The organism is Streptosporangium sp. NPDC003464 (assembly GCF_053588315.1).
This window is the reverse complement of the sequence record NZ_JBSFPS010000028.1, coordinates 1-52,154: the sequence shown is the minus strand read 5'-3', so window position 1 is coordinate 52,154 and position 52,154 is coordinate 1. Positions and strand designations below refer to the sequence as shown.

At 71.8% G+C, this 52,154-nt stretch carries 47 protein-coding genes and 1 riboswitch; of the genes, 16 read left to right on the top strand and 31 right to left on the bottom strand.

Going from position 1 to position 52,154, the window contains the following annotated elements:
* Together ACWDS7_RS09375 and ACWDS7_RS09370 are read left to right on the top strand one after the other, a co-directional pair.
* Positions 1-209: hypothetical protein (locus ACWDS7_RS09375; protein ID WP_451928849.1), on the top strand; the 209-nt coding region annotated here is incomplete at its 5' end.
* A gap of 134 nt (positions 210-343) precedes the next feature.
* On the top strand, positions 344-1,330 hold the full coding sequence (locus tag ACWDS7_RS09370; RefSeq protein ID WP_451928848.1) for a pirin family protein: 987 nt from the start codon (positions 344-346) through the stop codon (positions 1,328-1,330).
* On the opposite strand, the gene ACWDS7_RS09365 is transcribed toward ACWDS7_RS09370, so the two are convergent.
* From ACWDS7_RS09365 to ACWDS7_RS09325, 9 genes are all read right to left on the bottom strand, one after another.
* Positions 1,321-3,114, bottom strand: a complete 1,794-nt coding sequence (locus tag ACWDS7_RS09365; RefSeq protein ID WP_451928847.1) for an amylo-alpha-1,6-glucosidase — start codon at positions 3,112-3,114, stop codon at positions 1,321-1,323. The two genes, ACWDS7_RS09370 and ACWDS7_RS09365, sit on opposite strands and share 10 nt — an antisense overlap.
* Before the next feature lie 2 nt (positions 3,115-3,116).
* Positions 3,117-3,977 carry a carbohydrate ABC transporter permease gene (locus tag ACWDS7_RS09360; protein ID WP_451928846.1) on the bottom strand — a complete coding sequence of 287 codons (861 nt, stop codon included), beginning with the start codon at positions 3,975-3,977 and terminating at the stop codon, positions 3,117-3,119.
* Positions 3,978-3,989: 12 nt separating this feature from the next.
* The gene (locus tag ACWDS7_RS09355) at positions 3,990-4,865 is read right to left on the bottom strand and encodes a carbohydrate ABC transporter permease (RefSeq protein WP_451928845.1); all 876 of its coding nucleotides are present in this window, start codon (positions 4,863-4,865) and stop codon (positions 3,990-3,992) included.
* A 68-nt stretch (positions 4,866-4,933) separates the two neighbouring features.
* A complete protein-coding gene (locus tag ACWDS7_RS09350) occupies positions 4,934-6,241 on the bottom strand; it encodes an ABC transporter substrate-binding protein (protein ID WP_451928844.1) in 1,308 nt (435 codons plus the stop codon).
* Positions 6,242-6,278: 37 nt separating this feature from the next.
* Positions 6,279-7,034: an SDR family NAD(P)-dependent oxidoreductase gene (locus tag ACWDS7_RS09345; RefSeq protein ID WP_451928843.1), complete on the bottom strand. Its 756-nt coding sequence runs from the start codon at positions 7,032-7,034 to the stop codon at positions 6,279-6,281.
* Positions 7,031-8,260 (bottom strand): ATP-NAD kinase family protein, encoded by a 1,230-nt coding sequence (locus ACWDS7_RS09340; protein ID WP_451928842.1) that lies wholly within the window; start codon positions 8,258-8,260, stop codon positions 7,031-7,033. Before ACWDS7_RS09340 ends, ACWDS7_RS09345 begins: the two co-directional genes overlap by 4 nt.
* Positions 8,257-9,816, bottom strand: a complete 1,560-nt coding sequence (gcvPB, locus tag ACWDS7_RS09335; protein WP_451928841.1) for an aminomethyl-transferring glycine dehydrogenase subunit GcvPB — start codon at positions 9,814-9,816, stop codon at positions 8,257-8,259. Before gcvPB ends, ACWDS7_RS09340 begins: the two co-directional genes overlap by 4 nt.
* Positions 9,813-11,144: an aminomethyl-transferring glycine dehydrogenase subunit GcvPA gene (gene gcvPA / locus ACWDS7_RS09330; RefSeq protein ID WP_451928840.1), complete on the bottom strand. Its 1,332-nt coding sequence runs from the start codon at positions 11,142-11,144 to the stop codon at positions 9,813-9,815. Before gcvPA ends, gcvPB begins: the two co-directional genes overlap by 4 nt.
* Complete coding sequence (locus ACWDS7_RS09325; protein ID WP_451928839.1) at positions 11,141-13,138, bottom strand: beta-galactosidase; 1,998 nt, start codon at positions 13,136-13,138, stop codon at positions 11,141-11,143. The genes gcvPA and ACWDS7_RS09325 overlap by 4 nt, the downstream gene beginning before the upstream one ends.
* 110 nt (positions 13,139-13,248) lie before the next feature.
* Here ACWDS7_RS09325 and ACWDS7_RS09320 point away from each other — a divergent pair, with 110 nt between their 5' ends.
* Complete coding sequence (locus tag ACWDS7_RS09320; RefSeq protein WP_451928838.1) at positions 13,249-13,887, top strand: GntR family transcriptional regulator; 639 nt, start codon at positions 13,249-13,251, stop codon at positions 13,885-13,887.
* 162 nt (positions 13,888-14,049) lie between these two features.
* Here the strand turns inward: ACWDS7_RS09320 and ACWDS7_RS09315 are convergent, their stop codons facing one another.
* From ACWDS7_RS09315 to ngcE, 7 genes are all read right to left on the bottom strand, one after another.
* Positions 14,050-14,616, bottom strand: coding sequence for a superoxide dismutase family protein (locus ACWDS7_RS09315; protein ID WP_451928837.1), 567 nt, complete (start codon positions 14,614-14,616; stop codon positions 14,050-14,052).
* 306 nt (positions 14,617-14,922) lie between these two features.
* Complete coding sequence (locus ACWDS7_RS09310) at positions 14,923-15,438, bottom strand: MarR family winged helix-turn-helix transcriptional regulator (protein ID WP_451928836.1); 516 nt, start codon at positions 15,436-15,438, stop codon at positions 14,923-14,925.
* A gap of 500 nt (positions 15,439-15,938) precedes the next feature.
* Positions 15,939-16,229 carry a 4a-hydroxytetrahydrobiopterin dehydratase gene (locus ACWDS7_RS09305; protein WP_306865632.1) on the bottom strand — a complete coding sequence of 97 codons (291 nt, stop codon included), beginning with the start codon at positions 16,227-16,229 and terminating at the stop codon, positions 15,939-15,941.
* Positions 16,216-16,821, bottom strand: coding sequence for a hypothetical protein (locus ACWDS7_RS09300; protein WP_451928835.1), 606 nt, complete (start codon positions 16,819-16,821; stop codon positions 16,216-16,218). The genes ACWDS7_RS09305 and ACWDS7_RS09300 overlap by 14 nt, the downstream gene beginning before the upstream one ends.
* 83 nt (positions 16,822-16,904) lie before the next feature.
* Positions 16,905-17,810 carry a carbohydrate ABC transporter permease gene (locus tag ACWDS7_RS09295; RefSeq protein WP_306865628.1) on the bottom strand — a complete coding sequence of 302 codons (906 nt, stop codon included), beginning with the start codon at positions 17,808-17,810 and terminating at the stop codon, positions 16,905-16,907.
* A complete protein-coding gene (locus tag ACWDS7_RS09290; RefSeq protein ID WP_306865626.1) occupies positions 17,810-18,721 on the bottom strand; it encodes a carbohydrate ABC transporter permease in 912 nt (303 codons plus the stop codon). The genes ACWDS7_RS09295 and ACWDS7_RS09290 overlap by 1 nt, the downstream gene beginning before the upstream one ends.
* Positions 18,722-18,727: 6 nt before the next feature.
* Complete coding sequence (gene ngcE, locus ACWDS7_RS09285; RefSeq protein ID WP_451928834.1) at positions 18,728-20,185, bottom strand: N-acetylglucosamine/diacetylchitobiose ABC transporter substrate-binding protein; 1,458 nt, start codon at positions 20,183-20,185, stop codon at positions 18,728-18,730.
* A 332-nt stretch (positions 20,186-20,517) separates the two neighbouring features.
* Here ngcE and ACWDS7_RS09280 point away from each other — a divergent pair, with 332 nt between their 5' ends.
* From ACWDS7_RS09280 to ACWDS7_RS09255, 6 genes are all read left to right on the top strand, one after another.
* On the top strand, positions 20,518-21,165 hold the full coding sequence (locus ACWDS7_RS09280; protein WP_451928833.1) for a class II aldolase/adducin family protein: 648 nt from the start codon (positions 20,518-20,520) through the stop codon (positions 21,163-21,165).
* 4 nt (positions 21,166-21,169) lie between these two features.
* Complete coding sequence (locus tag ACWDS7_RS09275) at positions 21,170-22,381, top strand: DUF4032 domain-containing protein (RefSeq protein ID WP_451928832.1); 1,212 nt, start codon at positions 21,170-21,172, stop codon at positions 22,379-22,381.
* A gap of 155 nt (positions 22,382-22,536) precedes the next feature.
* A complete protein-coding gene (locus ACWDS7_RS09270) occupies positions 22,537-22,917 on the top strand; it encodes a roadblock/LC7 domain-containing protein (RefSeq protein WP_306865619.1) in 381 nt (126 codons plus the stop codon).
* A 13-nt stretch (positions 22,918-22,930) separates the two neighbouring features.
* Complete coding sequence (locus ACWDS7_RS09265) at positions 22,931-23,794, top strand: DUF4388 domain-containing protein (RefSeq protein ID WP_451928831.1); 864 nt, start codon at positions 22,931-22,933, stop codon at positions 23,792-23,794.
* 109 nt (positions 23,795-23,903) lie between these two features.
* Positions 23,904-24,317 (top strand): roadblock/LC7 domain-containing protein, encoded by a 414-nt coding sequence (locus ACWDS7_RS09260; protein WP_451928830.1) that lies wholly within the window; start codon positions 23,904-23,906, stop codon positions 24,315-24,317.
* Between the two features lie 11 nt (positions 24,318-24,328).
* Entirely contained in the window at positions 24,329-24,700 is a 372-nt protein-coding gene (locus ACWDS7_RS09255; RefSeq protein ID WP_306875565.1) for a hypothetical protein, read from the top strand.
* A 47-nt stretch (positions 24,701-24,747) separates the two neighbouring features.
* On the opposite strand, the gene ACWDS7_RS09250 is transcribed toward ACWDS7_RS09255, so the two are convergent.
* Positions 24,748-25,608 carry an alpha/beta fold hydrolase gene (locus tag ACWDS7_RS09250; protein ID WP_451928829.1) on the bottom strand — a complete coding sequence of 287 codons (861 nt, stop codon included), beginning with the start codon at positions 25,606-25,608 and terminating at the stop codon, positions 24,748-24,750.
* 162 nt (positions 25,609-25,770) lie between these two features.
* Complete coding sequence (locus tag ACWDS7_RS09245; RefSeq protein ID WP_451928828.1) at positions 25,771-26,358, bottom strand: hypothetical protein; 588 nt, start codon at positions 26,356-26,358, stop codon at positions 25,771-25,773.
* 238 nt (positions 26,359-26,596) lie between these two features.
* Positions 26,597-26,746: riboswitch (cyclic di-AMP (ydaO/yuaA leader) on the bottom strand.
* 676 nt (positions 26,747-27,422) lie between these two features.
* Here ACWDS7_RS09245 and ACWDS7_RS09240 point away from each other — a divergent pair.
* The 3 genes from ACWDS7_RS09240 (at position 27,423) to ACWDS7_RS09230 (ending at position 32,213) form a co-directional block, all read left to right on the top strand.
* Positions 27,423-29,774 carry a histidine kinase gene (locus ACWDS7_RS09240; RefSeq protein ID WP_451928827.1) on the top strand — a complete coding sequence of 784 codons (2,352 nt, stop codon included), beginning with the start codon at positions 27,423-27,425 and terminating at the stop codon, positions 29,772-29,774.
* A complete protein-coding gene (locus ACWDS7_RS09235) occupies positions 29,771-30,424 on the top strand; it encodes a response regulator (RefSeq protein WP_451928826.1) in 654 nt (217 codons plus the stop codon). The genes ACWDS7_RS09240 and ACWDS7_RS09235 overlap by 4 nt, the downstream gene beginning before the upstream one ends.
* A 394-nt stretch (positions 30,425-30,818) precedes the next feature.
* Positions 30,819-32,213 carry an alpha/beta fold hydrolase gene (locus tag ACWDS7_RS09230; RefSeq protein ID WP_451928825.1) on the top strand — a complete coding sequence of 465 codons (1,395 nt, stop codon included), beginning with the start codon at positions 30,819-30,821 and terminating at the stop codon, positions 32,211-32,213.
* On the opposite strand, the gene ACWDS7_RS09225 is transcribed toward ACWDS7_RS09230, so the two are convergent.
* The 5 genes from ACWDS7_RS09225 to ACWDS7_RS09205 form a co-directional block, all read right to left on the bottom strand.
* Entirely contained in the window at positions 32,214-33,008 is a 795-nt protein-coding gene (locus ACWDS7_RS09225; RefSeq protein WP_306865602.1) for a DUF4253 domain-containing protein, read from the bottom strand.
* Between the two features lie 168 nt (positions 33,009-33,176).
* On the bottom strand, positions 33,177-34,865 hold the full coding sequence (locus tag ACWDS7_RS09220; protein ID WP_451928850.1) for a beta-N-acetylhexosaminidase: 1,689 nt from the start codon (positions 34,863-34,865) through the stop codon (positions 33,177-33,179).
* Positions 34,866-35,074: 209 nt separating this feature from the next.
* Positions 35,075-35,914 (bottom strand): carbohydrate ABC transporter permease, encoded by an 840-nt coding sequence (locus ACWDS7_RS09215; protein ID WP_451928824.1) that lies wholly within the window; start codon positions 35,912-35,914, stop codon positions 35,075-35,077.
* On the bottom strand, positions 35,911-36,849 hold the full coding sequence (locus ACWDS7_RS09210; protein WP_306865596.1) for a carbohydrate ABC transporter permease: 939 nt from the start codon (positions 36,847-36,849) through the stop codon (positions 35,911-35,913). Before ACWDS7_RS09210 ends, ACWDS7_RS09215 begins: the two co-directional genes overlap by 4 nt.
* Positions 36,846-38,108, bottom strand: a complete 1,263-nt coding sequence (locus ACWDS7_RS09205) for an extracellular solute-binding protein (protein WP_306865593.1) — start codon at positions 38,106-38,108, stop codon at positions 36,846-36,848. The genes ACWDS7_RS09210 and ACWDS7_RS09205 overlap by 4 nt, the downstream gene beginning before the upstream one ends.
* Positions 38,109-38,280: 172 nt before the next feature.
* On the opposite strand from ACWDS7_RS09205, the gene ACWDS7_RS09200 reads away from it, so the two are divergent.
* The 4 genes from ACWDS7_RS09200 (at position 38,281) to ACWDS7_RS09185 (ending at position 42,578) form a co-directional block, all read left to right on the top strand.
* On the top strand, positions 38,281-39,066 hold the full coding sequence (locus tag ACWDS7_RS09200; RefSeq protein WP_451928823.1) for an IclR family transcriptional regulator: 786 nt from the start codon (positions 38,281-38,283) through the stop codon (positions 39,064-39,066).
* 57 nt (positions 39,067-39,123) lie between these two features.
* Positions 39,124-40,068, top strand: a complete 945-nt coding sequence (locus ACWDS7_RS09195) for a sugar kinase (RefSeq protein ID WP_451928822.1) — start codon at positions 39,124-39,126, stop codon at positions 40,066-40,068.
* Positions 40,069-40,552: 484 nt separating this feature from the next.
* On the top strand, positions 40,553-41,407 hold the full coding sequence (locus tag ACWDS7_RS09190) for a hypothetical protein (protein WP_306865588.1): 855 nt from the start codon (positions 40,553-40,555) through the stop codon (positions 41,405-41,407).
* A 241-nt stretch (positions 41,408-41,648) separates the two neighbouring features.
* Positions 41,649-42,578, top strand: coding sequence for a zinc-binding dehydrogenase (locus ACWDS7_RS09185; RefSeq protein ID WP_451928821.1), 930 nt, complete (start codon positions 41,649-41,651; stop codon positions 42,576-42,578).
* Positions 42,579-42,660: 82 nt separating this feature from the next.
* On the opposite strand, the gene ACWDS7_RS09180 is transcribed toward ACWDS7_RS09185, so the two are convergent.
* From ACWDS7_RS09180 to ACWDS7_RS09145, 8 genes are all read right to left on the bottom strand, one after another.
* Entirely contained in the window at positions 42,661-43,734 is a 1,074-nt protein-coding gene (locus ACWDS7_RS09180; RefSeq protein ID WP_451928820.1) for a DUF6183 family protein, read from the bottom strand.
* 173 nt (positions 43,735-43,907) lie between these two features.
* Complete coding sequence (locus tag ACWDS7_RS09175; protein WP_451928819.1) at positions 43,908-44,543, bottom strand: DUF4142 domain-containing protein; 636 nt, start codon at positions 44,541-44,543, stop codon at positions 43,908-43,910.
* A 176-nt stretch (positions 44,544-44,719) separates the two neighbouring features.
* Positions 44,720-46,528: a glycoside hydrolase family 15 protein gene (locus tag ACWDS7_RS09170; RefSeq protein ID WP_451928818.1), complete on the bottom strand. Its 1,809-nt coding sequence runs from the start codon at positions 46,526-46,528 to the stop codon at positions 44,720-44,722.
* A gap of 199 nt (positions 46,529-46,727) precedes the next feature.
* The gene (locus ACWDS7_RS09165; RefSeq protein WP_451928817.1) at positions 46,728-48,581 is read right to left on the bottom strand and encodes an ABC transporter ATP-binding protein; all 1,854 of its coding nucleotides are present in this window, start codon (positions 48,579-48,581) and stop codon (positions 46,728-46,730) included.
* Positions 48,582-48,583: 2 nt separating this feature from the next.
* Positions 48,584-49,093, bottom strand: a complete 510-nt coding sequence (locus ACWDS7_RS09160; RefSeq protein ID WP_451928816.1) for a hypothetical protein — start codon at positions 49,091-49,093, stop codon at positions 48,584-48,586.
* Positions 49,094-49,135: 42 nt separating this feature from the next.
* Complete coding sequence (locus ACWDS7_RS09155) at positions 49,136-49,660, bottom strand: MauE/DoxX family redox-associated membrane protein (RefSeq protein WP_451928815.1); 525 nt, start codon at positions 49,658-49,660, stop codon at positions 49,136-49,138.
* 140 nt (positions 49,661-49,800) lie between these two features.
* A complete protein-coding gene (locus ACWDS7_RS09150; protein WP_306865565.1) occupies positions 49,801-49,992 on the bottom strand; it encodes a hypothetical protein in 192 nt (63 codons plus the stop codon).
* A 79-nt stretch (positions 49,993-50,071) separates the two neighbouring features.
* Positions 50,072-52,154, bottom strand: a 2,083-nt coding sequence (locus ACWDS7_RS09145; protein WP_451928814.1) for a tetratricopeptide repeat protein, incomplete at its 5' end; no start/stop codon positions are given.

Genomic DNA, 52,154 nt, shown 5'->3' with positions numbered 1-52,154 from the left:
CGGCGACCTGGTTCAAGGGCGGCTCCGAGCTCGGCGTGCTGGACCTGGGCTATCTCGCCCGTCCCGCCGGGAAGGTCGGCAAGTCCGGGAAGTCCTACGTCGTCACCACGCTGACCAGCGACCCCCGGACGGTGATCGACGAGAGCACCGCCGCACCGGAGCTCATCTCGCTGAGCCGGGGCGCGTTCGCCCTGTTCAGGACCCGATGATCCGGTGACCGCCGGGGCCTGACCCGGCCGGCTCCGAGGCCGTGGCGCGCTCCGCGCCACGGCCTCACCCTCTGCGGAATAGTTGAAGAATCAACTGAGTTGATACCAGCGAATCTCGCAGGAAGGAGCCCGACATGCCCGCCGTTACCGTAGAGAACCCGTTGACCCTGCCCCGGCTGGCCCAGCCGCTCGACGCCGTGCGCGAGCGCGAGGTGCTGGCCGTGACCACCGCGCCCAGCGGATTCGAGGGCGAGGGCTTCCCGGTGCGCAAGGCGCTGGCGACGATCAAGCCCCAGTATCTCGACCCGTTCATCATGATGGACCAGATGGGCGAGGTGGAGTACGCGCCGGGCGAGCCCAAGGGCACTCCCTGGCACCCGCACCGGGGTTTCGAGACCGTCACCTACATGATCGACGGCGTGATGGACCACGCCGACTCCCATGGCGGCGGCGGCACGATCTCCGACGGCGACACGCAGTGGATGACCGCCGGCGGGGGCATCCTGCACAAGGAGGCTCCCCCGGAGTGGCTGGTCGCCAAGGGCGGCCTGTTCCACGGCATCCAGCTCTGGGTCAACCTGCCGGGCAGCCAGAAGATGGTCGCGCCCAACTACCAGGACATCGGCAGGTCCAACGTCGTCCTGCTCAGCAGCCACGACGGCGGCGCGCTGGTCCGCCTGATCGCCGGCGAGGTCGGCGGCTTCACCGGCCCCGGCAGCACCAGGACGCCGATCACCCTGCTGCACGCCTCCCTCAGCCCCGGCTCCCGCCTCACGCTGCCCTGGCGCAAGGACTTCAACGCCCTCGCCTACGTCCTGTCCGGACGGGGCTCGGTCGGCGCCGACCGGCAGCCCATCGAGTCGGGCCAGCTGGCGGTCTTCGACGGCTTCGGCACCCTGCCGGGCCTCGGCACCGACGGTGAGACCATCACCGTCTCGGCGTCGGCGACCCAGGAGAGCCGCAGCCCCAACCTGGAGGTCATCGTGCTGGGCGGCCGCCCGATCGGCGAGCCGGTCGCGCACTACGGCCCGTTCGTGATGAACACCCAGGAGGAGCTGGTCAAGGCCTTCGAGGACTACCAGGCCGGCCGCCTGGGCACCATCCCCGCCGCTCACGCCTGAGCGGCGGCCAGGTCGAGGAAGAGGGCGGAGGACCAGCCGAAGCCGCTGGTCGCGCGGGCCGCGCGGGCGCCGGTGAGCGGGTTCCAGTATTCGTACAGGCCGCCACCGGCGTTCACCATCTCCAGGGTCCGCCTGGTCAGCTCGTCGGCGACCTCGGCGTGGCCCGAGCGGCGCAGACCCTCGATCAACAGGTAGTTGACGTTGAGCCAGACCGGGCCGCGCCACATGGCGTCGGGGTCGAAGGCCGGGTCGTCGAAGGCGACCGTGGGCACCGGGCGCTCGGCCCAGAAAGCCGGGGAGAGCAGGTCGGCCACCAGCCGCCCGGCGATCTCCTCGGGGAGGCGGCCGGTGAACAGCGGCATCAGCTCCAGCGGGGTCCGGGTGGCCACCTCCAGCTCGCCCGCCCGCGCCCCCGCCGCCCCGGCGTCACCGGCGGCGTTCCCCGGCGCGCGGACCTGTCCGCCGGTCCTCTCCGGGGTCCCCGCCTCCGCGGCGACCTTCGCCGACGGCGCCGCCGTACGGCGGGCCGCCTTCGACAGGGTCACGAAGCGGCTGCCGTTCCAGCGCCTGGCCACCAGCAGCTCGACGTGCTCGGCCGCCCGCTCCCGCCAGAGCCGCGCCTCCCCGGTACGGCCCAGCGCCTCGGCGATGTCGCCCAGCCGGTCGGCCTGCAGGGCCAGGTAGGAGTTGAGGTCCGGGGGTTCGGCCCGGGGACCGTGGTCCCAGATCGGGCTGTCGTCCAGACCGGACGAGTAGGGATGGAGATATTCGGCCAGCCCGTCGCCGTCGGGGTCGGAGACGGTCAGCCACCACTCGTGCGAGCGGGCGATCGGCCCGTAGACCTCGGCGAGGAAGTCCAGGTCCGGGGCCACCTCGTGGATCTTCCAGACGGCCCAGGCCGTCAGCGGGGGCTTGGTGACCGGGACGACGCCGCCGATCGGCTCGGCGGCCCCTTCCGGACGCCCCGGGTCCTCCCCCCGTGCCCCGTCGGCCGGCTCGGCTCCGTCGGCCGGCCGGGCGGGATCTCCGGCCCCCTCGGAGCCCTCCCCGCCCGCCTGGCCGACGTGCTGGGCCAGGCGGATGTGGTCGGAGCGGGGCAGGTCGGTGGTCTCGGCGAGCACGCCCAGGTCGTGGACCACGTCGGGGATGAGGCCGTCGGGACGCTGGTGGTCGAGCAGGATGCGGATCTGGTCACGGGCCAGCTCGGGATCGGCGTGGCGCAGGGCGACGGCGTGGAAGTAGGAGTCCCAGTTCCAGATGCCGACATATCCGTACTTGGATGGGACAACGCCCTCCCGGCCGCCCGCGGAGCCGATGGGCAGCAGGTTCACGCCGAGCGTCCACCACGCCTGCTCGGCCCGCTCCCGCAGCCCCTCCGGCACGGCCGGCATCCGGCCGGACCACTCCCGCCAGCGGCGCGCGGCGCTCTCCAGCAGGGCGGCGCCGTCGTACGGGCGCGCCTCCCCCACCAGCACGCGGGCTCCGTCGATCTCCACCGCGCCGCCGTCCCAGACCGCGCGGGCCCCCGAACCGGTCAGCACCAGCGTCTCGGCGTCGGCGAAGACCAGGTCCACGCCTCCCTCGAAGGAGACGCGGTCGGCGCGCGCCTGCCGTACGGGCAGCTCCGCACCGCCGGAGAACACCCGCAGACCGGTGAGCACGGTCGTCTCCGACAGCCGGGTCTCGTACTCGGCGCGGGCGATCCAGAGCGAGCCGTCATCGGCGGCCATCACCAGCAGCCGGGAGCCGCGCTCGGTGAAGGGCCGCTCGCGAAGGTCGAGCATTGTCAGCGTCCTCCCAGGCCGGACATGGCCATGCTGTTGAGGATGCGCCGCTGGCCGATCAGGAAGGCGATCATCATCGGGATGACCGAGATGGCCGAGGCGGCGAGGATGAGGTTGTAGTCGGTGGCGCCGTGCTGCCCGGCGAACTGGCTGACCAGCAGCGGCACGGTGGCCAGCTCCGGCGAGTTCAGGAAGATCAGCGGGAACAAGAAACTGTTCCAGCTCGCCAGGAAGACGATGATGCCGAGCGCGCCCATGCCGGGCCTGACGTTGGGCAGCACGACCCGCCAGAAGATCGTCCAGCGACCGGCGCCGTCGAGGCGCGCGGCCTCCTCCAGCTCGATCGGGACCGCCCGGATGAACTGCCGCAGCAGGAAGACCGCGAAGGGGTTGACGAAACCGGGCACGATCAGCGCCAGGTGGGAGTCGATCCAGCCGAGCCTCGACAGCATCAGGTAGAGCGGGATGATGATCACCTGCTGCGGCACCATCTGGGTCGCCAGGAACAGACCGAACAGCAGGCCGGAGCCGCGGAAGCGGATCCGGGCGAAGGCGTAGGCGGCCATCGCGGAGGTGACCAGGGTGAGGACCACGTTGACGGCCGCGATGTAGAAGCTGTTCCAGTAGGCCTGGGCGAAGGGCAGCGCGCCGAACACGTCGGGATAGTTCTGCGCCCGCCAGGGGGCGGGCAGCCAGTCGAGCGGCGAGTTGATCATCTGGTGCGCGCCCTTGAACGACGTCAGCAGCATCCAGACGAACGGGAACAGCATCACCAGCCCGCCGGCGACGAGCGCGGCGTGCAGGGCGACCTGGCCCAGCCGGCGAGGGACGGGGACGCCGGAGGGTCCGGGGATCACAGCCATCGACGCCTCCCCTTAGGAGTCGTAGTGGACGAAGCGCTTCTGCACTCCGAACTGGACGAGGGTGACGAGCAGCGTCAGCGCCAGCAGGATCAGCGCGGCGGCGCTGCTCATGCCGAACTCGAAGTCCTGGAAGCCCAGGTCGTAGACCTGGTAGACGATCGTGCGGGCGCCGTCGTTGTGGTCGGGGTTGACCAGCACGTAGATCTGGTCGAACGCCTGGAAGGAGCTGATCACCGCGACCACGGTGGAGAAGAAGATGGTCGGGGAGATCATCGGCAGCGTCACCGACCGGAAGATCCGGACCGGGCCGGCGCCGTCTATGCGGGCGGCCTCCGTCAGCGACGGCGGGATGGTCTGCAGCCCGGCCAGGAAGATCACGACGTTGAGGCCGAGCGAGGACCAGACGGTCACGACCGCGATGGCCACGATGACCCAGCCCGGGTCGTCCAGCCAGTTGGGCAACGTGATCCCGAACCAGTCGTGGACGGTGCTGTTGAGCACGCCGTAGTCGCCGCTGGCCAGGATGACCTGCCACATCACGGCCACCGCGACCGAACTGGTGACCACCGGCAGGAAGTAGACGACCCGGTAGAAGGTCTTGCCCCTGACGTTGTTCAGCGCGATCGCGACGAGCAGCGCGAGCGCCAGGCCCACCGGGACGGTCAGGACGGCGAGCTTGACGGTGTTCCAGACGGCCGTGCCGAACTGGGGGTCGGAGAGCTGGGCGGCGAAGTTGTCGAAGCCGACCCAGGACATCTCGCCGAGCCCGTCCCACTTCATGAACGCGAGCGCGACCGCGAACCCGAGCGGGAGGACCAGGAAGGCGAGCAGGCCGAGGACCTGCGGGGCGAGGAAGAGCGCGGCCCACCAGCCGTCCCGGCTCCGCACGCGCGTCGCCACGCGCGCGGGCCGGGGTTTCGCGGCGGGGCGCGCCGAGGTGACGGCGCCCACAGCCGTTATCCGATCTTGCCGTCGACGAGGGACTGGAGCTCGGTCATCCCCTGCTCGAAGGCGACCTTGCCGGTCCAGACCTTCAGCAGGTGGTCGTTGATGTCCTTGGTGAGGCCGGGCACCGCGACCTCGTCGGAGTAGTTGGCGAAGCCGGTGTCACGGACGTCCAGGAAGGTCTGGGCGTGCGCGGGGTAGCCGCCCTCCAGCACGACCTGCTCGGCTCCCTTGATCGAGGGGACCGCGCCGCCGTTCTTGAGGCGCAGGAGCTGGCCCTCCTTGCTGACGAACTCGGTCAGGAAGGTGAAGGCCTCCTTGGCGTTCTTGGAGTCCTTGTTGAGCGCCAGGTAGGAGGCCGCGACCGCGCCGGACATCGGCTGGCCGGTCTCCGACGGGAACGGCACGATGTCGTAGTTGGGCAGGTCGCCGCCCTTCTTGACCACGTCGATCATCCACCGGCCGCCGGCGAAGAACCCGGCCTTGCTCCGGATGAACTGGGTGTTGGCGCCGTTGCTGGCGGGCAGCACGTCGGCCGCCAGGAAGGTCTTGTCGGCGTAGCCCTTGGCCAGGGTCTGCAGGGCCTCGCGCGACTTGGGGTCGGTGGTGGCGACGAACTTGCCGCCGTCCCATACCTTGCCGCCGAAACCGCTGATGACGCTGTAGGTCGAGCCGTACCAGTTCCAGAAGATCGAGCCGGCCTTGCCCGCCGCCTTGAGCTTGGCGTTCATCTCGAGGTATTTGGCCATGGTCCACTTGCCGGCCGCGTTCAGCTCGGCCGGGTCCTCGGTGATCCCGGCGTCCTTGAGCGCCTTCTTGCCGTACCAGAGCACCTCGGGGTTGGTGTCGTTCGGGACGCCGTAGATCTGGCCGTCCTTCTTGGCCCCGCCGTAGATGCCGTCGAAGAAGTCCTCGGGCTTGCTCTTGCTGTCCGCGCCGGCGAGCTTGTCGTTGAGCGGGGCGAGCACCCCGGCGGCGACGAACTTTCCGACGTTGTCGTCGCCGACGAAGAAGACGTCGGGCGCGGTCTTGGAGGTGAGCTGGGTCAGGAGCTTGGGGTGGTAGTCCTCGTACTTGGGGACCGTCTCCATCTTCAGCACGATGTTCGGGTGGCGCTTCATGAAGTCGTCGTTGAAGCCCTTGTAGAGCGCGACGTCCTCGGCCGAGCCCCAGGTCGACCACCGGATGGTGACCTTCCCGCCGGCGGCCGGGCCGCCGGTGGCCGTGCCGCCGCCGCTCCCGCTGCAGGCGGCGGTGACAGTGGCGGTCAGTGCCAAGGCCGCTGCGGCCAGGGCTTTCTTGGAGATGGGGAAAGACACGGTGTGCCTCCTGGGGATGGGATTTTCGGGGGGTGGGTTAGGCGAGTCCGCCACCGTCGACGACCAGGGCCGCGCCGGTGACGTAGCTGGCGGCGTCACTCGCCAGGAAGAGGACGGCCTGGGCGATCTCGTCGGGACTGCCCGCGCGGCCCATCGGGCGGTCGGCGGCGTCGGCGGCGAAGGCGGCCCAGTCCTCCGAGAGCTGGCGGGCCTCCTCGCGGAGCATCGGGGTGTCGGTGTCGCCGGGGTTGACCGAGTTGACGCGGATGCCGGCCTTGGCGTGGTCGATGGCCAGGGCGCGGGTCATGTTGACCACGGCGGCCTTGGAGGCGCAGTAGGAGATGGCGTTGCCGCCGCCCTTGAGGCCCCAGCCGGAGCCGGTGTTCACGATCGAGCCGCCGTCCTTCATGGCGGGGATCGCGTGCTTGCACATGAGGAAGACCGAGCGGACGTTGACCGCCATGACCCGGTCCCACTCGTCGGCCGTGATGTCCAGGGCGGTGGTCCGGCGGATGATCCCGGCGTTGTTGAACAGCACGTGCAGGCCGCCGAAGGTCTCCACCGCGGTCCGCACGGCGCGCGCGCAGTCCTCCTCAGCGGCCACGTCCACCGTGACCGGCACGGCCCTGCCGCCCTCGGCCTCGATCTCCCCGGCCACCTCCGCGGCACCGGGGCCGTCGAGGTCGGCGACCACGACGGCCGCGCCCTGGCGGGCGAACAGCAGCGCGGTGGCCCGGCCGATGCCGGAGGCACCGCCGGTGACGATGGCGACCTTGTCAGTCAGGGTGGTCATGCCGGGAACTCCTCAGTCGCGGAACGGATCCGGTACATCGCGCTCTCGCGATATCCGGTGATGACGGAGACGTGGCCGCCGACCAGGGCGTCCGCCTCCGGGTCTCCGGTGTCGGCCAGCAGCGGGCGCCCGCCGAGGCCGGCGAGCTTCTGCTGGGTGGCCAGGACGGTCAGCCCTCCGGAGGCCATGATCTTTTTCAGTACGGCGGGGCTGATCTGCTGGTTGCCCCGGCCGAGCACGAACCCCTGGCCCCCGATCACCGAGACGACGGCGTGGGTCTCGCCCCCGCCGGCGAGGTCGAGAAGCTCCCGCTCGGTCACGTCGGCGGCGACCAGCTCGCCGTCCTGGACCACGTCCACGCCGAGCAGCGTGGTGGCCAGGCCGAGCCGGCGGCCGACGGCCATGGTGGTGGCGCCGGGGCCGAGGACGTAGCGGACGCCGGGCCGCATCCGGGCCACGACCTCCCGGGCGATGCTCTCGGCCGACCCGGGGGCGGCCGAGGACGACCCGACCTTGCGGCCCGACAGCCGCGCCCTGGCGGCGGGCACACGCACCGTGCCGTAGAGCCGGGGACCGACCCGGCCCCGCCGGTAGGTCTCCTCGTCGAGGTCCACCACCTCGGCCTCGGCCGTCCGCCCGTCGAACTCGGCGGCCGTCGCCCCCGCCGTGGCGGGGCTGAGCGCGAAGCAGCCGGAGTAGACCTTCACCCCCGCCGGGACGCCGAGCACCGGGCAGGACGGCGAGCCGTCGAGCACGTCCCTGGCGGTGCCGTCGCCTCCGGCGAACAGCAGCAGGTCGACGTCCTTCATGGCCTCGACGGCCGCCACCGTGTCCCGCGAGGACGACGGGTCGCCGGGGACGAGCCGCAGCAGCTCCGGGACCGCCCCGGCCGCCCGCGCGCTGTCCTCGCCCATCGACCCCGCGACGGTGCGGATCCGCGTGCCGGGACGCCGGGCCAGCAGGGTCCGCACGGCCTGCGCCGCGCGGTCGCCGGCCCCGGGGCGGGACCCCCGGGCCAGGGCCTCCCGCTGGACGTCGGCACCGTCGCTGCCCTTGAGACCGGCCGGTCCGCCGATCCCCGCGACCGGGTTGACGATCAGCCCGACCGTGAGGACCTCTCCGCCCGCGGGCACGGGCGCCGCCGGGGCGGCGGGAGACGGGGCGGAGGCCGCCGGTCCCGGGAGGGCCCGGGACGCGTCGGGGGACGTCGGCCGGTCAGCGGTCATGCCAGGTGCTTACGGGTGTAGGCGCGCCAGGTGGGCGACCACTGCTTGGGGTCGTCCAGTGACGTCTGATCGATCTTGTGGACCGTCTGGTTGTAGGGGGCGCCCTTGACGTGCTCGGGGTCGCGGCGGGCCTCGTCGGCGACGTGGGCGAGGATCGCGGCGTACTCGTCGAGGTCCTCCTTGGAGTACGACTCCGTCGGCTCCAGGGTGAAGGGCTCGGGGACCAGGTAGGGGTGGTGGCTGGTCCAGTAGTGCACGCCGAAGTCCGCGGCGCGGACGCCGATCTCCTCCGAGTGCACGCCCGTCTCCTCGAACAGCCCCTGCCAGGAGTAGCGGACCTGCTCCAGGCGCTTCTCGCCCCAGGGCGCCGAGGCGCCGGGGATGCTCAGGATCTTGTGCATCAGGTAGTTGTTGTTGAGCACCGCGGTCTCGGCGACCTCGCGCAGGCCCTCGGCTCCCAGCGCCATGACCCAGGCGTAGGCGCGGACCACGTTCGGGGTGACGCCGAGGAAGGGGCGCATCTTGCCGACCGACTGCGGGCGGTCGGCGTCGAGGTGATACCTCGACCCGTCGAACTCCACGGTCGGGCCGGGCAGGAACGGCGCGAGCCGCTCGGAGACGCCGCTCGCCCCGCCCGCCGGACCGCCGCACGCGTGCGGGGTGGAGAAGGTCTTGTGCAGGTTGAAGTGGCACAGGTCGAACCCGGCGTCGGCGGCGCGGGTGATGCCCAGGATGCCGTTGGCGTTGGCCTGGTCGTAGCAGGCCAGGCCGCCGGCCTCGTGCACCAGGGAGACGAACTCCTCGATGCGCGGGTTGAAGATGCCCGTGTCCTCGGGATTGGTGATCATCAGGGCCGCGGTGCGCGGGCCGACGGCGGCGCGCAGGGCCTCGATGTCGGGGTAGCCGTTCTCGTCGGGCATCAACGTGATGACCTCGTACCCGGCGGTCTTGGCGCAGGCCGCGTTGGACGGGTGGGAGAACATCGTGGTGATGACCTGGTCCCGCTGCTGCCCCTCGCCGCGCGAGGCGTGGTAGGCGCGGATCATCGCGATGTTGGCGTAGATCGCCGCCGACCCGGAGGCGGGCTGGAGCGAGACCCGGTGCATCCCGGAGATCTCGGCCAGGATCTTCTCCAGCCGCCAGTAGACCTCCAGGACGCCCTGCACGGTGTCGTCGGGCTGGAGCGGGTGGAGCTCGGCCACCTTGGGGTCGTTGACGAAGCGGTCGTTGACCTTGGGGCTGTACTTCATGGTGCAGGTGCCCTGGCCGACCGCGATGGCCTGGTCGACGCCCAGGTTCTCCTGCGACAGCCGGACGTAGTGCCGCAGCACGTGCAGCTGCGACATCTCGGGCAGCTTGGGCGGCTCGGCCCGCCGTACCGAGGCGGGCAGCTCCACCGCGGGCACCCCCGCGGCCGGTACGGCGATGCCCCGGCGGCCGGGACGCGACTGCTCGAAGATGATCGGCTCGTCCCAGCGAGCCTGGTGGAAGCGGCGCAGCGGCGGCTTGGGCGCCACCGGCAGCTCCGCGAACGACTCTCCCGCGTGCCCGCTCACGCCAGTTCCTCCTGTACGGCTGCCGCCAGCCGGTCGATGTCGTCCTTGGAGTGCCGCTCGGTCACGCAGACCAGCAGCGTGCGGTCGTCCAGCCGGACACCGCCGAAGATGCCGCGCTCGCGCAGCGCGGCCAGGAGCCCGTCGGAGGAGGGCACCTCGATCGCGAACTCGCGGAAGTGGACGGCGTCGGGGTGGAGCACCCGGGCTCCGGCGTCCGCGACGCGGTCCATCGCGTAGCGGGTGCGGGCCAGGACCGTCTCGCCGAGCTCGCGCATGCCCTCGGGCCCCATCAGCGCGAGGTAGACCCCGGCGGTGATGCCCCACAGGGCGGCCGCGGTGCCCACCCATTCCTTGCCCTCCTCGCGGTGGGCGAAGGAGGTCCGGTCGTAGAAGACGTCGCCGAAGCCGTACTCGCCGGGCACCGCGGTGGGCGCGATGCCGAACAGCCGCGAGGGGATCTCGGCGACCAGGCGCTCCTCGTCGCGGGTGGCGATGTATCCGGCGTGGCCGCCGCCGTAGCTCTGGTGCATGCCGAGCGACTGGATGTCCCCGCAGGCGATGTCCGCGCCGTAGGCGGCGGGCGGGGCGAGCACGCCCAGCGAGATCGGGTCGGCCGAGACGACCAGGAGCGCGCCGACGCCGTGCGCGAGGTCGGCGAGCTCGCGGCCCCGCGTCTCCACGACGCCGTAGACGTTCGGGGTCTCCAGGTAGATCGCGGCGAAGGTCTCGTCGATCTCCACGTCACCGATCTCGCCGCCCGCCCCGACCGGGGCGATGACGAGCTCGACGTCGTGGTCGAGGAAGTCGCGCAGCTTGCTCATCTTGTCGGCGCTGACGGCCCCGCTGAGCAGCACCTTGGAGCGGCCGGTGTAGCGGACCGCCATCCTGATGGCGGTCCCGGCCGCCTGGTAGCCGTCGTAGGTCGGGACGTTGACGACGTCCATCTCCAGCAGCTCGGCCATCATGCTGACGTACTCGAACAGGGCCTGGAAGCGGCCGTGGTCCTCGTACGGCTCGCCCGCGTAGGCGGTGAGGAACTCGCCGCGCCCGTTGACCTCGTCGCAGACGGCCGGGACGTGGTGCGGGTAGCAGCCGTGGCCGAGGAAGCTGAGCACCTCGGTGGTGTCGGTGTTGCGCGCCAGCAGCCCGCGCATGTGCGCGACCAGCTCGTGCTCGGAGGCCATCGGCTCGGGCAGGTCCAGCGGCCGGTCGAGGCGGAGGCCGGCCGGGATGACCGCGTAGAGGTCCTCGATGCTCGCGGCGCCGATGGCGGCGAGCATCTCGGCCCGCACGCCTGGTTCGGCGTTCGGGATGTAGGGGTGTGTCACCGTTCTCCTTCGGTTGGCTCGGCACCGGTGCGCAGCACCACGGCGTCGTGGGGCGGGATGTCGATCCGGCCGCTCAGGTGGCGGCCGGTGAGCAGGTCGGTCCCCGGCTCCCGCAGGTCGACCGGGGCGGGGGCCGTCGAGTGGTTGAGCAGGAAGAGGTAGCGGCCCCGGCGGGTGGCCTCCACGCCGTGCGGCACCTCGGCCACCGGCTGGACGCCCGCGGCCGCCAGGACCTCCGACAGGACCGGGGTGACGTCGTCGAGCAGGCAGCTCAGGTAGGTCGCCCGCCCCCGCCTGGTGATCGCCGCCTGGCCGTCCAGGTCGCCGCCCTCGTAGCGGGCGAGCACCTCGGCGTCCTCGACGCGCAGCCACTCGGCCCAGGTCCGTGCCGGTACGGCCGGCGCCCCGCCGTCCCCGGTCCCGAACCGCACCCGCTGGAGCTGTCCGTCGGGGAGCGGCCAGAACTCGTCCACCGTCAGGCCGAGCAGCTCCCGCAGCGGGCCGGGGGCGCCGCCGTCGTGGATCTGGTCGGCCGGGTCGACGACGCCGCTGAACGGGCCGACGACGAGGTGGCCGCCGAACGCGGCCAGCCACTCGGCCTGCTCAGGGGTGCACATGTAGAGGTTGGGGGCGATCACCACGCGGTAGCCGGACAGGTCGCGGCCCATCGGGACGAGGTCGACCGCGATGCCGCGGGCGTGCATCGGCCCGTACCAGGACTGCAGGAGCTCCTTGAGCCTGAGCCGGTTGGAGGGCATCGACTCGGGGGCCTCCAGGCCCCACCAGCTGTCCCAGTCGAGGACCAGCGCCACGTCGGCGCGCGTCTGGGACCCGGCGATCTCGGCCAGGCGTCCGAGGTCGGCGCCCAGCCGCAGCGTGTCCTGCCAGCCGCGCGAGGCGGTGCCGCCGTGCGGCAGCAGCGCGGAGTGGAACTTCTCCGGACCGTACTTGGCCTGCCGCCACTGGAAGAACATCGCGCCGTCGGCCCCGTGGGCCAGGGCCTGGAGGCTGTGCAGGCGCATCATGCCCGGCGGCTTGGGCGCGTTGACCTCGCGCCAGCTCACCGCGCTCGACGCCTGCTCCAGCAGGATCCACGGCTGTCGTCTCAGCGAGCGCATCAGGTCGTAGCTGAGCGCGACCGCCACGTGCGAGGCGGGGTCGGCGGGGTCTGGGTAGGCGTCGTCGCTGACGATGTCCTCGGCCTCGGCCCATTTCCAGTAGTCCAGGCCGTGCAGGATGCTCATGAAGTTGGTGGTCACCGGGATGTCCGGGGTGACCTCGCGGAGCACGGCCTTCTCCAGCTCGAAGCACTCCAGCAGCGCGTCGGAGCAGAAGCGCCGCCAGTCGAGGACCTGGGCCGGATTGACCGGTCCCGGAGCCTTACGGGGCGGGTTGACCTGGTCGAACGCGGTGTAGTGCTGGCCCCAGCAGGAGGTGCCCCAGGCGGCGTTCAGGCCCTGGACCGATCCATACCGCGCCTGGAGCCAGCGCCGGAAGTGCCGGGCGGACTCCTCGCAGAAGCATTCGAGGGTGTGGTCGGCGTACTCGTTGCCGATGTGCCACATGGCCAGCGCCGGGTGGTCGGCGTAGCGCTCGGCCATCGCCCGTGCCAGCCGTACCGTGGCCTCGCGAAAGACCGGCGAGCTGGGGCAGTAGCTCTGGCGGGAGCCGAAGTCCAGGCGCGTGCCCCCCGCGTCCACCGGGAGCACCTCGGGGTGCTCGCGCACCAGCCAGGGCGGCGGGGTCGCGGTGGCGGTGGCCAGGTCGGCGGCCACGCCGTGCTCGTGGAGCAGGTCGAGGATCCGGTCCAGCCAGCCGAAGTCGTACTCCCCGGGGCTCGGTTCGAGGCGGGACCAGGAGAAGACCGCGACGGTCGCCATGTTCACCCCGGCCTCGGCCATCAGCCTGGCGTCCTCGTCCCAGACGTGCTCCGGCCACTGCTCGGGGTTGTAGTCACCGCCGAACAGCAGACCGGAAACCCTGGTCAGACCCACCCGTAACTCCGATCTATGACATGTAATATTTTGAATGCAGAATTCATAGTGCAGTATTTTGCATCACGTCAAGTGGGTACGCTTGACTCAAGATCAACCCAAGGAGTGTCATGCCGATCGAGCGGCGCCCCCTCCGCGAGCAGATCCGCGAGGAGCTCATGCTCCGGCTCGACCGGGGCGACTTCGCCGCGGGGACCGACATCAACGAGGCGGCCCTTGCCGGCGAGCTGGGGGTCAGCCGCACCCCGCTGCGCGAGGCACTGATCACGCTCGCCGGCGAGGGCGTGCTGGAGAGCAACCAGGGCCGGGGGTTCCGGTTCGCACCGGTCAGCCGCAAGGAGTTCCGTGAGCTGTGCGCCATCGTGGCGGCCCTGGAGGCGCTCGCCCTGGAGAGCTCGGACCCGGCCTACCTGAGGAGGATCGCCCCGGAGCTGCTCGCGCTCGCCCAGGACTTCTCGGCCGACGTCGCCGAGCGGCAGGACATCGAGCGCCACGACGACGAATGGCACGACCTGCTGCTCAGCGGCTGCGCCAACGAGCGGCTACTCGACCTGATCACCAGCGTCAAGGCGGGCATGCGCCGCTACGCCCACCTGATGACCGGGGAGAGCACCCCGATGGAACGCGCCGCCGAGGAGCACTGCCGGGTGGCCGAGCGCCTGATCGACAGCGACCTGGAGGGCGCGGCGGCGGCCCTCAGGGACAACTGGATCAACGGCATGGAGCGGATGATGTCCCGCATCCCCTGACACCACAGCACCTCCGGGACGGCTCCCGCACGTCCCGGAGAGGACACGGCACCTCCGGAGCGGCTCCGCGACGTCCCATGGCACCACAGCACCTCCGGGACGGTCCCCGCGCGTCCCCGGGAAGGCATGGCGCGGGTCCCGCGCCGCGCCGGTCAACTACAGCTAGCGCTTGGTGAGGGTGACGCAGGCGACGCGGGGGCCGGCGGTGCCCGCCTCGGCCCCCTTCCTCCTGGTCCGCTGCGCGTGGATCACCAGGGAACCGGGCAGCCGGTCGGAGGCGAACGCCCAGTCCTGCTTGGCGGTGGCGGTGGCGCCGCCCTCGGCGTCGGTGGTGAAGTCGAGCCACACCTCGTTGTCGGCGCTGGCGTGGCTGTGGGCGTGCTGGTAGTGCGGGCCGGCGTCCTCGGGACTGGCGCCGCACGGGTTGACGTGCAGGTGCGCGCCGTAGGTCCGGTTGGGCAGCAGGCCGCCGACCGTGAGCGTGGAGGTGGCGAGCACCGCCCCCGACTCGGACATGACCCGCGCCGAGGCGCCGGGGGGCGCCAGCTTGATGTCGTAGGCGATCGCCGAGGCCTTCGGCACCGGCACGGTGAGCGTGCCGCCCCCGGAGAGCCGGATCCCGGTGGCGCTGGGCACGTGTCCGGCCGGGTGGGGCTGGGTCACGGCCTCCTGCCCGGCACAGGCCACGCTCAGCAGACCGACGGCGGCGAGAGCCACGAGGATGCGCATCGAACATCTCCTTGACCAGGCAGGGCAGGACAGGCACCCACTCTAACGAGTAATCGACTGATCACATACGGTATTCGCCACTCTCGTCCCGCGCGTCCACACCTCTCGCCGCCGGACACGGGCCCCTCCGGCCCGCCGACCGGGCCGGCCCTCCGGCCCGCACCGCCGCGACCTGGACGGTCAACGCCCACGGGACCGCCTTCGGCGGCCCGCCTCCGCGATGCGACGGACAGCGCACACTCCCTGTCACGACCACGTCTGGCCGCTCTCGTCGACCAGCCCTCCGCAGGGCGATCCGGACGGGACCTACTTGCCGGCTGCCGGTGGAGCCGGGGTGTCGCCGTAGGACTCCAGCAGGGTGGCCAGTGTCGCCGCCAGGTGCCGGCAGTCGTCGGGGCCGAGGGCCCGCAGCAGGCGGGCGTCGTAGGCCACACGCACGGGCAGGATGAGGTCGACGAGCTCCAGGCCGCGTTCGGTGAGGCGGATCTTGACCGAGCGGCGGTCGCTCTCGTCGCGGGTGCGGGTGACCAGGCCCTTTTCGTGCATCCGGTCCACCCGCAGGGTGATCGCACCGGTGGTGACCAGAGAGGTCTTGAGGAACGCGCCCGCGCTCATCGCATACGGCGCGCCCGACCGCCGCAGCGTGGACAGCACGTCGAACTCGCCGGGCTCGAGGTCGTATCCGGCCAGGAACTCCTTGATCTCCCTGTCCCACATGCGGGAGATGCGCATGATCCGGCCGACGACGCTGATCGGCCAGCTGTCGATGTCGGGCCGCTCGCGGCTCCACTGCTCCAGCATCGCGGCCACCGCGTCGGCCATGGGCCCTCCCGAGAATTAGGTGATCGCTCATTAAATTGTCACTCACACAAGCGCTGATTATCTTAGCGCTCACATTATGAGAGCTGACTCAATGAGTGATGGTCTGTCATGCCTTTCACCACAGCCCGCGGCACCCGCGTCCACCACGAGGTCGACGGCCATGGCCCGGGCCTCGTCCTAGTACACGGCACCGGAGGCGACGCCGAGGGGGTATTCGGCAACGTCGTCGACCACTTCGCCCGGACCAGAAACCGTCGTGCGTCCCAACTTCAGCGGCAGCGGCCAGACCACCGACGACGGCGCCGAGCTGACCCGCGACTTCATCGACGGCGCCGCCGTACCGCGCGCGTAGACCTTCACCCACTCCGGCCCAGGCCGGCACCTCATGCCCCGCCGAGCATCAAGTTCCTTGGTCATGATTGACAGGGCGGGGTCGGGAACCCGAGGACCGTACGGCCCGCCGCCCTCGGGGGGCGGGGCCGTACGGTCCCCGGGGCCGCTCAGGTGTGCGCGGCGGCGATCTCGTCGATGCGGGCGGCGAGGGTGAAGTCCAGCTCGGTCAGGCCGCCGGCGTCGTGGGTGGAGAGGGCCAGGTGGAGGTTGCGCCAGCGGATGTCGATGTCGGGATGGTGGTTGAGCTTCTCGGCCTCGACGGCGATCTCGTCGACGATGCGGATCGCGGCCGGGAAGTCGGGGGCGTTGATCGTCCGGCGGATCTCGTCGCCCTCGCGTCGCCATTCGGGCACGTCGGCCAGTCTCCGGTCCACCGCGGAGTCGTCAAGCAGGTCCATCGGTCCAGGACACCACGTCGGCGGCGAACACGCCAATCCGGGGCAGCCTGCTGGCCCGGCGGGCCATGGCCATGATGCCCCGGGCCATGGACGGGGCGTGGCCGCCGTGGTCGAGGACCCGCTCCAGCTCCGGCAGGAGGTCGGGCAGCCGGGCCAGGCTCCAGTCGTGCCAGGGCGACAGGAGGGTGCCGCCGCTGTCGGGATCCTCGGCGCGGTAGGCGGCCAGGATCGGGCACTGGCCGTGAACGCGGCGGAGCCATGTCTCGATGTCGGCGTTGAGGGCCGCGATCCGGGAGGGGGCGGCGTAGAGCCAGCCGTCCTCGCCGACCCGGTCGGCCTCACCCCCGGCGGCGGGGTAGGCGCGGACCACCGCGCCGTGCAGGGACAGGCCGCTGGCCACCATGAGCTGGCGCCCTTCGCACCAGTCGACCGCTCCCCGCAGCGGGGCCGGGACGCCGCCGACGATGGCCGCGCGCTGGGAGCTCGTGGGTTCGCGGGCGAAGCGGACGTGCACTTCGGCCCACATGTAGTAGTTGGCCTCCCCCGCCCCGAAGAACGGGAAGGGGAAGGCCGGTGGTTCCAGGTCGACCATGGAGGGGGCTCCGGGGGGTTGGGGGCGGGTTCCGACTAAGGACGACTCCCCAGTGCCCCTCCGGGATTACCGGCCGAGTGCGATTATTTGACGGCGCCGGAGGTGAGACCCGACTGGATCTGGCGCTGGAAGATGATGTAGATGATCATCACCGGGATGATGGTCATGCTCAGCGCGGCGAACAGGCCCGGCCAGTCGGCCTCGTAGCCGGCGCTGGTGGAGATGTTCGCGATGCCCTGGGTGATCAGCCACTTGTTCTCGACGTTGCCCGACAGCAGCACGATCGGCAGGAGATACTGGTTCCACTGACCCAGGACGTTGAAGATCGTGATGCTGACCAGGCCGGGCCTGGCCATCGGCACCATGATCTGGAAGAACGTCCGGGTGTGGGAGCAGCCGTCCATCATCGCCGCCTCGGCCACCGAGGTGGGCAGCGTCTTGAAGAACGCCGACAGGAAGAAGACGGTGAACGGCAGCGAGTAGGCGGTGTAGACCAGGATCACGCCGAGGTGGGTGTCGATCAGGCCGAGGTTCTTCACCACGAAGAACAGCGGGACCAGGGCGAGGAAGACCGGGAAGGTCATGCCGGAGACGAACAGGAAGTAGATCGCCCGGTTGCCGGGGAAGGCGTAGCGCGCCAGCACGTAGGCGGCCATCGAGCCCAGCAGCATGGTCGCGGCCGTGCTGCACACCACCACGAAGACGGTGTTGATCATGTACTGGCCGATGTGGGCCTTCTCCCAGGCCCGCCCCCAGGCGTCCCAGCCGAGGGAGGCCGGCAGCGTGATGGGGTCGCCGAAGATCTCGGCGTTGGTCTTGAAGGAGGCCAGGAACGTCCACAGGATCGGGCCGATGATCAGGATCGCCCAGATCAGCAGCGCGACATGGGACAGGGCGCCGAAAGCGCCCAGCGGGTTCTTGCGCCGCTTCGGCCTGCCGTGCATGGCGCCCGACCGGGTGGCCGGCTTGTACGCCGTTTCCGCAGCCATCAGAACTCGATCCTCTCGCGCCGGGTCACGCGCAGGGTGAGCGCCGCGAACGTGATGGTCATGAAGAACAGCGCCACGCCCATCGCCGACGCGTAGCCGAACTTGGAGAAGTTGAACGCCGTCCGCCAGATCTCCAGCGGGAGCACCGTCGTGGAGTTGTCGGGTCCGCCGCGGTCGACCGAGAGCACCTGGACCAGGGCGAAGCAGTCGAAGGCGGCGATGCCCAGGTAGACCCAGGCGACCTGCATGGTGTCCCACAGCAGCGGGAGGGTGATTTTGAAGAAGAGGGTGAAGCGGCCCGCACCGTCCAGCGCGGCGGCCTCGAACACGTCCTTCGGGATGGAGGACATGCCCGCCGAGAACAGGACCACGTAGAAGCCGACGGCCTGCCAGACCACCACGCCCATGATCGCCCACAGGGCGAGGTCCGGCTCGATGAGCCAGCCGACCGGGTCGATGCCGACCTTGCCGAGCAGGCCGTTGATCACGCCGGTCTCGTCCGGGCGGTAGATCGTCTGAAAGAGGACGCCGACGATGGCGACGGCGAGGACCTGGGGCATGAAGAAGATCACCCGATAGACCTTCGAACCCCAGATCCCGGTCATCTGACCGCCCCGCTGCCCGCCGCTCAGGTTGAGCAGGAAGGAGAAGAACAGGGCGATCACGATGGTGACCAGCGGCATGACAAGCAGAAGGAGCCCGTGGTGACGCACCGCGGCCCAGAAGACCTCGTCGTCCAGCAGCCGGGAGAAGTTCTCCAGGCCGACGAACTGAGGATTCGCCGAGATGCCCTTCCAGTTGGTCAGCGCGATGTAGAAAGCCTGGACGTACGGGCTGATCACGAAGACCACGTAGAGGATCACCGGCGCGGCGAGAAAGCCGACGATGAACGGATACCTGCCATGCCGCATCGGTGCCTACACCGTCCGGTTCTGCTTGGTGATGGAGGAGTCGGCCTTGGTCTTGTCGGCGGCCTTCTGCATCTTGTCGCAGAACTCGTCAGCGGAGATGCGGCCGAACATGAGCGCGTTGGTCTGCTTGCGCAGCTCGGTCTCGAACTCCTTGTACCAGTTCTCGAAGCTGCTGAAGGTGACGATGTTGGAGCCGGCCGCGGTCTGCGCGGCGCTGAGGCTCGCGTTGCCCGGGGTCAGGTCCAGGCCGTCGGCGGCACCGGTCACGACGGTGATGTTGCCGGACTTCTCGGTGAAGCCGCGCGCGCCCTCCTTGGAGAGCATGATGCGCAGGTACTCCAGGCCGCCCTTGGGGTTCTTGGCCTTGGCGGGGACGATGTACGCCTCGCCGGCGGCGGCGCGGATGGCCTCGAAGGGCATCTTGTCGGCCGCGGTGACGCTGGGGGTGGGCGTCAGCGCGTACTTGAACTCCTTGGGAGTCTGGCTCTTCTGCTCGTTCTCCAGCCAGGAGCCCGACGGGTAGAGGGCGATCTTGCCCTGGTTCTGCCGGGTCTGCACGTCGGTGTGGATCAGGCCCTCGAAGGACTTGTCCATGTATTTGCCGATCTCGGCCCAGGCGGCGGCGGCCTGCTTGACCGAGTCGCGCTTCCAGACGCCGTCGGTGAGGTTGTCGATGTCGATCAGGAGCTGGTTGCCCTCGATCTTGGCGGCGGAGATGAGGATCATCCAGTAGGCGTAGTAGGAGGCGTTCTTGCCCGCGTACGCGAACGGGACGACCCCGGCGGCCTTGGCCTTCTCGCAGAACGCCTTGAACTCCTCGAAGGTCTTCGGCGGGGTCCAGCCGTTCTTCTCGAACAGGGCGGAGTCGTACCAGAGGCCGTAGGCCGAGAAGACGTAGTTCATGAGGTACGGCTTGCCGGCGATGAGGCCCGACTCGACGGTGCCCGGCGCGACCATGTCGCGCACCTTCTTGTTCGGGTCGTCGATGGAGGGGGCGTCCCACAGCTCGGTGAGCTCCAGCAGCTGGCCCTCCTGCTGCAGGGCGCCGTTGTCCATGAGGTCGGTGCCGGAGTTGGCGATCATGTCCGGGACGTCGCCGCCGGCGAAGCGCGGCTGCAGGGTCTGCGCGATCTGCTGGGTGGCCACGTGCTTGACCGTGGCCTTGGGGAACGCCTTCTTGTACAGCGGCTCGTGGACCTCGGTCGCGTAGCTGTCGCCGAGACCGCCCTTGAAGATGACGACCTCGAGGGGGGCGTCGGCGGCGACGCCGAACGGGTTGGCCGCCGAGACCGCGCCCCCCGAGGACGGGGCGGCGGAGGTGGTGGCCGCGGGGGCGGAGCCGCCACCGGTGGCGCAGGCGGTGAGGAGCCCGGCGCCGGGGCCGGCGACCAGAGCGGTCAGACCGATCCGGCGGAGCATCTGCCGCCGGGTGATATCTCCGGGCGTACCGGCCGAGTTGGACATCGCAACCCTCCTGAGCGGGGGATCAGTTAGGAAAGTTTCCTAAACGTTTGCCCGAAGGTATGTACCACCGAAGTCCACCGTCAAGAGGTCCCAGCCGGTCTAGACCGAGCCGTAATGTCCTCGCGACATATCCGGTAGCAATCAAACGCCAAAGGAGCCCATTCCCCTGACAGATCGGCACACATTACCCCATATGCCCAGCTTGACCATTGACTTAGGACATGTCGGGGAGTAAGGGATCAGGTCCTTCCTCCGGTCACACAACGGCAACCGGTCTAGACCAGATGATGAAGGTTTGCCGCCTACTACCGCAACCCCCTACTTTTGCTGACATGTTGCTGGCGGAGCAGCGTCGTCTGCTGTGTGAATACGGCCGCAGGGCCGCCGAGACCGGACTGGTGGTCGGCACTGCCGGAAACCTGAGCGCGCGCGCCGGCGATCTGATCGCGGTGACGCCCAGCGGGATCTCCCTCGACCGGCTCGAACCGGAGGCCTGTCCGGTGATCGACGTCGAGGGCCACCTGGTGGAGGGGGAGCTGCAGCCGTCCTCGGAGACGCCCATGCATCTGGCCGTCTACACGACCACCGACGCCGGGGCGATCGTGCACACCCACTCCACCTTCGGCACCGTGGTCGCCACGACCATGACCGAGCTGCCGCCGATCCACTACAACACGCTGCTGCTCGGCGGGGCCGTCAGGGTCGCCGACTACGCCACCTACGGCACCCCGGAGCTGGCGGCCAACGTCAGGGCCGCCCTCAAGGACAGGCGGGCCGCGCTGCTGGCCAACCACGGCGGGGTCACCGTCGGCGGCGACCTGCACGCGGCCTTCGAGGCGACCCGGCTGCTGGAGTGGCTCTGCGAGGTCTACGTGCGGGCCAAGGCCGTCGGGGAGCCCCGGGTGCTCACCGAGGAGCAGCTCTCCGCGGTGGTCCAGCGGGCCTTCTCCCCTCCCCGATTCCCCCGTCGCGAGGACTGACTCGATGCCCCTCCAGCTCACCGGCGCCCCCGGCGACCCGGACCTGATCCGCCTGCCCTGGGACGTCCCGCTCGAACAGTGGCCGGAGCACCACCTGGTCTCGCTGCCGCGCGGCATCTCCCGGCACGTGGTGCGCTTCGCCCGGCTCTCCGGCAAGGTCTACGCGATCAAGGAGATCAGCGAGTATTACGCCAAGCGCGAGTATCGCCTGCTGTGGGACCTCAACCGGCTGGACACGCCCTCGGTGGAGCCGGTGGCCGTGGTCACCGGGCGGACCGGCGCGGACGGTGAGCCGCTCGACTCCGCGCTGATCACCCAGCACCTGCAGTTCTCCCTGCCCTACCGGGCGGTCATGTCGGGGACGGTCCGCCCCGAAACGCTCAACCGGCTGCTCGACGCGCTGGCCGTACTCCTGGTCCGGCTGCACCTGAGCGGTTTCTACTGGGGCGACTGCTCGCTGTCGAACGTCCTGTTCCGCCGCGACGCCGGCTCCTTCGCCGCGTATCTGGTCGACGCCGAGACCGGGGAGCTCCACCCCATGATCAGCGAGGGCCAGCGGCTGTACGACATCGACGTCGCGCACACCAACATCTTCGGCGAGATGCTCGACCTGGAGGCGGGCGGCCTGCTCCACCCCTCCATCGATCCCGAGGAGGTCGCCGACTCGGTCTGCTCGCGCTACCGCGGGCTCTGGAGCGAGCTCACCTCCGACGAGATCATCGATGAGGTCGACTGGCACATGATCGACCAACGGATCCGCCGGCTGAACTCGCTCGGCTTCGACGTCGCCGAGATGATGGTCCGCCGCAAGGCGGGCACGGGCCGCTTGATCGTCCGCCCCAAGGTCGTCGACGCCGGCCACCACCAGCGCAGGCTGCTCAGGCTCACCGGCCTGGACGTGGAGGAGAACCAGGCCAGGCGGCTGCTCAACGACCTCGACTCCTTCCGGGTGTCCTACGGCCTGCGCCACGAGGACGAGGCGATCGTGGCCCACCGGTGGCTGGCGGAGGTCTTCCACCCCACGGTGGAGGCCGTCCCGCAGGAGCTGCGGCACAAGCTGGAGCCGGCCCAGCTCTTCCACGAGGTGCTCGACCACCGCTGGTACATGTCCGAGGCGGCCGGCAACGACGTCGGTCTCCCCGCCGCCGTGGACTCTTATGTGAAGAACGTTCTTATTTTCAAACCGGACGAGCAGGCGCTTATCGCCGAGGATTGACGGAGGCTTTCTCCCTCGGGTTATAGATCCTTATACCTGGATATCAAAATCCTTCATCTCCCCACCTATCAGTTCTAATCGGGGCACTTTGGGCTCCAGGTGGTATCCCTACGCTGACCGGGCGACGTCGTGTAGTCGTTGGCGAGGGAGAGCCCGTGCTCGGAATCGAAGACTGCCTGGCTGAGGTCATGGCCATCCCTGGCGCGCTGGACGCGATCCTGGTCGACCAGACCAGCGGGATGGCCGTCGCGGTCGGCGGCGGGAGCCGTCACACCGACGCGGAGAAGTCGGCCGCGGGGTTGAACGAGACCCTGCGGGCGACCTTGGACGGGCTCGCCGCGACTTCTCCCAGCGGGACGGTCCGGATCAGCGACATGATTATAAGCACGGATAACGGACACCATTTACTGAGACCGCTGGAAACGGTTTTCGACGGTCCTCTGGTGATTTACGTCCGGCTCGATCTGGAGCGCTCGAATCTCGCCCTGGCCCGCCACCGGCTCCAGGCGCTCGCCGGCCGCCTGATAACCACGTGACGCCATGGCGACCGTGGAGAGCGTACTAAGCGGGCTCGCGGAGGAGCGTGCCACCGGCGCGCTGCGGCTGGGCAAGGCGGGGATGTTCTACCTCACCGGCGGCCGGGTGACCTACGCCGAGAGCCCGGCGGCCCCCCGGGCGGAGGACCTGCTGGCCGCCGGCCGGAGGGTCTCCGCCCACGCCGTACGGCAGGCCAGACAGGCCGCCACCGAGGACCTGCGGGGCGGCGAACTGCTGGTCGCCCAGGGCGTGCTCACCCGGGGCGAGCTGGAGTTCTGCGTGCTGAGCGCGGTGCTCGACGCCGTGTACTTCCTGTTCGACGCCACCGGGCAGCGGCCGAGGTTCCGGCCGGGCGACCGGCACTGGCTCGGACCCCAGTGGTACTTCGACGTGACCGGGCTGCTCCGGGAGTGCCGGCGAAGGAGGGCACAGTTGGACCAGGCATGGCCGTCCGCCGAGCTGGACTCGCTCCCGGTCGTCCCGGTGGGCCGCATCCCCGCCCAGCGGGTGGTGCTGACCTCGCTCCAGTGGGAGGTGCTGGTCGGCGCCGACTCGGCGGCGACCCCCTGCGACCTGGCGCGCAGGCTCGGCCGCCCGGCCTACTCGGTGCTGCTCGCCGTACGGCAGCTGGCCGCGGCCGGGCTGCTGCACATCCCGCAGGCCGGGCCCGCCGGACCCGCCGCGCCCGGCCCGCTGCCCCGGCGCCCGAAAGGCGGCACCGGACAGGCCGGCGACCCCCCGGCCGCCCCGGCGGCACCGCGCCCCCAGCCGGCGGGCGCGGCGCGGCCGGCCACGCCGCTCCCCCGGACGACGGGCGACCCCACCGACGTGAACCTGCTCATCCGGCTCAGAGACGCATTGGAGGCACTCACTTGACCCCCTCCCCGCCCCGCAGGACGGGACATCCACGCCGCAGGTGCTCGGTGAGCTTGTTCCGATGCCTATAAGGCTGCGGACGCTGAAGCTGATCGGAAGGAGGACGCCCGTGGAAGCGCGTGACGAGGTGCGCCGGGAGGCGGCGCTGCTACGTGACGAGATACGCCGGGAGATGGCGCTGCTGCGGGAGCGCATGACGGATGTGAACGGAAGCATCGCGTGCAGCGTGGACGGCCTGACGATAGCCAGCGACCTCAACGGCGACGTCGAGCAGATCGGCGCGCTGTCGTCGGCGATGCTGGCCCTCAGCCGCCGGATGACGGACATGGCCGGCAAGGGCGCCTTCGAGGAGACGTTGATCTCGGGCACCAACGGCTACGCGGCCTTCTACGCCGCGGGCCCAGAAATCGTCCTCACAGTTCTCGCCCGCCCGGGGACCAACCTCGGGCTGCTGCGACTGGAGGGCCGCAAGACGGCGGCGAGCCTGGCCGCCATCACGTCCCGCATATCGATATCCCAGTGATCGGAGAAGACATGGGCAACATGGACATCTCTCTCAAGGAGATGATGGCGATCGACGGTGCCCTCGGCGCGGTGGTCGTGGACTACAACAGCGGCATGGCCCTCGGCGCCCTCGGCGGCTCCAAGGACCTGGACCTCCAGATCGCCGCGGCCGGCAACACCGAGGTCGTCAAGGCCAAGATGCGGACCATGGAGTCGCTGGGCCTCAAGGACGGCATCGAGGACATCCTCATCACGCTCAGCGGCCAGTACCACGTGATCCGCCCGGTCAGCGGCCGGGGCGGCAAGGGGCTCTTCCTCTATCTGGCGCTGGACCGCAGCCGGGCCAACCTGGCGCTCGCGCGGCACAACATGCGCGGCATCGAGGAGAAGCTCGAAATCTGATCCTCCGGTACGGCTTGCGCCCCGGGAGGCGCGGGCCGTACCGGAGCTCAACGCTCGGCGGCGGAGGTGAGCTCGTCGATCGCGGCGACGAACTCGGGCCAGAGCGGGCGCGGCAGGTCGTGGCCCATGCCGGGAAAGGTGATCAGTCTGGCCCCGGGGACCGCCTCGGCCGTGGCGACCCCGCCGGGCAGCGGCACGAGCTGGTCGTCCTCGCCGTGCATCACGAGGGTGGGCACCGTGATGTTCTTCAGCAGCGGCGCGCGGTCGCCGGAGGCGATGATCCCGGCGAGCTGCCTGGCCGTCCCCGCCGGGTCGTAGCAGCGGTCGTAGCTCAGCCCGGCCAGCCGGGCGATCCGCTCGCGGTCGAGCGGGTAGCCCGGCGAGCCGATGACCTCCCAGGTCAGCAGCGACTGCCGGATGGCCGCCTCGCGGTCGGGCGAGACGAGCGCCATGAGCGCCGCCATCGCGGCCTCGGTGGGCGGGGCGGCGTGCACGCTGGGGGTGGACATGATGGAGGTGAGGCTGCGCACCCGGTGCGGGGAGCGGATCGCCAGCGTCTGGGCGATCATGCCGCCCATCGAGGCGCCGACCACGTGGGCGGACTCCCACCCGAGCGCGTCGAGCAGCCCGGCGGCGTCGTCGGCCATGTCGCCCAGCAGGTAGGGGGGCTGCCCGTCGCCGCCGAAGGCGGGCACGGCGGCGCCGTGGAGGTGGGTGGACTCCCCGGCGTCCCGGTTGTCGAAGCGGACCACGTGGTGCCCGCGGTCGGCGAGCAGCTCACAGAGCCCCTCGTCCCAGTGGATGCGCTGGGCGCCGAGCCCCATGATCAGTAGGAGCGGGCGGCCTCCGGGCGCGCCGAAGGTGTCGTAGGCGAGCTCGATGCCGTTCGCCCGGGCGCGCCGGGTCATGGCGCTCCCGCCGCACCGGATGCCATGCTGGTCATGCCGGACAGAATGTCATTCTGTGGAAATGAGAGCAAGAGCGGACGCCCGGTGTGGGCGTCCGCTCCTGTCTTCGCGGGAGGCGAGCTTCTGCGGGGGCGAGTCTCGCTGGGGAGGCGAGCCTCGGGGTTACTTGTTGACCACCTGCGGCGGGGTGGCCGGGTTGTTGTCGATCCGGCCCCACGCGCCCGCGGAGAACGGCACGGGCTGGTTCTTCTTGCCCGGGCCGCTGCCCCACTTGGTGATGACGTAGTCGACCTTGATGTGGCCCATGCCACCGTTGCCGTCCACACCGAGCGTGTCGGAGTTGAACGTGCCGCCGGTCAGGTCGGCGAAGGTCTTGGCGTCGAGGTCGATCATGACACCGCTGCTGGAGGGCACGCCGGGGCCGCGGTCGCCGACGAAGAACTTGGCCTTCTTGCCCTTGTAGACGACGTAACCCTCGGTCATCAGCGGCCAGCTCGGGCTGGCGATCATGCCCTTCTGCATCGGCTTGCCGCTCGCGGGCAGGCCGGTGTCCCCGGCGCGGCCGGAGGAGTCGTCCCAGAAGTAGGAGGCCTTGGTCGAGCCCTTCAGGAGGGCGACCTCGGAGCCGGAGCCGGAGCCGGGGGTGGAGGCGCCGGTGTCGGCCGCTGCGGGGAGAGCCGAGACGACGGCCGAGGAGGTCAGGACACTCGCACCGAGGAGGGCGGCGGCCACGAAACGGTTCTTACGCATACCAAGGGAGAAACGCATGAGGTAAAAAGACTCTTTCGCGAGGGAACGGGGAGGCGCGTGCGCCGTGAAGAGGCGCAGGCGGATACGCGCTCACAGGACAGAAGAGGCGTAGCAAGCTGTGCTGGCGCTACGCGGAGCGCGGCGGGGGGCCGCGTTCGGACGCGGCGAGGAAGTCTTAGAGGGCCGGCACCAACGGGGTGGACGCCGGCGGCAAGAGGGCGTGGTGCCCCATGTGGTGATCTCCTCTCCATCTCGTCTACCGGGTTAGCTGACGGATTCGGGCGGTGGAGTTGCCCTACCGCCGCACGTTCGCGGCGGATTCACCCCAAGAAGTGGGTCCCCGGTTCCCGTGACCCTGAGGGCCTCCGGGATTCGACGTCGGCCGGCCGCTCCTTCTATTGAAGGGCAGGTCGCCAACCGATCACGAATAGGACACTACCCCCCATTCAGGGACAAAGCAAAACAAAACCCATGGAAACCCCAGAAGATCTACCTCAACAGCCAAGAAAAGGCCATTGGTCAAGCCTTGACCGTGCCTACCGGGAACGCCGACCCCATTGGAACTGTTAGGAGAGTTACTTAACGGCTTATCAGTGATCAAGCTGTTGAGCTGGGGATACGCCCCTTCTCCCGGCTGAATGCGGCCCCTCGGCGGACAGGGGCGGGATCTCCCTCACCATGGCCGCGGCCGGCGTGCCGGCCCTTTGTCGGCGGCCCTCATTACCTCCGTACACGCCTATGAGTCGAGGAAAACACCCATCAGCCGGGCCTGTGCCCGCTCTCCGGAAGATCCAGGAACGCCCGTCCCCATCCCGGGCAAAGCCGCGGTCATGGCATCCATCCGCCGCAGGACCGGGACGAGATCGGCACCGCCGACGCCGGCGGCGGGAAAAGGCCACCGGTCCCAGCCCGGTCAACGGCTCCCGCACCCACCGTCCACGGGCTTCTCCCAGCCCCCGGGCTCCGGCGTCCCGGCGGATCCGGCGGGCGGCCCGGGTCCGCCGTCCGGGTGAGCGCCGCCCGGGACCCGCGGCCGTAGGCGATGCCGACAGTAGTGTGGGCCCGTGCTGATCGCCCTCGGTTGCGCGGTGCTCCTCACGGTCCTTTACGCACTGGCGGTGTACGGCACGGCCGGGCCGGCGGCGATCGGAGCGGTCGCCGCCGCGCCGGCCGTCACCCTCGTGGCCGTCATGCACGGCGGGAGTCTCCAGGACTCCGTCGGCGCGGGAGGGCTCACGGCGGGCGGCGCCGCGATGGCATGGGCCATCGGGCGTTCCCACCGTCGCCGCAGGGCCGACCGTGCGGCGCTCGCCGCCTACCGGGCCGCCGCCGAGGCCGTGCCCCGGCTGGCCGCCATCACCGAACGCGACCGCCTCGCCGCCGAACTCCACGACGTGGCCGCCCACCGGCTCACCGGGATCGTGGTCGCCTCGGCCGCCGCCCTCCGCCTCGACGACCCGGTCCGCGCCGCCGAGGCCGTCACCCACGCCGCCGACGCGGGCCGCCAGGCCGTGGCCGAACTCGACCGCCTCTGCGCCCTGGACCGCCGCGGCCGTACCTTCGCCCTCGGCGACATCGACACCCTCCTCATCGGCCGTCCCGGCGTGACCTACCACCGCACGGTCGCCACCGCGCCGCCCGAACTCGCCGCGGTCGCCTTCCGCGTGGTCCGCGAGGCTCTGACGAACGCGATGCGCTACGCCACCGGCGCCGCCGTCCACGTCCGGGTGGAAGCCGTCCACGACACCTCGGCGGCACCGGCCGCCACCGGCCCGGTGCCCGCTCCGGCCAGCGACCCGGGGGTCACATCCGTCGTCGCCGGCCCCCCGGCGGCGGAGGCCGCCACCGGCCGACTGGTGGTTACGGTCACCGACGACGGCGGCCCGGCGACCGTCTCCGGCCTGGGCACGGGCGCCGGCCTCGCCACCCTGCGCCGGGCCGTCGGCGCCCTCGGCGGCACCCTGCACGCCGGCCCGCGCCCCGCCCCGGACAGCAACCCGGACAGCAACCCGGACAGCGACCCGGACAGCGACCCACGCACCGGCCGGCGCCTCGACCCGGGCAACGACCCGCGCACCAGCGGGCGCACCGGCCCGGACAGCGGTCTGCGCACCAGCGGGCGCACCGGCCCCCTCCCGCATCGCGCCCCGCCGTACGGACCCGCGTCCGCGCCGGAGACGGCGCGGACTCCCCCGCCGCCCCGCGGCTGGACGGTCCAGGCCCGCCTCCCGCTCACGGCCGCCTCCTCCCCCGCCCTCGGCCGCCCCCGCCCGTTCCCCCGGCTCCGCCACGACGACAGCCGACGGGACGCCCACCGGCACGGCCGTGCGGTGGGCTGGCGGGGGACGGCGGCGCTGGACTGGGCCCTGGTGGTACTGGCCGTGGCGCTGCCCGCCGGAGCCGGGCTGCTCCACGCGGAGGCGCCTGAGCCGTTCGCGACCCCGGCGTCCGGAGCGCTGCTGTCGGTCCTGCTCGTACTGCACGCCCTGCCGCTGAGGTGGCGTCGCGAGCTGCCGTGGCCGAGCCTGGCCGCGGCGCAGTCGGTGCTGTCGGCCTGGCTGTGGTGCGACGCGGCCGGGTGGACCGCGCCGGAGTCGGCGCAGCTGGTGCTGTTGTGCTGGTGGGTGGAGCTGACTTTGATCTACAGCGTCGGCGCGTACGGCGGGCGCGGCTGGCCGGCCCCGCTCGCGGTGGCGGCCCTGGGCGCCTACCCCCTGGTCGACGGCTTGACGGGGCCGCCGACAGCCGTCTGGGCGACGCTCACGGCGGCGTTGGCCGTCCCCACCGTCGCGGTGTGGGCCGCGGGCGTGTCCGTCGGCGGGCGGCGGCGCCGGCTGTGGGACGCCGCGGCGCTGGAGCGCGACCGGCTCGACCGGGACGCGGCGGCGGCGGCCCGGGCCGAGCGGGACCGGATCGCCGCCGGGCTGCGCCGTACCGCCAGATCGCGGGCCGAGTCGGCGGTCAGGGCGGCCGACGAGCGGCGCCTCGACACCGTCCTGACCGAGGCCAGGGCCGGTCTCACCGCGCTGCGCGAACTCCTCGGCGAGCTGCGCGACGATCCCGCCGACGACGCCCTTCCCCCCGTCATCGCCGCGATCTCCGCCCTGGCCGCCAGGAGCCACACCGCCGTCCGTTACACGGGGACGCGCCGGCCGATGCCCGCCACCGTCGAGGTCGCCGCCTACCGGATCGCCGAAGCCATGCTGCCCGGCGGTGTGAGCGGCATGAGCGGCATGAACGGCATGAACGGCATGAGCGGCGTGACGGTGACCGTGGCCTACCTTCCGGACGGCCTGGCGCTGTCCGGCCCGGCCGAGGCCCGGAAGGTGCGCGCCACGGCCGACGCCGCAGGCGGTACGGTCACCGAGACGGAGGACGGGGTGCGGGTGTGGCTGCCGGAGGTGAGGCCGGCGTGATCCGGGTGACGGTCGCCGACGACCAGGCGGTGGTCCGGGTGGGGATCACCGCGGTGCTCGACGCCGAAGCGGACATCACCGTCGTCGGCCAGGCCGCCGACGGCGGGACGGCCGTGGCCCAGGCGGCGTCCCTGCTGCCCGACGTGGCCGTCCTGGACATCAGGATGCCCGGCCTCGACGGGCTCGCGGCCACGGCCCGGATCACGGCGGAGGTCCCGGGCGTGAAGGTGGTGGTGCTCACCACCTTCGGCCTGGACGAGTATGTGTTCGCGGCGCTGCGCGCGGGAGCCGCCGGGTTCCTGCTGAAGGACGCCGACCCCGAACGGGTCATCGACGCGGTCCGGGTGGTCGCCAGGGGTGACGCGCTGCTCGACCCCGGGGTGACCCGGCGGCTGCTCGACCGCTTCGCCGCCGGCGCCGGCCCGGCTGACACCGCCCGCGTCGCTGGTCTCACCCCCCGAGAGACCCAGGTTCTCCTGCACGTCGCCCGGGGCCTGTCCAACGCCGAGATCGCCGCCTCCCTGGGGATCAGCCCGGCCACGGTCAAGGACCACGTCGCGCGGATCCTCGCCCAGCTCGGGGTCCGCGACCGCGTCCAGGCCACGATCGCCGCCTACGAGGCCGGACTGGTCCGTCCCGGGATGCGGTGACCCCGCCTCCCGCGACGTCCCGGGGGACCCCGCCTCCCACGACGTCCCGACCGCACCGGCGCGACGCGGCGTCCAGGCCGGTCGCCGGGCGTCGGGCTCCGGACGCTGGGCACTGGGCGCTGGGCGCTGGGCGTCGGGCGCTGGGCTTCGGGCTTCGGGCTTCGAACTTCGGGCGCTGGGCGCTGGGCACTGGGCTTCGGGCTCCGGACGCTGGGCGCTGGGCTCCCGACGTCGGCGGGACGGGCCCGTCCGGACGGCTGTCCGGTCCGAGGACGAGGACGGGGCCGCCGGCGGCATCCGTCCCCCGGGCGAGAGGACCCCCGCCGCACGGCGGGGGTGGGGACGGTCCTGAAGGAGGGCGATCACCGCGTTCCCCGCTCCTAGCGTGAGAGCCATGGAAGACGAGCCCCCTCCCCCGCCACCCCTCCCCTCCGCCGCCATCCCCGGCCACCGCGCCGCTGTACCCGTCCCCTCGATGCCCGCCACTTCCGTTACCTCCGGACCCGCCGCCACCGCGGTCCCGGACTCCGCCCCCGTCGGAGCGCGCCCGACCGGCTCCCGCCGCCCGGCTCTCGTGCGCCGCCTGGCGGGAGGCGTCCTGCTGCCGGTCGCCGCGATCGTGGCCGTGGCCGCGGGCGGGGCCGCCTTCTTCGGGGGCGCCGCCGTCACGGCGGTGATCCCGCTCCTCTGCGCGGCGGCACTCGGCGCGACGCTCGTCACCGGGTTCCCGCTGATCCGGCTCGCCTTGGCCCTGCTGGTGATCCGCCGTCCAGGACCCGTCGCGGCGGCCTTGGCCGGATCGGTCGCCCTCGCCGTCGCGGCGACCGCAGCGGTCACCGTGTTCCGGCCGATGCCCGGGGGTCCGACGGCCCCGGCCCCGGCCGGCGTCGCCTTCTGGGACCTGCCCACCGGCTCCAGGATCGCCTACACCGTGACCAGGGCGGCCGAGCCCCGACCCACGCCGGTGATCTTCCTGCACGGCGGTCCGGGCACGCCCGGCGAGGGCGCCCCCGACGCGGCCCGCGCCCTGGCCGACCGCGGCTTCGACGTCTACGCCTACGACCAGGTCGGGGCGGGCCGGTCCACCCGGCTGGCCGATGTCACCGGCTACACCGTCGCCCGGCACGTGGCCGACCTCGAAGCCATCCGGCACGTCCTGGGGGCCGACAGGCTCATCCTCGTCGGCCGATCCTGGGGCGGCTCGCTCACCGCGCGCTACCTGGCCGCCCACCCCGAGCACGTGGCCAAGGCGGTCTTCGTCTCCCCCGGGCCGCTCTGGGAGGGCGCCTACCCGGACCACGACACCGGCGACCCGTGGGGCGGGCTCCCGCCCGCGCAGACCCGCCTGCGGGACGAGCTGACCGACACCCCGAGGATGATCGTCCACAGCGTGTTGATGGGCGTCAACCCGGACGCCGCCCACGCGCTGGTGCCCGACGACGAGGCCGACCCGTGGTTCCGGCGTGTCTTGCTGACCGGCAAGGACGCCACCCGGTGCCCGGGTGCTCCGGCGGCCCCTGTCCACGACAACCGTCCCGGCTTCTACGTCAACCAGCTCACCTCGGCCGATGCCGAACGGGCCGCCGATCCCCGCCCCGCGCTGCGCGCGGTCGAGGTCCCGGCGCTGATCCTGCGGGGCGAGTGCGACTATCTGAAGCCCGAGGTGGCCGAGGACTACCGGCGCGCCCTGCGGGGCTCCACGCTCGTCCGCCTCGCGGGAGCGGGCCATTCCATCACCACCGAGCAGCCCCGCTATCTCCCGCTGCTGCGGGACTTCCTGCTCCGATGATCAGTCCCACCAGAACGACCAGGCGTTCCGGCCCCTGATCTGCTCGGCGTAGTCGGTCAGCGTCCCGGCGCTGTAGATGACGCTGTCGGGGCAGAAGGTCCAGTGCTCGGCGGCGACGTGCAGGGCGTGCTCCGGGGTGACGGGGGGCGCGGCGACGCTCAGGTCCAGGGTGTTGAAACCGATGCCGACCACCCGCGCCCCGAACCTGTCCTCCCAGCTCCGCACCACGGCCGCGAGCGGGACCATCCACTCGTTGTGGTTCAGCGCGCCCTGCCACCCCATGACGGCCAGCGCGTCGGCCCCCCGCTCGGCGGCGACCAGCCCGAGCGGGGTCCTGCGCTCGGCCACCAGCCCGGCGTACCAGTCGGCGACCACGCCGGGGTCGGCGGCGAGCTCCCCCGACGCGGCCGGCCCCGGGCACTGCGGGCCGAAGGGGGCCAGCAGTTCGAGCTGGTCGGCGTGGGCCTTCTCGATCCAGTCCGACCACACCTCGGCCATGAACGCGGCTGCGTGGTAGTTGTCGATCTCCGCGGCCGCGTCCGGGGCGATCTGCCCGGCCGACCACGGCTGGACGGAGTCCTCGAGCAGCACCGGCCACAGGCCCGAGCGGCCGTGCTCGGCCCGCAGCTCGGCCCAGAGCTCGGCGGAGACCGCCGTGTCGCTCAGCCAGAACGCCGGACGGTGGTCGATGGCGAACCGAGCGTAACCAGGGTCGGGCCAGACCACGTCTCCGGGCGGCAGCTCGGCCGAGAGCGTCCGTCCGTCACCGCCGTCGGCGAACAGCTGTCCCAGCACTGGCGGAAGTTGCCCACGCTCGCAATCGCTCATCTCTACCGATCCGATCCTGACCACGGACCAATTTTGGCCTGTCAAGCGTCCCGAGCGACAGCTAGCCCCGGGACCGGGCGAAAATCATCGGTATCCCGCCAAGCCGAGACGGGTCATGAGCGGCGCGGCGCCCGCCTACCCCCGGACCTCCCCGACGCCGAACTCGGCGATCATGGCCTCCCGCTGTGCCCTGCTGATCGGCCAGCCCGGGGCGTCGGGGCGGCTCTGCCACGGGTGCGGGCCCGCCGCGGGCCGGTACTCCACTCCCAGCGCGTCGAGCCGGGCCGTGTGCGTCTCCAGCCGCCGGGCGAAGTCCGGGTACGGCGCGCGCTCGGCCGACCACACGGTCTCGGCGAACGCGCACAGCCGGGGGAAGACCTTGTAGTCGACGGCCCGCGGGCTGTCCATGTGCTCGGTCCAGACGTTGCACTGCGCCCCGATCACGCGGGAGCGCTCGGCCGGGCTCAGCCCCTCCGGCTCGGGGTCGAAGGCGTGGACGTCCTGGACGGAGAGCGGCGGGCCGACGGGGATGGGTTCCTCCGGCAGCTCCGACTGGCGGTAGTCGAAGTAGACGGACATGTCCGGGCAGGAGACCACCCGGTGGCCGGCCCGCGCCGCCTCGACCGCCGCGCCCGGCCCGCGCCAGGCGGCCACCGTCACCCCGGGGACCGCACCGCACTCCAGGATCTCGTCCCAGGCGTACGGCACGCGCCCCCGGCCGGTGACGTGCTCGGCCAGGGCGGTGACGAAGGCGGCGCGCGCACGGGCGTCACCGGGGCACTCGTCTCCGCCGATGCCCACGTGGGAGGCGGGGAACAGCTCCATGACCTCGTCCAGCACGTCACGGCAGAAGTCCAGCGCCGCGGCGGAGGTGACGTCGAGGACGTGCTCGGAGACCCCCCACGAGGTGCGGACCTCGACCGGCGGCGCCCCCTCGGCCGGCGCCACGCCGAGCCAGGGGTAGGCGGCGACCGCGGCCTGGGTGTGGCCGGGCAGGTCGATCTCGGGCACCACGGTGATGTGCCGCTCGGCCGCGTAGGCGACGATCTCCCGCACGTCGTCGGCGGTGTAGAAACCGCCGTGCGGGCGGGGCAGGAAGGCCCCGTGCTGGCGGGAGCCGAGCATGGTCGAGGGCCGCCAGCCCCCCACCGAGGTCAGCCGCGGGTATTTGGCGATCTCCACCCGCCAGCCCTGGTCGTCGGTCAGGTGGAGGTGGAGGACGTTCAGCTTGTGCAGGGCGAGCAGGTCGACGAAGCGCAGCAGGTCCGCCTTGGGCATGAAGTGCCGGGCGACGTCCAGCATGCATCCGCGCCAGCCGTACCGGGGCCGGTCCTCGATCTCGACGGCGGGCACGGTCAGCGGGCCGCCCGCCACGGGCGCGCGGCGCAGCGCGGCGGGCGGGAGCAGCTGCCGGAGGGTCTGCGCACCGTAGAACACCCCGGCGGCGTCACCGCCGGTGATCCGCACGCCGGAAGGGGTGATCCGGAGGCGGAACTCCTCGGCCGCCAGGTCGGCGCCGAGCGCCAGCACGACGCGTCCCTCCCCTCCGGCCGCCGGCCCTTCCCCCGCCCCGGGGCCTGCGGGGTCCGCGGGGTCTCCGGGCCCGCCGGGGTTTCCGGAGCCGCCGGGGCCGCCGAGGTCTCCGGGGCCGTCCCCGTCAGCGGCGCCGGCCCCTGACGGCAGCAGTGCGCACCCGGCGGCCGGGCCGAGCGCCGAGCGGAGCCAGGCGGCCACCCCGGCCAGCTCGGCCGGCGCGTCGAGGGCGGTGCCGGGCGTCAGCGTGAACTCGCCGGAGCCGGGCCGGACCGAGGACGGCCGCGGGATCAGCCCGTAGGCGGCCGCTGCCCCGGAAAGCTGCCCGGAAGGAGCGGACTCCGTGAAGGACTGCCCGGAAGAAACGGACTCCGTGGAGGGCTGTCTGCGAGAGGCAGACGTTCCGGGGGTCTGCCCGGGAGAGGCCGGTGCCCCGGGGGTCTGCCCGGGAGAGGCCGGTGCCCCGGGGGTCTGCCCGTACGGGGTCGGGCGCTGGGGGGTCAATCCTTCACCGCCCCGCCGAGCCCCGCCACCAGCCTGCGCTGGACGGCCACGAAGAAGATCAGCACGGGAACGGTCATCAGCGTCGAGGCCGCCATGATTCCCCCCCAGTCGTTCTCGTCGGGTTTGAAGAAGACCAGCAGGGCCGCGGGCAGGGTCTGGCTGTCCTTGGCCGAGATGATGAAGGTCCTGGCGAAGATGAAGTCGTTCCAGGCGGTGATGAAGGAGAACACGCTGGTCGCGATCAGGCCCGGCGCGACAAGTGGGAACAGGATCCGCCACAGGATGACCGGGCGGCTCGCGCCGTCGATCATCGCGGCCTCCTCCAGCGCCTCGGGCACCGCGGCCACGAACCCCCGCATCATCCAGACCGCGAACGGCAGCGAGAAGGCCAGGTGGACCAGGACCAGCGAGCCCAGCGTGTTGAGCCCCACCCCCGGCACCACCGTGCCGATGTCGCGGACCAGGAAGAACAGCGGGATGGTCAGCGCCTCCACCGGCACCATCTGGGCCACCAGGAACATGATCAGCACGGTGGTGCGGAACCGGAAACGGAACCGGGTCACCGCCACGGCGGCGAGGAAGGCCACCACCGCCGACAGGACGACGACCGTCAGGGCGACGACGAGGCTGTTGAGGAAGTAGCGGCCGAAGTTCTCCCCGCCGAGCACGCGCTGGAAGTGCTCGAAGGTGGGCGCCAGGGTCCAGGGGCGGACCTCCAGCGACTGGATCTCACCGGCGGGCTTGAGCGCCGAGAGCACCATCCAGTAGATCGGGAAGAACGTGACGACCGCGGCGGCCACCGCGACGGCGTTGGCGATCAGGCGGGATCTGCTCACAGCTTCTCCCCGCTGCGGTAGAGGGCGCGGATGTAGAGCAGGGTGACCGCGAGCAGGATCAGCGTCATGATCACGCCGATGGCCGAGCCGAGCCCGTACTCCGAGGAGCCGAAGGCGGTCTGGTAGGCGTAGACGTTGAGCACGGAGTTCTGGCCCGCGATGCCGCCGCCGTTGGTCATCACGTAGATCTGCGTGAAGATCTTGAAGTCCCAGATGATCGACTGGATGACCACGATCGTGATCAGTGGCCGCAGCATCGGCACGATGATCCGCCAGAAGGTGTGCCACGCCGAGGCCCCGTCGAGCGAGGCCGCCTCCAGCACCGAGCCCGGGATGGCCTGGATGCCGGCGTAGAGCGTCACCATGACGAAGGGGAAGGAGTGCCAGACCACGGTCGCGCCGACGATGCCGAAGGTGACCCACTTGTCGTAGAACCAGTTGTAGCCCTCGATGCCCAGGAGCTGGTTGACCAGGCCCAGGTCGGCGTCGAAGAGGAACATCCAGACCGTCGCCCCGGTCATCGCGGGCGCGGCCCAGGCCGCCATGGCCGCCAGCGACAGCAGCAGACGGGGCACCCGGCCGGCCCTGGTCAGCACGACGGCGAGCGCCGCGCCGACGGCCAGCGTCGCGACCACCAGGGCGGCGGCGAACACCACGGTCTGCCCCAGCACCGACCAGAAGCGCTGGTCGCCCAGGAGCGCCGTGTAGTTGTCGGCGCCGATGAAGCGCGTCGGCTCGCCCCCGCTGACCTGCGCCTGCCGGTAGTCGAACACCGAGAGCAGGCCGAGCATGTAGATCGGATAGCCGAAGAGCGGCAGCAGCACCGCCGCCGACGGCAGCAGGTAGAGCCAGGGCCGGAGCCTGCCCCCGGGACGCGGCGATGCCTGGCGGACCTGGGTGTCCGGGCCCGCCGGCGCCGTGGTGACCGTCGTCATGACCGGCCGAACGCGGCCTTCACGGCCGCCGCGGCCTCGTCGGTGGCCTGCTCGACGGTGGCCTGCTTGGTCGCGATCTTCTGGAGCATGGTCGGGATGACCTTCTGGTTGTCGATCTTCACCCAGGCCGGGTCGATCGGCACGAAACGGGTTCCGGCCGCGACGGTGTCGAGGAACGGCTTGAGGAAGGAGTCCTTGGCCGCGAGCTCGTCACGGGCCGAGGTCAGCGTGGGCAGGTTGCCCATGGCCTCGTACATCTTGGTCTGGTACGCCTTGCCGCCCAGCAGCTGCAGGAACTTCACGGCCAGCGAGCGGTGCTTGCTGTTCTTCATGACGCCGAGGTTGTTGCCGCCGGAGAAGGCCGGGGCGATCGAGCCCTCCTTGGCGCCCGGCAGCGGCACCACGGCGTACTTGCCCGCCGCCGCGCCCGCGTCGACCGCGGCGCGGCTGAAGTTGCCGAGGATGCCCATGGCCGCCTTGCCGCTGGCGAACAGCTCGACGGTCTTGCCGCCGGTGAGGCTCGCGCAGGCCTGCGGCGGGCAGTTGTCGTCGCTGAGCAGGTCGGTGTATGCCTGCACGCCCTTGCGGGACTCGGGGCTGTCGAGGTTCTCGATGTCGCCGCCGGCGTCCCAGACGAACGGGAGCGCGCCGAAGGTGTACTCGCCGCCGACGGCCAGGCCGTACAGCTCGGGCTTCTTCTTGCGGATCTCGCGGGCGGCCGAGGTGAGGCTCTCGATCGTCGTGGGCGGCTTGAGGCCGAGCTCCGAGAAGACGTCGGTGCGGTAGTAGAGGGCGCGGATGCCGATGTACCAGGGCAGGCCGTAGACCTTGCCGTCGACGGTCGCGGACTTCAGCAGGTCGGCGCCGACGTCCTTGCCCTCCGGCCAGCTCTGCAGGTCGGCGCCCAGGTCGGCGAAGCCTCCCGCGGCGGCGTACTCGGCGAGGTCGGTGTTGCCGTACTCGGCGACGTCGGGGGCGCTCGCCGGGTCGTTGAACGCGCCCTTGAACTTCTCGTGCCGGGCCGGCGTCGTCGGGATGTAGGTGACCTCGACCTTCACGTCCGCGTTGGCGGCGGTGAACTCCTTGATCGCCTCTCCGACGACCTTCTCCTTGGGAGCGCGGTTGGGCTCGTCGAAGAGCCACACCCGCAGGGTCCCGGACTTGTCGTCGCCACCGCTCGCGGACGGGGCGGTGGACGGCGCGCATGCGGCGAGGGCCAGCAGGGCCACACCTGCCGCTGCCCAATTCAGGATCTTCACGACTTTCTCCTCCTGTTGGCGGCAGACCTTAGGAAGGGGCCGCCGGTCACGGGAAGAGGGAGCGTATTATGTTGTGCAGTGCAGAACGTTGTGTTGCAAAGTAGCGGCGAGGGCTCCGGCTCCCCTAATTTGACCTGCGTGTTCGACCCACCGAATCCTCACTGAGGCCGTGATGAACGAACCTGCCCCGGAACGCAACCAGTCGGCCTCGCTCCGGCGTGCCCTCGCCGTGCTGGAACACGTGCGCGATCACGCGGGCGGCGGCCAGGGACTGTCGCTCACCAGGCTCGCCGAGGCGCTGGGCCTGTCCAAGAGCACGGTGCTCCGGCTGACCGCCCCGCTCGTCGAGGCCAGGCTCCTCGACCGCGACCGCAGGAGCGGCGCCTACCGGCTCGGGCACGGCGCACTCCGTCTCGGCCAGTCCTACCTGGCCACGCTCGACCTGCGGACGGTGGCCGCCGAGGAGTCGCACCGCCTGATGACCGAGGTCCGGGAGACCGTCCACCTCGTGGTCTACGACCCGCCGGACGTGGTCTACATCGACAAGGTCGAGAACGAGACCAACGTGCGGATGGCCTCGCGGATCGGCAGCCGGGCCCCCGTCTACTGCACCGCCGTCGGCAAGGCGATCCTCGCCTGGCAGCCGGAGGAGGACGTCGAGAGGGTCGTGGCCGCCGGGATGCCGCAGATCACCCGCCACACCATCACCGGCCCCGACCGGCTCCGCGCCGAGCTGGGCCGGATCCGGCAGCGGGGCTACTCGGTCGACGACCGCGAGAACGAACCCGAGGTGCGCTGCGTCGCCGCACCGATCTTCAACCACACCGACACCGCGACCTCGGCCATCTCCGTCTCCGGCCTCACCTCGCGGATCACCGCCGCGCGGGTCCGCGATCTGGGGCCGCTGGTGGCGGAGACGGCGCTGCGCATCTCCAGGAAGCTGGGATCGACCCGTTGAAAAAGCTGAGACCGACCCGTTGACCGGCACGGACGAGCCCCTAAGGACCAATTTCTGATGATCGATCTGGTAACGCTGGGTGAGAGCATGGCGCTGTTCACCGCGCGGCGTACCGGCCTGCTCCGGCACGCTCGCGACTTCGGGCTGAGCGTCGGGGGCGCGGAGTCGAACGTGGCGATCGGCGTCACCCGCCTCGGCCGGCGCGCGGCGTGGATCGGCCGGGTGGGCGCCGACGAGTTCGGGGAGCTGCTCCGCTCGACGCTGGCGGGCGAGGGCGTCGACGTCCGGGGGATGATCGTCGACCCTGACGCGCCCACCGGATTGATGATCAAGAACCGGCGCACCGCCGAGATGGTCGACGTGCGCTACTACCGCTCCGGGAGCGCGGGATCCCGGCTCCGGCCCGCGGACCTCGACCTCTCACTGGTCCGCTCGGCGCGCGTGCTGCACATCACGGGGATCACGCTCGCGCTGTCCGCCTCCGCCCGGGAGGCGGTGCGCGCCGCGGTCGCCGAGGCCCGCGACGCGGGCGCGACCGTGTCGATGGACATCAACTACCGCCGCGCCCTGTGGTCGCCCCACGAGGCCGCCGCCGTACTGCGGGAGACCGTCGCGGCGACGGACGTCCTGTTCGCGACCGAGGCGGAGGCCCGCCTGATCGTCGACGGCGCGGACCCGGCCGCCCTGGCCAGGGCCCTGTCGGAGCTCGGCCCGCGTCACGTGCTCATCAAACGCGGCCCGCTCGGCGCGGTGGAGCTCTCCGACGGCGCCGTACGGCACGCGGAGCCCTACCCCGTCACCGAACTCGACCCCGTGGGGGCCGGTGACGCCTTCGCCGCGGGCTGGCTCGCCGAGACCCTGGAGGGGACCGGCCCGGGACGCCGCCTGGCGACCGCGTGCGCGGCGGGGGCCTTCGCGGTCGCCGCGGACGGCGACTGGGAGAGCCTCCCCCGCCGCTCCGACCTGGACCTCCTGCGCCCGGCGGACGCGGTCAGCCGCTGACCCCGCCGGCTCCGCGGCCCGCCGGGGTTTTCGGAAGAATCCGGGGTTTTCGGAAGAATCCGGGGTTTTCGGAAGAATGCGGGGTTTTCGGAAGAATGCGGCCCGGCGGGGTTCTGGAAAGAATGCGCCCGGGGATTCCAGGGGGCGGCCGCGCGGCGATGGAGAAATGCTGGAAGGCCCCTGGAATGGACCGGTGTCATATGTAAAGATACTGATCACGATTTCGCCGCCGAGATCAGGCCGATCGACGGGTTGACGGCCGACCGCCGGGGTCCGCACGCGATCTTCTGAGGTTTCTCCCCGGTGCCGCCGCCCTCCGCCGCGGGCGCCCTCGGAGCTCCGCCCTTGTTCCGCTTCCCACCCCAGGGAGTGAGCGATGCCCCCACGAGACCCGGACATCAACAGGTTCAGAGAGCCGGAGAATCCCCATATCCGCCTCCCAAGGATCATTAAGGAGAGAGAGCACGGCGGAATCGCCGAGGCGATGGAGAAGATCACGGCCGAGCGCGCGATCAGAGCCGTCTGGAACGCGGAAGGCGGCCCGAGAAGCTCGCTCGGCCTGCCCCGGACCCCAGAGCTGAGTGTGCGCAAGAACGGCACCGACTGGGAAGCCGATTTCCGGTCGGGAAAGATAACGGTGAAGCATCACGGCCAGTGTCACGTTCTGACCAACAAGGTGATGAAGGTCAATTTCGTGGGGCTGGAGTGCGTGTCACGCCAGGAAGGCGAAGACGAGGTTTACGGGGTCGTCGGACTCATCGGGCCCAGCAACAGCGCACTGAAGACCCACTCCTTCCCGGGCGGCGACGGGACCCTGAGCATGGGCGAGCGCGGTTCGCGGATCTGGACGACCGACCAGCTGCTGTACGAAGGTCCGATCCAGGACGTGGTCGTCGTCGGGACGCTCATCGAGCACGACGACTTCGCCGACGTGGACGGCGTCGCGCGCAACCTCGCCGACCAGATAGCGCAGAAGGGCGGGCAGCTTCTCGGCGCGCTCACCGGGCTTCCGGCCGAGTCGGTCACCGAGGAGACGTGGTTCCGGGACACCCTGGCCTTCGCCTTCGGGTTCGTCATGGGCGACGTCTTCGGGATGGGCGACGATCCCTATCCGGGCCAGAGCCTGCGGATCCCCTGGGACCAGGTGGGCGATTTCGGGCCGCCGAGGCAGCCGGCCCGGACCAGGCCCGACGATCCGAAGCAGATCCCGCGCTGGACGCACAGGCTCACTCTCAGCGCGCGCGACGACGCCGGGGACTTCGGCCACTACGACCTCTTCTTCGACGTGTGGGTCGACACCGTGTCGATAACGCGCGAGTGCCCGGTGCCGCAGGGCTGACCGCGCTCCCGGGAAGTCCCGGTCATCGGACGGCCGTGACCCCATGGACCGGAGGCGGAGACCCTCTCGTCGGCCTACGAAGAGCCGCGGCGCCGACCTGACCAGCCGCAGGGTGCGGAGCGGCATCCGGTCGAGCACGGCCTGGCGCGCCCGGGAAGCCAAAGCCTCCAACGCGCTTTTGCCACCCAGTGGCGTTATAGTGACGGCAGGCACCTCCGCTCCATCCGAAAGGCGTACGCCCATGCGTGCTCTGGTCGTCGACCGTTCCGTCCCAGCCGGGCTGCGGCTCGCCGAGATCCGCGACCCCGAACCGGCTCCGCACGAGGCCCTGATCCGGGTCGCCGCGACCTCCCTGAACTACGGCGAGGTGAAGTACGTCCTCGCGGGGGAGCCCGACGGGGCCGTCCCGGGCTGGGACGCGGCCGGCGTGGTGGAACGTCCCGCGGCGGACGGATCCGGGCCGGCCGCCGGGACCCCGGTGGTCACCGTGGCCGACGGCGGCGCCTGGGCCGGGCTCCGGGCCGTGGACACCGCGTTGATCGGCACGGTCCCGGCCGGCGCCGACCTCGGGGCCGTCGCCACGGTCCCGGTCGCGGGAGTCAGCGCGCTGCGCGCCCTGCACAGGATCGGCGCCCTGCCGGGCAGGCGCGTCCTGGTCACCGGGGCCACCGGCGGCGTCGGCAGATACGCGGTGCAACTCGCCCACCAGGGCGGTGCGCACGTGGTGGCGGTCACCGGCGATCCGGAGACGCACGAGAAGAACCTGCGGCTGCTCGGCGCCGACGAGGTGATCACCGCACCCCGGGAGCTCGGCGCACCGGTGGACGGCGTCGTCGAGCTGGTCGGCGGCACCCACCTCGTCGACGCGTACGCCCGGCTCGCCGAACACGGCACCCTGGTCACCGTCGGCCATGCCGCGCAGGAGGACACCACCTTCCCCCCGGGCGCGTTCCTGGGCAACGAGGGCCGCCACAACCGCACCCTCACCACCTTCTACCTCCTGGCCTGCACCGATCTCGCTCCCGACCTGACCCGCCTCGCCGAACAGGTCGCCGCCGGCACCCTCGACCCGGGCATCACCTGGCGCGGGACCTGGGAGGAGGCCACCGAGGCCTTCGACGCCCTGCGTGAACGCCGCCTGCACGGCAAGGCCGTCCTCGACCTGGTCTGACGGACGGCCCGCCGCGCGGGCGGGACACCGGCGCACGGCCGCCTCCGGCGCTCCGGCCGGACCACCGTGAGGAACGCGGCACTTAGTCGGTGTCGTGGGAGAGCAGCAGGCTCAGCACGTCTCCGCGCGGGCTGAGCGCGCCGATCGCGAGCTCCTGGTACACCCAGTACGGCTGCCGCCTGGTGGTCCTGAACGCCATCCATCGCCACCGGGCGGCGAGCTCGTTGACCCGGTGGACGGACGCCTCGGCCGGGGCGCGCACGAACCCCGCGACCGACTGCCACGCCTTCAGCCTGCCGTACCCGCCGCGGAGCCCTCGGGAGTAGGTGGCGTCGCAGTAGGCCATGGTGAACAGCTCGCCCACCACCGCGCTCAGCCCGGCCCGCTCGCCGTTCAGCGCGATCCGGGCGCCGAAGGCGTCCGGCAGGAACGTGTTCACCCCCAGGGGCACCAGCCCCTGGGGGTCGAGACACCGGGGGAGCTCGATGATCATCGCCTCCCCCGGCGAGCTCCAGTGCTCCACCGCGGCGGTGATCAGCCGCCCGTCCTCCCGGGTGCTCACGATCTCGGCTCCGCGCCCCGGAGCCCCTCCGCGCGCGAGCCAGGCGTCCCACCGCGGGGTGGGGCGCTCCCCTCCTCCCCCGGCCACCGGACCCTCCGGTCCGGCCGGGTCCTGGAGGAGCCGCGTGATCTCCGGGTGCTCCGGGACGGGGAGCCGGCGGTAGGGCGTCCAGCCGGGGCCGGAGCAGGCCGCGTCCGCCTGGCGCTCCGCCCGGGTGCGCTTCAGGGGCAGTCCGGCCAGGGGGTGGCCCAGCTCCCGCAGGGCGGCCGCGCACCGCACCGCCGCGGGCACCCGGGCCAGGTTGACGCGGCGCACCACCAGCTCCTGCGCCAGGCAGGCGACCAGCTCCGCCCACGCGTCCGGCTCGGCGGGCACGCGCTCCAGCAGGGGCAGCAGGTGGTGGAGCGGCCGCTGCTCGGCCAGCAGCGCGGCCAGGTCTCGGATCCGGCCGTCCTGCCGGCCGCCGCCGTGCCGGCCGCCGTACTGGTCATCGCCGTACTGGCCGCGCACCAGCTCGGCCAGCGCCCCGGCGTCGCCCGGGACGCGCGACAGGGCCGGCCCGTGCGGCCCGCTCATGATCTCGTGCGAGATCATGCCGATCCCCGTGGTGATCCCGCCGTCACGACCGTTCCTCTCGTCCCCGCATGGAATGGGCTCTCACCCCATGAATAGACCGACGGTCCTGCGCACCGGTTGCGGATGACTGGACGGATCTCGCCCGCCCTCGCCGCCGACCACCTCGGGGGCCCGTCCCGATACCCGGACGGTCAGCCGGTGGCCGCCTGCGGCGCGGCCGCCACCTGGACCGTCCGCGGCGGGACCGCCCCCAGGGCTCCGAGGGACTTCTGGGCGGCGAGCAACTTGTCGAGGTGGTCCTGGATGACCGGCTGGCTGGCCTTGGCGAGCGCCTCGACCTGGGGCAGCGACCCGCTGTCGGCCTCCTTCCTGGCGGCGGCCAGGGCCGCGCGGTGGCCGTAGATCATCGCTTTGGTCCAGGCCTTGTCGAACTCCGCGCCGGACAGGGCGCCCAGCTCCTTGGCCTTGGTCTGCTGGCGCGCCGTCGCCTCGTGGGGCAGGGACACCCTGAGACGCTGGGCGACGTCCCTGAGCTTGCGGTCGAGCTTGGCGTGGTCGGCGACGAGCAGGGCCCCGATCGCACGGACGTCCTTGGACGTCCCCTTGCGCTGGGCGAGCTTGCCGGCGGCGATCTCGGCGAGGTTGCCCTGGTGCGCCTGGACCAGGAACTGCCTGTCCTGTGCGGACGGCTGATCCTTACCCGATGACATCGACGTCGGTGTGGGTGTGGGTGTCGATGCCAGGGCCGAGGCCGGCGTGCCACCCAGCAACGCCAGCACGGCAGCGGAGGTCGCCGCGATCGCCGTGAGCGGGGTCCGTAGTGCCATGACTACCTCCGGGAAAGTGGTCTGACGGATTTTCCGTCACCACATACGCCCTTCCCGCCCCAGAACCTTCCATGTGGACAAATACCCACAGGAGTACCAAATATCCCTATTTAATTACATTAAGGATTAAACACGGCACTCCACCGTCACCGGCGGGGCCGGTGCGGGCACGGTCCTCACCCGCCGGTGTCGCGGATGGCGCGGGCGGCGTTGATCAGACCGATGTGGCTGAACGCCTGCGGGAAGTTCCCGATGGGCTCGCCGGTGACCGAGTCGACCTCCTCGGCCAGGAGACCGACGTCGTTGGCGTATGACGCGGCGGTCTCGAACGCCTTCCTGGCGGGCCCGCCCCGGCCGGCGAGGGCCAGGGCGTGGGCGAGCCAGAAGGTGCACAGCAGGAACGTGCCCTCCCCGCCCGGCAGGCCGTCGGCGCTGTGATAGCGGTGGACCAGGCCGCGCGCGTCGGTCAGGTGCGCGGCGACGGCCTCCACCGTGGCCCGGACGCGGGGGTCGTCGCCGGGCAGGAAGCCGACCAGGGGCATCATCAGCACCGACGCGTCCAGATCGTCGGTCTCGAAGGTCTGGGTGAAGGCGCCCACCCGCTCGCTCCACCCCCGGGCCAGGATCTCGGCGCGGATCCGCTCCCTGGTCCGCTCCCACTCGGCGACGCGGCCGGTCGCCCCCAGGGTGGGGGCCAGGGCGACGGCCCGGTCCAGGGCGACCCAGCACATCAGCTTCGAATGCACGTAGTGGCGGCTGGGCCCGCGCACCTCCCAGAGGCTCTGGTCCGGCTCCTGCCAGCGGCGGGCGGCGGTCTCGGCGACGCCGACCAGGAAGGAGCGGGTGAGCCGATCGAGCCGGCCCGCGTCGCCGTAGAGCTGCCAGGCCGCGTCGAGCAGCTCTCCGTACACGTCGATCTGGCGCTGGCGCCACGCGTCGTTGCCGACCCGGACCGGGACGCTGCCCCGCCAGCCGCCCAGGTGGGGCAGCAGCCGCTCGCTCAGGTCACGCTCGCCGCCGACGCCGTACATGATCTGCAGGTCCACGCCGCGGTCGAGCTCGGTGGCCGCGGCACGGGCCAGGAAGGAGAAGAACGACGCCTCCTCCAACTCGCACGTGGCCGTGGCGAGCGCCTGCAGGGTGAAGCTGGTGTCCCGGATCCACGTGTAGCGGTAGTCCCAGTTCCGCTCCCCGCCGACGCTCTCGGGCAGGGAGGTGGTGGCCGCCGCGACGATGGCGCCGGTGGGAGAGAAGGTCAGCGCCCGCAGCACCCGGCCGCTCTGGCCGACCTGCTCCTGCCAGGGCCCCCGGTAGCCGGTGTGCAGCCGGGACCAGGAGCGCCAGCCCGCGACGGTGTCCTTGAGGCGGCGGTGGACGCGCCAGGGGTGCCGGCGCGGCGGCTCGGGCGCCCAGCCCCAGCTCGCCTGGAGCGCCAGGCAGAGGCGCTGCCCGGCCCGCAGTGTGACCGCGGCGCGCGCGGTGGAGTCGCTCACCGTCAGGTCGACCGGGGCCGACAGGGTGAGGACGTGGGCGCCGCCGCGCGCGACCAGGCCGCCGCGGACCGGCTCCATCAGCGGGTGGACCAGCCCGAACTCGGGTCGCGGCGCGTACGTCATCTCCAGCGGCACGCTCCCCTCGACGCAGGTCACCTCCCGCAGGAGCACTCCCGGTGAGGAGGCGCCCAGCGAGTGCCCGCGCTCCCGGCCGCCCAGGGCGAGCGCGTCGAGGAGCACCACGGTCCCGTCCTGGTTGCGGAAGGTGGTCTCCAGCACCAGCGAGTCCTCCAGATACCTGCGGGTGGCCTCGGCGGGGCGGGCGGGGCGGATGGACCAGTGTCCGGCGTCCTCGTCGAGCAGCCGGGCGAAGACCGCCGGGCTGTCGAAGCGGGGGAAGCACAGCCAGTCCACCGAACCGTCGGAGGTGACCAGCGCGGCGGAGCGGCAGTCCGACAGCAGGGCGTGATCGCCGATCGGTCGCGTGCTCAAGGGCGCCTCCGATCCGGGGCGGTCACCGGCCGGTGGGGCGCCGTGGGCTCCGCCGGCCGTGGACCCACCGCGCGGCACCCTCGGCGTGACCCGCCGGCCAGGGGCGCTTATCGGAAATATCCTCCTTTAAGAAGTGTAACTCACCGCTGTCGACCATGTTCAGGGTGTCAGCACCGCCGCCGGAGGACGGCCCGCGCGGTCACTGGACGCCGGCGTCCTCGCGGTAGCCGCTCGCCTGCATCTCGAACAGCCGGGCGTACTCCCCGCCCGCCGCCGTGAGGTCGGCGTGCGTCCCCCGCTCGGTGATCCGGCCGCCGTCGAGCACGACGATCAGGTCCGCGTCGCGGACCGCGCCGAGCCGGTGCGACACGAGCAGGCTGGTACGGCCGGCGCGGTGCCCGCGCAGCCGCCGGTGCATCTCGTGCTCGGCCCGGGCGTCCAGGCCCGAGCTGGGCTCGTCGAGAATGAGCAGGTCACGCCCCTCGCGCAGCAGCGCGCGGGCCAGGGCCACCCGCTGCCACTGGCCTCCCGAGAGCACCACCCCGGCCTGCGGGTCGTCCTCGTCCCCGTCGCCGAAGAAGATCCGGCTCAGCAGGGTGTCGTAGCCGCGGGGCAGCGCCTGGAGGGTCTCGTGGACGCCGGCCATCCTGGCCGCGGTCTGGACGCGGGCGCGGTCCGGCAGCGCGGCGATCTCGCCCACCCCGATGTTCTCCGCCGCCGTCAGGTCGTAGCTCATGTAGTCCTGGAAGAGCACGCCCATCCTGGCGCGCAGCTCGGCCGGCGGGACCTCCCGGATGTCCGTCCCGTCCCAGAGGATCGTCCCCCGCGACGGGTCGTAGAACCGGCACAGCAGCTTGATCAGGGTGCTCTTGCCGGCTCCGTTGAGCCCCACCAGCGCGACCGACGCGCCGTGGGGGATCGTCAGATCGACCCCCCTCAGCACCCACGGATGGCTGTCGTCGTAGCGGAACCACACGTCGCGCAGCTCGATGCCCCGCCGTAGCGCGGGCAGCGCGGCGGCCGACCGCGGCGGCGGCAGGTCGTCGGGGAGCGACGTCACCTGCTCGTGGTAGCCGAACAGGGACAGCGCCTGGCGGACATGGGCGGCGTTCTCCACCGTCGCGATCAGCGCGGCCTGCGTCCCGGCCACGGCCGCGGCGAACGCGGTCACGTCGCCGAGGGTCAGCCGGCCGGCCACGGCGGCCTGCACCGCCCAGATCAGTCCCGCGCCGCTGACCGCGGCCGACAGCACCGCCAGCACCGACTGGGTGAGCGCCTCCCGCCGGTCCAGCCGCCGCTCACCGGCCTGAATGGTGGCCAGCTCCCCGAACATCCGGCCCTTGAGGAAGTCGCCCAGCCCGAAGAGCCGGACCTCCTTGGCGGCCTGCACGTCGGTGATGAGGGAGGAGTAGAGGATCTGCCGCCGGATCCCCGCGGACTGCCCGGCGATCATCTTCGTCCGCCGCTTCTCCAGCGACATCCGGGCGGCCAGGGCGGGGACCGCAGCCAGCGCCACCAGCCCCGCCATGAGCGGGCTCAGCACGGCCAGGGCGGCGAGAAGGCTGACCAGCGTGATGATGTTGCGTCCGATGTCGAACAGGCCGGAGGTGATGGGCCGCAGCGCGCCGCCCGTCGCCTGCGCGGCCATCCGCAGCCTGTCCAGGAAATCGGGGTTCTCGAACCGCGACAGGCCCTGGAAGCCGCTCACCGCGGTGTACAGGCGGTCCTGCATCAGGCGGTCCAGCCTGCGCTCCATCTCGGCCTGCAGATAGGCGGTGAGATGCGGCAGCGCCCCGGCGGCCAGTCCCAGGACGATGAGACCGCAGACGGGCAGCAGCACACGGTCGGTACGGCCTGCCGACAGTCCGTCGACGAGAAGCTTCGTCGCCCACACGGTCCCCATGGGCAGCAGGCCGCCGACGACGGTCGCCGCCAGCTGGGACAGGGCCGGCCCGGGACCGACCCGCCAGCACAGCGGCGCCACCGTCGCGACGTGGCGCGACAGGCGGCGGAGCCGGCCCCCGTCCGGCTCCGTGTCCGAGACCGGAGACATCGTCACCTCACGCGGGCCGTTCCGACGAGAGCGTCCAGCTCCGTGTCCGCTCCCACGATCGTGCCGTCCGGGTCGACCCGGAGGAACGTCGGGAAAGCCTCGATGCCGACCGCCTTCACCAGGCTGTCGGCCTGTTCCGCCGTGACGACGCTCGCCGCGCCGCCGATCATCTCGATGAGGTCGCCGGCCTTCTCACCGTCACCGGAGATGACCGCCATGGCGGTGTCGGCGCGGGCCGCGTCGGCGAAGCGCGGCGCGCGCTCATGGCACGCGTCGCAGCTGACGTCGAAGAACGCCACGAGCCGTGCCCGCTCACCGCCGTCCGCCCCGACAGGGGGCAGCGTGCGGCCGACCAGCACTCCCGGGTCGTACCGACCGAACCGCGCCGGTCCGGCGAGACGTTCCAGCTCGGCGGTGTGCTCACGCAGGCGGCGCAGTACCGCGAAGGTGAGCACCAGGTCGAAGACGCAGAGTATGCCGACCAGCACGACGGCGGCGATCAGAAAAGTCATCGGACAACCTCACTTAAGGACTTCAAGTCGTCACACCCCGCGTCATCGCGGTGAGACGGAGGTGGTGAACAGGCCCAGCAGGTCGTCGAGACGCACCACGGACAGGACGCCCACGGCGGCGGCGACCAGCGCGAGGACGATCCCTGCCGGGTGCGCCCCGGCGTCGTCGGCGACGGCCCCCGCCGTGAGCCCGGTGCCGCCGACCAGCAGCAGGACGAGATTGCGCACCACGTGCGCCTTGCCGAGCGGCGCGGCGGAGGCTCCGAAACAGCGGCACGGCGCGCGCCGCCCCCGGCGCACGGCGGCCAGGATGCCGGCGGTCAGAGCGGCGAGCAGCATCATCGCGGCCGCGAACCCCAGGAGCACGGTGGACGGCAGCGCGAGCGACAGGACCACCACGGCCTCCGCCCCCAGCACGGCGTACGCCGCCGGCACGGACCCGGCGCGCGGGAACATCCCCAGGGCCACGATCGAGGCCACGAACTCGTCGAACGCTGCTCGCCCGCGGACCTTGCCCGCCAGCGCGATCACGAAGACGCCGGCCAGCAACGCCCGGCATCCGATCATCAAATAGAGCATCTTCACCGTCTCACCGCTCGTTCCCCGCGACGGGAGTGTTCCGCGGATCCCCGCTACGGTGAGGATCCGCGGAACACCCCCGAAGTCCGGCGGCAGCTCCGGCCCCCGGACCTACGGGCGCTACCCGGTCAGCAGGTCCCGCGCTTCTCGCAGCCCGACACGCAGCCGGTCTGGCCGCCGACGATCCAGCAGAGCTTCTGGTACCTGGTCGTCCCGTAGCAGTAGCAGTGCATGTAGTAGTAGGTGTCAGCCTTGGCGGTCGCCTTCGGCACCAGCTTCTCGAGCAGCCGGTCGCCGAGCTTCCCCAGAGCAGCGTTCATCTGGATTCACCCCTTCATAAGCGTTTTGCGGACAGCCGAAACGCTATTTTGGGGAAATACAGCCGCCGATACAGCGCAGCTACAACCGGGCGGTGAGCAGCGTCTCCAACACCGGATCACGCCGTACGGCGGGCGAGGCGAAGAGCTCCTCGGCCCGGCGGGCGTACCGCTCGGCGGCGCCCGGGTCGCCCAGCGCGGTGTGCGCCCTGGCGAGCTGGCGGGTGGCGGCGGCCTGGCCGTAGGCGTCGCCCGCCCGGGCCACCAGCTCCAGGACCCGGGCCAGGTCGGCCGCCGCGGCGGCCGGATCGCCGTGCCGCAGCCAGACCTCGGACCGGGTGAGCAGCACCTCCCACTCGTCCTCCCGGTTACCGATCTCCCGGCAGTGGCGCACCGCGTCCGCGAGCGTGGCCAGGGCCTGCTCCCGGCGGTCGAGCAGGCAGTAGGCGCGGCCGAGCGCGGCCAGGGTGATGCTCTCCCCGAAGGAGTCGCCGTCCGACCTCCGGATCTCCAGGCACCGTTCGAGGCAGTCGGCCGCCTCGGCGGAACGGCCCAGCCGCAGCAGGACCTCGCCCAGGTTGTGCCTGACCATGCCGACCCGGTTGGACCCGTGCTCCTCCAGCAGCCGCAGGCCCGCGGTGATGTGATCGAGGGCGTCGTCGAGGTCGTCGACGCGCATGCTCAGCCAGCCCAGGTTGTGCAGCGCCAGCCCCTCCGCCTCCTGATCACCCAGATCGCGCCAGAGCCCGAGCGCATGACGCATGCACCCGCGAGCGGCGTCGATCCGGCCGATCCGCCACTCCACCACCCCCAGCGTCGCCAGCGTGGACGCCTCCCCGATCCGGTCGTCGTGCCGCCGCGCCACCTCGACGGCGAGCCGGACGACGGTCTCGAGCTCCTGCCAGTATCCGCACTTCGTCGCCAGAGACCTGACCAACGGCACCAGATCGGTGACGAAACGGGCCGTCTCCGGCTCCCCGGCCGCCTGGGTGGCGGCCGCGACCAGGCAGGGCAGCTCGGTCTCGAACCACCGCACCGCCTCGGCCGGGCTCCGAAGGGTCACCCCGGCGTCCCGTCCGTCCGACGGGCCTGTCCTGGACCGCAGGTGCGGTTGCACCAGATCGTTCATCTGCCCGCACAGGTCGAGGTACCAGTCCAGGGCGTGCCGGACGGCCCGTGCCCGGTCGTCCGCCGGATCGTGAGCCACGGCCAGCTCGGCGGCGAACAGCCTCAGCAGGTCGTGCATGCGGAACCGCCCGTCGCCGACCGGCTCCAGCAGACGGGCCTCCGTCAGCTCGTCGAGCGTGGTCTCGGCCGCCTCCGGATCGACGTCGAGGAGCGCGGCGGCGAGCCCGACGCTGACCTCGGGCACGTCGAGCACACCGAACAGCCGGAAGGCGCGCGCCGCCGCGCCCCTGGCGGGGCCCGCGCCGCCGGCCAGCGTTCCGTAGCTGACCTCGAAACAGGAGCGGACGGCCAGGTCGGCGGCCTGCAGCTCGTCCAGCCGCCGCTGCTGGTTGCGCAGCCGCTCGCCGAACCGCGCGAGCGACCAGTCAGGGCGGGCGGCGAGGCGGGCGCCGGCGATGCGCAGCGCCAGCGGGTGACAGCCGCATCGGCACGCGATGTCGGCCGCGGCCCCGCCCTCGGCGTCCACTCGCGACGGACCCGCCAGCAGCCCGAGCATCCGCACCGAGTCCGCCTCGTCGAGCACCCCGACAACGATCGGCACGGCGTCCATGGTGGTCAGCGCCGCCCTGCTGGTGACCAGCACCGCGCAGCCACCGCCCGCCGGCAGCAACGGCGCCACCTGGGCGGCGTCGACGGCGTTGTCGAGGACGACCAGGACTCGCCGGTCGGCCAGCAACGACTGGTAGTGGGCGGCCGCCTCCGCCGGAGCCGCGGGAACCTCGCCGTTGGGCACCCCCAGGGCCCGCAGGAAGCGGCCGAGCACCTCGGCGGGCTGCAACGGCGGCAGGCCCGGGCTCGACCCCTGCAGATCGACGTAGAGCTGGCCGTCGACGTAGCGACCGGCCACGGCGTACGCCGCCCGCAGCGCCAGTGTCGACTTGCCGACGCCGCCGGGGCCGTGCAGCGCCAGCACCGGCGGCGGCGCGCCCGGCTCCGGGTCCCCCCGGAATGGAACGACGGCAACCCGGTCCGCATCC

What these genes read in the sequence shown, in the direction of transcription:
- ACWDS7_RS09360 (WP_451928846.1), bottom strand. Translation starts at nt 3,977, where the DNA reads ATGGCTGTGATCCCCGGACCCTCCGGCGTCCCCGTCCCTCGCCGGCTG.
- ACWDS7_RS09175 (WP_451928819.1), bottom strand. Translation starts at nt 44,543, where the DNA reads ATGGCACTACGGACCCCGCTCACGGCGATCGCGGCGACCTCCGCTGCC.
- ACWDS7_RS09370 (WP_451928848.1), top strand. Translation starts at nt 344, where the DNA reads ATGCCCGCCGTTACCGTAGAGAACCCGTTGACCCTGCCCCGGCTGGCC.
- ACWDS7_RS09340 (WP_451928842.1), bottom strand. Translation starts at nt 8,260, where the DNA reads ATGACCGCTGACCGGCCGACGTCCCCCGACGCGTCCCGGGCCCTCCCG.
- ACWDS7_RS09210 (WP_306865596.1), bottom strand. Translation starts at nt 36,849, where the DNA reads ATGACGACGGTCACCACGGCGCCGGCGGGCCCGGACACCCAGGTCCGC.
- ACWDS7_RS09150 (WP_306865565.1), bottom strand. Translation starts at nt 49,992, where the DNA reads ATGAACGCTGCTCTGGGGAAGCTCGGCGACCGGCTGCTCGAGAAGCTG.
- ACWDS7_RS09320 (WP_451928838.1), top strand. Translation starts at nt 13,249, where the DNA reads ATGCCGATCGAGCGGCGCCCCCTCCGCGAGCAGATCCGCGAGGAGCTC.
- ACWDS7_RS09365 (WP_451928847.1), bottom strand. Translation starts at nt 3,114, where the DNA reads ATGCTCGACCTTCGCGAGCGGCCCTTCACCGAGCGCGGCTCCCGGCTG.
- ACWDS7_RS09255 (WP_306875565.1), top strand. Translation starts at nt 24,329, where the DNA reads ATGGGCAACATGGACATCTCTCTCAAGGAGATGATGGCGATCGACGGT.
- ACWDS7_RS09190 (WP_306865588.1), top strand. Translation starts at nt 40,553, where the DNA reads ATGGAGAAGATCACGGCCGAGCGCGCGATCAGAGCCGTCTGGAACGCG.
- ACWDS7_RS09280 (WP_451928833.1), top strand. Translation starts at nt 20,518, where the DNA reads ATGTTGCTGGCGGAGCAGCGTCGTCTGCTGTGTGAATACGGCCGCAGG.
- ACWDS7_RS09180 (WP_451928820.1), bottom strand. Translation starts at nt 43,734, where the DNA reads ATGATCTCGCACGAGATCATGAGCGGGCCGCACGGGCCGGCCCTGTCG.
- ACWDS7_RS09195 (WP_451928822.1), top strand. Translation starts at nt 39,124, where the DNA reads ATGATCGATCTGGTAACGCTGGGTGAGAGCATGGCGCTGTTCACCGCG.
- ngcE (WP_451928834.1), bottom strand. Translation starts at nt 20,185, where the DNA reads ATGTCCAACTCGGCCGGTACGCCCGGAGATATCACCCGGCGGCAGATG.
- ACWDS7_RS09155 (WP_451928815.1), bottom strand. Translation starts at nt 49,660, where the DNA reads ATGATCGGATGCCGGGCGTTGCTGGCCGGCGTCTTCGTGATCGCGCTG.
- ACWDS7_RS09300 (WP_451928835.1), bottom strand. Translation starts at nt 16,821, where the DNA reads ATGGTCGACCTGGAACCACCGGCCTTCCCCTTCCCGTTCTTCGGGGCG.
- ACWDS7_RS09310 (WP_451928836.1), bottom strand. Translation starts at nt 15,438, where the DNA reads ATGGCCGACGCGGTGGCCGCGATGCTGGAGCAGTGGAGCCGCGAGCGG.
- ACWDS7_RS09245 (WP_451928828.1), bottom strand. Translation starts at nt 26,358, where the DNA reads ATGCGTAAGAACCGTTTCGTGGCCGCCGCCCTCCTCGGTGCGAGTGTC.
- ACWDS7_RS09295 (WP_306865628.1), bottom strand. Translation starts at nt 17,810, where the DNA reads ATGGCTGCGGAAACGGCGTACAAGCCGGCCACCCGGTCGGGCGCCATG.
- ACWDS7_RS09230 (WP_451928825.1), top strand. Translation starts at nt 30,819, where the DNA reads ATGGAAGACGAGCCCCCTCCCCCGCCACCCCTCCCCTCCGCCGCCATC.
- ACWDS7_RS09250 (WP_451928829.1), bottom strand. Translation starts at nt 25,608, where the DNA reads ATGACCCGGCGCGCCCGGGCGAACGGCATCGAGCTCGCCTACGACACC.
- ACWDS7_RS09315 (WP_451928837.1), bottom strand. Translation starts at nt 14,616, where the DNA reads ATGCGCATCCTCGTGGCTCTCGCCGCCGTCGGTCTGCTGAGCGTGGCC.
- ACWDS7_RS09275 (WP_451928832.1), top strand. Translation starts at nt 21,170, where the DNA reads ATGCCCCTCCAGCTCACCGGCGCCCCCGGCGACCCGGACCTGATCCGC.
- ACWDS7_RS09345 (WP_451928843.1), bottom strand. Translation starts at nt 7,034, where the DNA reads ATGACCACCCTGACTGACAAGGTCGCCATCGTCACCGGCGGTGCCTCC.
- ACWDS7_RS09290 (WP_306865626.1), bottom strand. Translation starts at nt 18,721, where the DNA reads ATGCGGCATGGCAGGTATCCGTTCATCGTCGGCTTTCTCGCCGCGCCG.
- ACWDS7_RS09185 (WP_451928821.1), top strand. Translation starts at nt 41,649, where the DNA reads ATGCGTGCTCTGGTCGTCGACCGTTCCGTCCCAGCCGGGCTGCGGCTC.
- ACWDS7_RS09305 (WP_306865632.1), bottom strand. Translation starts at nt 16,229, where the DNA reads ATGGACCTGCTTGACGACTCCGCGGTGGACCGGAGACTGGCCGACGTG.
- ACWDS7_RS09165 (WP_451928817.1), bottom strand. Translation starts at nt 48,581, where the DNA reads ATGTCTCCGGTCTCGGACACGGAGCCGGACGGGGGCCGGCTCCGCCGC.
- ACWDS7_RS09200 (WP_451928823.1), top strand. Translation starts at nt 38,281, where the DNA reads ATGAACGAACCTGCCCCGGAACGCAACCAGTCGGCCTCGCTCCGGCGT.
- ACWDS7_RS09160 (WP_451928816.1), bottom strand. Translation starts at nt 49,093, where the DNA reads ATGACTTTTCTGATCGCCGCCGTCGTGCTGGTCGGCATACTCTGCGTC.